Origin of the sequence: Streptomyces silvae, from assembly GCF_016745505.1 — a bacterium.
Classification (GTDB): Bacteria; Actinomycetota; Actinomycetes; order Streptomycetales; family Streptomycetaceae; genus Streptomyces; species Streptomyces silvae.
In genome coordinates this window covers 1-56,861 of record NZ_JAERUC010000011.1, presented here as the reverse complement: position 1 = coordinate 56,861, position 56,861 = coordinate 1, and the positions used below count along the sequence as shown (strand labels likewise).

Genomic DNA, 56,861 nt, shown 5'->3' with positions numbered 1-56,861 from the left:
CTGGTACGCCGCGGGCGGCGCCCCCGCCCCGGAGCGCGCGGGGGCTTCGGAGGGCCCCGCGCCGCGCCGGCTGCGCGCGCTCGCCGGGCAGCTGCTGGACGAACTCGCCCTGCGGGAGAGCCCTCTGGCCGCCGACGAGCCGACGGACCTGGCCGCGATCCGGGCCCTCTGCCCCCGCTGGCCCGCCCCGCCCGTCCGCCCGGTGTCCTTCGGGCCCGGCCGTCTGCACGCAGCCTGGCTGGGGCGGGCGGCCGGCTGTCTGCTGGGCAAGCCGGTGGAGAAGCTGCCGCTGGCCGGCATCCGGGCCCTGGCCCGCGCCACCGGGAACTGGCCGCTCACCACCTGGTTCACTGCGCGGGGCCTCCCCGGCGACCTGGCCGCCGCCCACCCGTGGAACCGCCGCTCGGCCCCCACCTCCCTCGCCGAGAACATCGACGGGATGCCCGAGGACGACGACCTCAACTACCCCTTGCTGACCGTGCTGTTGCTCCAGCGGCACGGCCCCGGCTTCAGCACGTCCGACCTCGCCCGGCTCTGGCTCGACGAGCTCCCGGCGGGCCGGGTCTTCACCGCCGAGCGGGTCGCGTACCGCAATCTGCTCGACGGCATCGAACCGCCGGACACCGCGCGCCACCGCAACCCGTTCCGGGAGTGGATCGGCGCCCAGATCCGGGCCGATGTGCACGGCTGGACCCACCCCGGCGACCCGGGCGCCGCAGCGGAACAGGCGCACCGGGACGCGGTCCTCACCCACACGGCCAACGGGGTGTACGGCGCGATGTTCACCGCCGCCGCCCTCGCCGAGGCGGCCGGCGGCGGGACGGATGTGCACGGCTGTCTGGCGGCGGGGCTGCGGGTCGTGCCGCCGCGGTCCCGGTACGCGCACGCGGTGCGCCTCGGCATCGCGACGGCCCGGGCCGAGGAGGACTTCGACACGGCCGTGGACCGGCTCCACGAGGTGTACGGGCCGACCCACCACTGGGTGCACGTCCTGCCCAACGCCGCGCTGCTCGCCGCCGCCCTCACCCACGCCGACGGGGACTTCGGCCGCTCCATCGGCTGCGCGGTGTCCGGCGGCTGGGACACCGACTCCAACGGTGCGACGGCGGGCTCGCTCGCGGGCCTGCTGGCGGGGCGGCCCGACGCGCTGCCCGACCGGTGGACCGCCCCGCTCAAGAACCGCCTCGCCACATCCGTGTCCGGCTTCGGCTCCCTCGGCTTCGACACCCTCGCGGAACTGACCTATCAGGAGGTACGCAGGCCATGACAGCGATCGCGGTGCTCGGCAGCACCAACATGGACCTGGTCGCCTACGTCGCCCGGGCACCCGGGCGCGGGGAGACCGTCACCGGACGGGAGTTCCGGACCGTCCCCGGCGGCAAGGGGGCCAACCAGGCGGTGGCCGCCGCCCGCGCCGGAGGGGACGTGGTGATGATCGGCGCGGTCGGGACCGACGAGTACGGCTCCGCGCTCCGTACGAATCTGGAACACGCCGGTGTGGACACGGAGCTGCTGCACACCGTCGCGGGGCCCAGCGGCACCGCGCACATCGTCGTCGACGACGAGGGGTCCAACGCGATCGTCGTGATCCCCGGCGCCAACGGCACGGTGACCTCGCTCGGTCCGGGCGGGAGCGCCGCGATCGCCGCGGCCGGCCTGCTGCTGCTCCAGCTGGAACTGCCGCTCCCCGTCGTGGCGGAGGGAGCCCGGACCGCGAAGGCCCGGGGCGTACGGACGATCCTCACCCCCTCCCCCGTACAGCCGCTGCCGGCCGGTCTGCTGGACGACATCGACCTGCTGGTCCCCAACGAGCACGAGGCCGCGGCGCTGACCGGGTGCGTGGATCCGCACGGGGCGGCCCAGATCCTGCTGCGGCAGGTCCCCGAGGTGGTGATCACGCTCGGCCGGAAGGGCTGTCTGTACGCGGCCCGGGGCGGCGAGCCGGTCCTCTTCCCCGCCCCCGAGGTCACCGCCGTCGACACGACCGGCGCCGGGGACACCTTCGTCGGCACGCTGGCCGTGGCCCTCGGGGAGGGCCGGTCCGTGCCGGCGGCGCTGGCCTGGGCCTCGTCCGCCGCGGCGCTCTGTGTGCAGAGACCCGGCGCCTCGACGTCCATGCCCCACCGCAGCGAGATCGATGCCGCATGAGCACACCGACCGCTCCGCTCGCCGGGCTGCGGGTCCTGGACCTCGCCACGCTCTTCGCCGGGCCGCTCGCGGCCACCATGCTCGGGGACTTCGGGGCCGAGGTCATCAAGGTCGAGCACCCTCGGAAGCCCGATCCCTCACGCGGCCACGGCCCCTCGAAGGACGGGATCGGCCTGTGGTGGAAGCTGCTCGGCCGCAACAAGCGCACGCTGACCCTCGATCTGTCGGCGCCGGGCGGCCGGGACGTGCTGCTGCGGCTGGCCGCGGAGACCGACGTCGTCATCGAGAACTTCCGGCCCGGCACCCTGGAGCGCTGGGGGCTGGGCTGGGAGGAGCTGCGCGCCGTCAACCCCCGGCTGGTGCTGGCCAGGGTCACGGGCTTCGGGCAGAAGGGCCCGTACGCGCACCGGCCCGGCTTCGGCACGCTCGCCGAGGCGATGAGCGGTTTCGCCGCCGTCACCGGCGAGCCGGACGGGCCGCCGACCCTGCCGCCGTTCGGGCTCGCCGACTCGATCGCGGCGCTCGCCACGGCGTACGCGGTGATGACGGCCCTGGCCGGCCGGGACCGCACCGGGGGCGGGCAGGTGGTCGACATGGCGATCATCGAGCCGATCCTCACCGTGCTGGGCCCGCAGCCCCTCTGGTACGACCAGCTCGGCTACGTCCAGCCCAGGACCGGGAACCGCTCCCGCAACAACGCCCCGCGCAACACCTACCGCACCGCCGACGGCCACTGGGTCGCCGTCTCGACCTCCGCCCAGTCGGTCGCGGAACGGGTGATGCGCCTGGTGGGGCGCCCGGAGCTGACCGAGGAGCCGTGGTTCTCCGCCGGCAGCACCCGCGCCGAGCACGCCGACGAACTCGACGAGGCGGTGGGCCACTGGATCGCCCGGCGCACCCGGGAGGAGGTGGTGGACGCCTTCGAGAAGGCCGAGGCGGCGATCGCGCCGATCCAGGACGTACGGGATGTGATGGAGGACCCGCAGTACCGGGCGCTGGGCACGATCACCGAGGTCGAGGACCCCGAGCTGGGGACGCTGCGGATGCAGAACGTGCTGTTCCGGCTCTCGGAGACACCGGGGGCGATCCGCTGGGCGGGCCGGCCCCACGGCGCGGACACGGACGAGATCCTCGCGGAGCTCGGCCTCTCCGCCCCTGCGGTCGCGGCACTCCGGGACGAGGGGGCGCTGTGAGCGGGCCGGCCACCGCCCTGACCTGGCTGTACGTCCCCGGGGACCGGCCGGAGGTGGTCCGCAAGGCGCTCGGTTCGGGCGCGGACGTGGTGATCGTCGATCTGGAGGACGCGGTCGCGCCGGACCGCAAGGAGTACGCGCGGTCGGCGACGGCGGAGCTGCTCTCGGACCCCGTCACGGCGGACCCGATGGCGGTGCCGGTCCATGTCCGGGTCCACGGCGAGGACGACGTGAGGGCGCTGGCGGGGCTGCCGGGGCTGTCCGGGATGCGGCTGCCGAAGATCACCCATGCGGCGTCCGTGCACCATGTCGAGGCACTGGCTCCGGGTGTGCCGCTGTATCCGCTGCTGGAGTCGGCGCTGGCGATCGAGCACGCGTATTCGATCGCCGGGGCGCATCACGCCGTACGGGGGATCGCCCTGGGCGAGGCGGACCTCCGGGCGGATCTGGGGGTGCGGGACGACGCCGGCCTGGACTGGCCGCGCAGCCGTGTGGTGATCGCCGCCCGGGCGGCCGGGCTCGACCCGCCGGTGATGTCGGTGTACCCCGATGTCCGGGACCTGTCCGGGCTGCGGGCGTCCTGTGCGCACGGGAGGGATCTCGGGCTGCTCGGCCGGGCGGCGATCCACCCCCGGCAGCTGCCGGTGATCGAACGGGCGTTCCGGCCCACGGCACGCGAGGTCGAGGCGGCGGAGCAGATCCTGGAGGCGTCCCGGGCCCAGGCGGGGGCGCAGGCGCTGCCGGACGGGAGGTTCGTCGACGCGGCGGTGGTGGCGAGCGCGGAGCGCACGCTGTCGCTGGCGCGCTCGCGCCGCTGAGGCCCGTACACGGACGGAGGGGCCGCCGGACCTTGGTGGTCCGGCGGCCCCTCCGTCGCGTGTGCGGGGAGCGTCAGCTCCGGTCGGCCTTCTGCGGGGCCCCGTCCTCGTCGGGCGCCTCCGCCCCGGGGTCACCGGCCGCCTCCGGGGTGGCCGGGGCGTCCTCATCGGGGGCGTCGTCGACCTTGTCGTCGGCCTTGTCGGCGCTCGTGTCGTCGGTCGTGTCCGCCGCCTTGTCGCCGTCTTGGGACAGGCCCACCGCGGCGGGCTCGACGATCTCCTCACGGCCGGGGCGCACCTTCGCGGAGATCACGATGTACGTCACGGCGAGCACGAACACGACGATCGCGGTCCACACGTTGAGCCGGAGGCCCAGCACGTGGTGCGCCTCGTCGACGCGCATGTACTCGATCCATCCGCGGCCCGCGCAGTACGCGGCGACGTAGAGCGCGAAGGCGCGGCCGTGTCCGAGCTTGAAGCGGCGGTCCGCCCAGATGACCAGGAGCGCGACGCCGATGCACCACAGGGACTCGTACAGGAACGTCGGGTGGTAGGTGCCCGCGACCCGGTTCGTGCCCTCGCTGATCTTCAGCGCCCAGGGCACGTCGGTCGGCTTGCCGTACAGCTCCTGGTTGAACCAGTTGCCCCAGCGGCCGATGGCCTGGGCGACGGCGATGCCGGGGGCCAGCGCGTCCGCCCAGGCGGGGAGCGGGATCCCGCGGCGGCGGCAGCCGATCCAGGCGCCGACGGCGCCGAGGGCGATCGCGCCCCAGATGCCGAGGCCGCCCTCCCAGATCTTGAAGGCGTCCACCCAGTCCTGACCGTCGCTGAAGTACAGCTGGTAGTCGGTGATGACGTGGTAGAGCCTGCCGCCGACCAGGCCGAAGGGCACGGCCCAGACGGCGATGTCGGCGACGGTGCCGGCTTTGCCGCCCCTGGCGATCCAGCGCTTGTTGCCGAGCCAGACGGCGACGAAGACACCGATGATGATGCAGAACGCGTAGCCGCGGAGCGGGATCGGGCCGAGCTCGATCACGCCGGTCGACGGGCTGGGAATGAAGGCAAGGTTCATGACGGGGTCGACGCTACCCTGCCGGACGGGACGTACGGCAAGCCGTCCGGCAACTTCTGGGTAACGGGGCCCCGGCGGAGTACCCGCCGGAGCGCCCTGCGGCGGGCCTCAGGGGGTGGCGCCGACGGTGGCCGGCTTCTTGCCCTTGTTCGCCTCGGCGACCCACTTCTTGATGTTGGCCGCGGAGATCTGCTCGTCCCCCTTCTTCGGGAAGATCGACTCGCCGTTGAGCAGCGCGGTGGGTGTGCCCTCGAAGCCGCCCTCGCCGAACGCCTTGTTGGACTTCTCGACCCAGCTGTCGTGCGTGCCGTCCTCCACGCAGCTGCGGAAGGCGGGCGTGTCCAGGCCGTCCACCTTGCCCGCCAGCTCGATCAGCTTGCTGTTCTTCCCGAAGGCGTCGTCGGTCTCCGCGGGCTGGTTGCGGTAGAGGACGTCGTGGTACGGGGCGAACTTGCCGACGTCCTGGGCGCAGGCGGCCGCGTTGGCCGCGCGCAGCGAGCCGCTGCCGCCGAGGTTGCCGTCGATGATCGTCGCCAGGTGGTACTCCACCTTGAGCTGACCGCTGTCGGTGAGCTCGGTGAACGTGTCACGGAAGGCGTTCTCGAACTGGGCGCAGACCGGGCAGCGGAAGTCCTCCCAGATCGTGAGCGTGGACGGGGCGTCGTCGGCGCCGACCTGGAGGGCGAGTCCGTCCTTCCCCTGCGCCCCGGACGGGGTGACGGCGGGCCCGGCCTCGCTGTCCTCGCCGTTCTTGCCGGCGTTGGCGGCGATCACTCCGATCACGGCCGCCAGGGCCAGCACCCCCACCACGGCGGTCGAGACGATCAGCGTGCGGCGGCGCCGGTCCCGGGCCCGGTCCTGCTCACGCTGCTGGACGAGCCGGTCACGCGCGGCTCTTCTGCGGTCTTGGTTCTTCTCGCTCACATGGCGCAAACGAACCGGGGAGGCACGTCAGCGCCTCCCCGGTCCCAGGACCACCCGTACGGATGACCCCGGCTGTCAGCGCTTTCGAACGCCTTCGGCCAGTTCGCCCGCCAGCGCCTGGACGGCGGCGAGACCGGCGGCCTCGTCCGGGGCGTCCAGCATCCGCTTGACGAAGGCCGAGCCGACGATCACCCCGTCGGCGAACCCGGCGACCTGCCGGGCGTGGTCGGCGGTGGAGACGCCGATGCCCACGCAGACCGGGAGGTCCGTGGTGGCGCGGGTGCGCCGGACCAGGTCCTGGGCCTGCTCGCCGACCGATTCGCGGGTGCCGGTGACGCCCATCAGCGAGGAGGCGTACACGAATCCGGAGCCGGCCGCCGTGATGGCGGCGAGGCGGGCGTCCTTGCTGCTCGGGGCGACGACGAAGACGGTGGCGAGACCGTGCTTCTCGGCGTGTTCCCTCCACAGCGCGGACTCCTGGACCGGCAGGTCGGGCAGGATGCACCCGGCGCCGCCCGCCTCGGCGAGCTCGGCGGTGAAGCGCTCCACGCCGTACCGGTCGATCGGGTTCCAGTACGTCATGACGAGGATCGGGGCACCCGTCGCCTCGTGCGTCTCGCGGACCGTGCGCATGATGTCGGCGATCTTCACCCCGCCGCGCAGCGCGATGTCGTCGGCGGTCTGGATGACCGGTCCGTCGAGCACCGGGTCGCTGTGCGGGAGGCCCACCTCGATGACGTCGGCACCGCCCGCGACGGCCGCCTTGACGGCCGCGATCCCGCCGTCGACGGTCGGGAAGCCGCCGGGGAGGTAGGCGATGAGCGCCGCACGGTCCTCGGAGGCGGTCCGTGCCAGCGTCGATTCGAGAAGCTCTCGGTTGCCGCTCACTTGGTGACCTCTTCCTCTCCGTCGGCGACATCGGCCTCGACGACCGCGTCGGCGTCGTACAGCCCGAAGTACCGGGCTGCCGTGTCCATGTCCTTGTCGCCGCGGCCGGACAGGTTGATCAGGATCAGCCCGTCCTCGCCGAGCTCCCGGCCGACCTCCAGGGCCCCGGCCAGCGCGTGCGCGCTCTCGATGGCCGGGATGATCCCCTCGGTGCGGGAGAGGAGGCGCAGCGCCTGCATGGCGGCGTCGTCGGTGACGGCGCGGTACTCGCCCCGGCCGACGTCCTTGAGGTAGGCGTGCTCCGGGCCGATGCCCGGGTAGTCGAGTCCGGCCGAGATCGAGTAGGGCTCGGTGATCTGGCCCTCCTCGTCCTGGAGGACGTAACTGCGTGAGCCGTGCAGGATGCCGGGCTCGCCCGCGGTCAGGGTCGCCGCGTGCTCGCCGGTCTCCACGCCGTGTCCTGCGGGCTCGCAGCCGACCAGCCGGACGTCCTGGTCGCCGATGAAGGCGTGGAAGAGGCCGATGGCGTTGGAGCCGCCGCCGACGCAGGCGACCGCGGCGTCCGGCAGCCGGCCGGTGCGCTCCAGGATCTGGCGGCGGGCCTCGACGCCGATCACCCGGTGGAAGTCGCGGACCATCGCCGGGAAGGGGTGCGGTCCGGCGACCGTGCCGAAGAGGTAGTGGGTGCGGTCCACGTTGGCGACCCAGTCGCGGAACGCCTCGTTGATGGCGTCCTTGAGGGTCCGGGAGCCGGACTTCACCGCGACGACCTCGGCGCCGAGCATCCGCATCCGCGCCACGTTCAGCGCCTGCCGCTCGGTGTCGATCTCGCCCATGTAGATGGTGCACTCGAGCCCGAAGAGCGCGCAGGCGGTCGCGGTGGCGACGCCGTGCTGGCCCGCCCCGGTCTCCGCGATGACACGGGTCTTGCCCATCCGCTTGGTGAGCAGGGCCTGGCCGAGCACGTTGTTGATCTTGTGCGAGCCGGTGTGGTTGAGGTCCTCGCGCTTGAGGAAGACGCGGGCGCCCCCGGCGTGCTCGGCGAAGCGCGCGACCTCGGTCAGGGCGCTGGGCCGGCCGGTGTAGTCCACCATGAGCGCGTTGAGCTCGGCGGCGAAGGCCGGGTCGGCCTTGGCCTTGTCGTACTCGACGGCGACCTCGTCCACGGCGGCGACGAGCGCCTCCGGGATGAACTTTCCGCCGTAGGCGCCGAAGTACCCCTCGGCGCTGGGGATCAGACCCTCGGGGTCCGGGATGAAGAAGTCGGACGACATGCGACGTGCTCCTCGAATCGCAACGGGTGATGTCACCGTATGCGCCATGGGCGGAGCGCCACGCCGACCGGTGGGCGGTCGGTGCGTGAGGACGTGCGGAGCCCCCTGTACGGAGGAGGCGGGCGACGGCCGGGGCTCGCTACGGCGCGGACCCCGTGCGCCATCGCATGCCGTTGACCTGTCCCGGCTCGTCGCCGATGACGTACCGCACACGCCGGCCGTGCACGCGCCGGGCGGGGGCGCGGCAGCCGCGGGGGCGGCAGCCGCGCGCCAGCGGCGCGTGCGGGTCCCGGACCTGCGCCCCGGCGGGGCGGAGGCCCGGCCGGATGCGGGCGGCGGGACGGGCGGCGGTCACGGGTGGGGTCAGCCCCGTCCGTGCCGGAGCGCGGGGTGGGCGCCGGCGGCGACCAGGTCGGCGACGGCGGCCCGGGGGGCGCGGCCGGTGACCAGGGACTCGCCCACCAGCACCGCGTCGGCGCCGGCGTTGGCGTACGCGATGAGGTCGTGCGGGCCGCGGACGCCGGACTCGGCGACCTTGACGATGTGGTCCGGGATCTCGGGGGCGACGCGCTCGAAGGTGGAGCGGTCGACCTTGAGGTCCTTGAGGTTGCGCGCGTTGACACCGATGATCTTCGCCCCGGCGTCCACGGCGCGCTCCGCCTCCTCCTCGTCGTGGGCCTCGACGAGCGGCGTCAGGCCGATCGACTCGGCGCGCTCGATCAGCGAGACGAGGGCCTCCTGGTCGAGTGCGGCCACGATCAGCAGGGCGAGGTCGGCGCCGTAGGCCCGTGCCTCCCACAGCTGGTAGGAGGTGACGATGAAGTCCTTGCGCAGGACCGGGATGTCGACCTTGCCGCGGACGGCCTCCAGGTCGGCGAGCGAACCGCCGAAGCGGCGCTCCTCGGTGAGGACCGAGATGACGGACGCCCCGCCGGCCTCGTAGTCCGCGGCGAGCGCGGCCGGGTCGGCGATGGCGGCCAGGGCCCCCTTGGAGGGGCTGGAGCGCTTGACCTCGCAGATGACGGTCACACCCTCGCCGCGCAGGGCGGCGACTCCGTCCTTGGCCTGGGGAGCGCGCGCGGCGCGTTCCTTGAGCTCGTCGAGGCTGACACGCGCCTGCCGCTCCGCGAGGTCGGCGCGGACGCCGTCAATGATCTCGTCGAGCACACTCACGCGAGCGGCCCCCTTCCGAAGCGGTGATGGGTACAGGATCAGCCATCTCGATGGTATCCGCAGGATGGCTCAGGGCCCGCATCCGCCGCCCTGACGTCCCACTACCTGGTCAATCAGGGAGCCAGCGCGGAACCGAAGGGCAGGTTCCTGACCACGGAGAAGACCACCAGCACCGCGCCGATGCCCCACCAGTAACCGGGTGCGAGAGCGATCCGCATCGGGCGGCCCCGGCTCGCGCGGACCGTCCAGAGCAGCCAGACCGCCGCGAAGACCACGTAGCCGACGACGGCCAGGGCGTTGGCGCCGAGGGCCGCGGCCAGGTCTCCGTGGGCGAAGGCGTGGGCGCTGCGCAGTCCGCCGCAGCCGGGGCAGAACACCCCGGTGAACCGGAGCATGGGGCAGACCGGGTAGTGCCCGGGTTCGTTGGGGTCGACCGTGGCGACGTAGGCGAAGGCCCCGACGACGGCGGCCATGACGCCGGCGGGTGTGGCGAGCCGGCGGAGGCGCGAGTACGGGGCGGGGGCCGGCAGACCGGGCCCGGGTGCGGGCACGGGTGCCGGGCCCGGAGGGGCGGGTGCGGGGTCCGGGGCGGCGGCTGCGGGAGAGGCTGAGGCGTCCACGCGCCGATTGTCCCCGCTCTTGAGGAAAGGCGCAGCCCGGTCCGGGCTGCGCCTCGCGTCGTGTCCCGGATCCCGGCACCTGCCGGGGCCCCCGGGGGCCTGTTCAGGCCGTGATCTGGGCCTGGCCGGCGCGGGCCCTGGCGGCCGCCATCTCGGCGGACTCCTTCGGCATGCCGAGGCCGGCCATCTTCATGGCGAGACCGACGACACCGCCGAGGAGGACCACGCCGATACCGGCCCAGAAGCCGAGCGTGTTCGCCGCGACCATGAAGAGGCCCGCGATGCAGAAGCCGATGAAGGAGATGATGACACCGGTCCAGGCGGCCGGGGTGTGTCCGTGGCTGCTGCCCGCCATGAGTTGCTCCTAGTTGGTGTTGCGCTGAAGGTATCGCTGGAAAAGCTCACTGCCATTGTCCCGTACGCGCCGGGGGACCTGAGGCTGGGGGTCATGCCTCGCGCGTCGGGTCCTCGCCGCGGTCCAGGGCCTTCCACAGTTCCTCGGGCCGCTCGGGGTCCGGGGCGGTGCGGGGGACCTTGCGGGGGCGGGGGGTGCCGTCGCGCTCGTACCGTCCCGACATGGCGGGCCAGCGGCTGCCGTAGCGCAGGGCGAGCAGTCCGGCGAGCAGGATGAGCAGTCCGCCGGCCGCGGTGATGTAGGGCCAGGCGGTGTGGCTGAGGGCGCCGACGGTGGCCGCGGTGTTGCCCGTGGTCTGCGCGGCCTGCTCGTCCAGGGCCGCGCTGTCCGAGGCGCCGGTGTAGGCGCTGAAGCCCGCGCCGAGGCCGCTCAGGGCCAGCAGCGCGGCGACGACCAGGCGGCCGGCCCCCCGGACGGCGAAGACGGCGACGAGGGCGGCCAGGCCGACCACGGCCAGGGCCGCCGGGACGCCTGTGACGTCCTGGCCGTCGGCGGTGAGCGGAAGCGTGCCGCCGCCGACGGACGCCTTGCCCTCGGCCCAGGTCTGCCCGGAGGCGAGGAGGACGACGGTGGCGCCGGCCGCCCCGAGGAGCAGGCCGGCGGCCAGGCTTCGGCGGCTTCCTGCGCTGTCGGGCGCGGAGGCGGCTCGGGCACGGGGCTGGGGTACGGGGACGGCACTCACGTACTCCACTATCCCTTACCGGCTCCGGCCGACGGGAGGCGGTTCGCCGTATGCACGGCGCGCAGGACCGCCGCGGCCTTGTTGCGGCATTCCGTGTCCTCGGCGACCGGGTCGGAGTCCGCGACGATGCCCGCACCGGCCTGGACGTACGCGGTGCCGTCGCGGAGCAGAGCGGTGCGGATGGCGATGGCGGTGTCGGAGTCCCCGGCGAAGTCGAGGTAGCCGACGCAGCCGCCGTAGAGGCCGCGGCGGCTGGGTTCGAGCTCCTCGATGATCTGGAGGGCGCGGGGCTTGGGGGCGCCGGAGAGGGTGCCGGCGGGGAAGCACGCGGTGAGGACGTCGAAGGCGGTGCGGCCCTCGGCGACCCGGCCGGTGACGGTGGAGACGATGTGCATCACGTGCGAGTACCGCTCGACGGACATGAAGTCGACCACCTCGACGCTGCCCGGCTCGCAGACCCGCCCCAGGTCGTTGCGGCCGAGGTCGACGAGCATCAGGTGCTCGGCGCGCTCCTTGGGGTCGGCGAGGAGTTCGTCGGCGAGTGCCTGGTCCTCCTGCGGGGTGGCGCCGCGGTGCCTGGTCCCGGCGATGGGGTGGACCATCGCCCGGCCGTCCTCGACCTTGACGAGCGCCTCGGGGCTGGAGCCGACGACGTCGAAGCCGTCGAAGCGGAAGAGGTACATGTACGGCGACGGGTTGGTGGCGCGCAGCACCCGGTAGACGTCCAGGGCGCTCGCCGTGCAGGGCGTCTCGAAGCGCTGGGAGGGGACGACCTGGAAGGCCTCCCCCGCCCTGATGCGCTCCTTGACGTCCTCGACGGCGTCCATGAACGCCTGGCCGCCCCAGAGCGCGGTGTACGGCGGGAGCTCGGAGGGCGGCAGCGCGGCGGGGGCGTTCTCCACGGGCCGGGACAGGTCCCGCTCCATGGCGTCGAGCCGGGCGACGGCGTCCTGGTGGGCCTCGTCGACGCCGGTGTCCAGGTCGTTGTGGTTGATCGCGTTGGCGATCAGCAGGACGGTGCCGGTCCCGTGGTCGAGGACGGCGAGGTCCGAGGTGAGCAGCATGGTGAGCTCGGGGAGCTTCAGGTCGTCGCCGCCGTGCTCGGTGATCCGCTCCAGCCTGCGGACGACGTCGTAGCCGAGGTAGCCGACCATGCCGCCGGTGAACGGCGGGAGGCCCTCGTCGCCGACCAGGTCGCGGGGCGTGTGCAGGGTCTCGACGGTGGCCCGGAGCGCCTGCAGCGGGTCGCCCCCGACGGGGACGCCGACGGGCGGGGTGCCGAGCCAGTGGGCCTCGCCGTCGCGGGAGGTCAGGGTGGCGGCGCTGCGTACCCCGATGAAGGAGTAGCGGGACCAGGTGCGGCCGCTCTCCGCGGATTCGAGGAGGAAGGTGCCTGGGCGTTCGGCGGCGAGCTTCCGGTAGAGCCCGACCGGGGTGTCGCCGTCCGCGAGGAGCCGGCGGCTGACGGGGATGACACGCCGGTCGACGGCGAGCTTGCGGAACGTGTCGAGATCCATGGCGGCTGACCTTATCGGGGCGCGGTGAGCGGGAGGACGTCCTTGTCGAAGCAGGTGCGCGCGCCGGTGTGGCAGGCGGCACCCGTCTGGTCGACCTTCACCAGGACGGTGTCGGCGTCGCAGTCCAGCGCGACCGAGACCACCTGCTGGGTGTGGCCGGAGGTGTCCCCCTTGACCCAGTACTCCTGGCGGCTGCGGGACCAGTAGGTGCAGCGGCCCGTGGTGAGGGTGCGGTGCAGCGCCTCGTCGTCCATCCAGCCGAGCATGAGCACCTCGCCCGTGTCGTGCTGCTGGGCGATGGCCGGGAACAGTCCGTCGGGGCCTCGCTTGAGGCGGGCGGCGACGGCCGGGTCGAGATTGCTGGCGGGCGGGGAGCCGGGCGTGCTGGTCATGGGCCCCATTGTGCCGCGCCGGAGGGGGCCGTCCGGCCGTGCGTCCACTGGGCGGACCGCGGGCGGCGGTCGTACGCTGGCGGGCATGTCGACCCATGCGAAGCGTGAACGTCTTCTGCTCGCCGACCTGTTGGAAGCGGCGGGTCCCGAAGCCCAGACCCTGTGCAACGGCTGGAAGACCCGTGACCTGGCCGCCCATGTCGTGGTGCGGGAACGCCGTGCGGACGCCGCGGGCGGGATCCTGGTGGGCGCCCTGAAGAACCGGCTGGAGCGGGTCCAGGCCGAGTTCGCCGCCAAGCCGTACGAGGAGCTGATCCAGCTCATCCGTACGGGGCCGCCCCGGATGTCGCCGTTCGGGCTGAAGCAGCTGGACGAGGCGGCCAACACCGTCGAGTTCTACATCCACGCGGAGGATGTGCGCCGGGCCCAGCCCGACTGGTCCCGGCGGGAGCTGGATCCGGTGTTCGCGGACGTCCTGTGGTCGCGCACCGAGAAGACGGCCCGGATGCTGGGCCGCCGGGCCCCGGTGGGCCTGGTCCTGCGGCGCCCGGACGGCCAGACGGCGGTGGCCCACAAGGGCACCCCGGTGGTGACGGTCACCGGGGAGCCGGGTGAGCTGCTGCTGTTCGCCGCGGGGCGGCAGGACGCGGCGCATGTGGAGCTGGAGGGCGACAAGGACGCGCTGGCCCGGCTGCACACGGCCGAGCTCGGCCTGTAGCCCGGGACCGCGTAGCCGTACGGGCGGTCCGCCGTTTCGTACGTACGGGCGCCCCCTGCCCCTCCGGCGCCGTCCCGTACGTACGGCCGCCCCCGGCCCTCAGGCGGCGTCGCGGATGCGTACGGGTGGCCGGCGGGTCCGGTGGCGGTGCCGGTCGTCCGGTGCGGCGTCCGGGTCCGGGCCCGATCCCAGCAGCCCGAGGAGGAAGCCCGCCGGGATGGTGACCAGGCCCGGGGTCTGGAGCGGGAAGACGGCGAAGTCCCACTCCGGGAAGAGCGCGACGGGTGTGCCGGAGAACGCCGGTGACAGGACCATCAGGATCCCGATCAGCGGGAGCGTCCCGTAGACGGTCCACCGCACCCCGCGGGCGTCGAAGCGCGGCCGGAAGAGGGCGTACAGCAGGACGGGCGGCAGGACCGAGGCGGCGGCCGCGAACGACAGGGAGAGCAGCACCTGCGGGTTGCGGTCGTGGGTGTACGCCGAGAGGAGCACGGCGAGCGCCCCGATGCCGGCGACGGCCCAGCGGGCGCGCCGGATCTCCCTGGCCGAGGCCCTGCCCTCGCCCTGCGCGCCCGACTTCACCGTGAAGTCTCGGGCCACGGAGGAGGCGGCGGCCAGGGTGATCCCGGCGACCGCGGCCAGGGTCGTGGCGAACGCGGCGCTGGCCACCAGCGCGAACAGGGGGCTGTCCCGTGGACCGGCCGCACCCGGGTCGAGGGCGCTGGTCACCATCAGCAGGGAGGTGCCGCCGGCCGGGTCGGCGGCGGACAGCAGGTCGCGGCCCACGAGCGCGGAGGCGCCGAGGCCGACGACGACGATGCCGGCGCACAGCAGGGCTACGGGGCTGACGGCCCATACGCCGGCCCGGCGGGCGGTCCAGGCGTCACGGACGGGGTGGAGCCGCATCATGATGTGCGGCATGCAGGCGGCGCCGAGCACGAGGGTGGCCTGGAAGCCGATCAGGTCGAGCCCGCCCGTGAACCCGTGGCCGAACTGGAGGCCGGGGCGCGCGTAGGCGCCGCCCGCCCCGCTGCCCGCCCGCGCGGCGTCGAAGAGGGCGAAGGGGGACCAGTCGAAGCGTGCCAGGACGAGTCCCGCGAGCAGGGTGACGGCGCCGAGGACGACGGCCACCTTGAGGATCTGGATGTAGCCGGTGCCGCGCATCCCGCCGAACGCCGAGTAGCAGACCATCAGCGCGCCGCTGGCGACGGTGCAGCCGGTGAGGGCGCCGTCGGGCAGCCCGAACATGGCGGTCATGACGCGGCCGGCGGTGGTGAGCTGGACGAGGAGCAGAGGAGCCAGGACGACGAGGGTGGCCACGCCGAGCGCCCGGCGCACGGACCCGTCGCCGAGCCGGTCCGCGAGGAAGTCGCCCATGGTGAACACGCCTCTGCGGCGCAGTCGTTCGGCGAAGAGCCGCATGACCAGGACCAGCGAGGCGACGGTGGCCAGGGCGAACAGGAGGCCGTCGAACCCGGCGAGCGCGACGGATCCGGTGGTGGAGAGCAGGGTGGCGGCGGAGACGTAGTCCCCGGCGATGGCCAGCCCTGCGGCGGCCGGGCCGAGGGTGGCGCCGCCGGCGTAGAAGTGCTCCGGGTCGTCCTGGTCGGCCGCGGCGAGGCCGCACAGCAGCAGGGACACGGCGACGAAGCCGAGGAAGATGACCACGGCGAGGGACCGGGCGTCGATCACGCCGCTCACCGGGTTCGCTCCGCCGGTACGGCTCCGCAAGGGGCAGCTGAGGACATGCGCGCCATGGCATCAGCCGGGGCGGGTGCGGCACAGGGGGCCGGGGCGGGACGCGGCGCGGGTACAGCCCGCCCGGCACAGGACTGTGCGCCGGCACAGGGTCCTTCGGTCCGGGGACGCCCCCGCCGGAGCGGTGCTTACCGGGGACGGGGGCGCCGCGACTGGGCGGTACCTCCCGGAGACAGAGGCGCCCAGCCGGGGCGGTACCTGCGGGGACGGAGGGGCGCCCAGCCGGGGCGGTACCTGCCGGGGACGGGTGCGCCCCGGCGGCGGTACCTGCCGAGCCGCGGCCCCGGGGCGGAGGTGGCCGGTCGTCGGCCCGCCGGCAGCCGTCAGCCCGCCAGCAGCCGCCGGGCCGCGAGTGCCAGTGAGACCTCGACCGCGTCCGACGGGCGCGTCAGACAGCGCCCCGTCAGCTGCTCGAACCGCCGCAGCCGGTTCAGCACGGTGTTGCGGTGGCAGTACAGCTTCGTGCCGGCCCGCTGCGCCGAGCCGTCCGAGTCGAGCCACGCGGTCAGCGTCTCGATGAGCACGTCCCGGTCCGCCGGGTCGAGCCGGTCGAGCGGGCCGAGGACCCGGTCGGCGAGCGCGGTCCCGAGGCCGGGCGAGGACACGACGAGCGCGGCGGGCAGGTGTTCGTCGAGCAGGACGGTGCCGCCGGATGCCGGGCAGGCGCGCAGCGCCGTCTCGGCGAGGCGCCGTGCGTCGCCGAGACAGGCGAGCCCGTCGACCACGGAGCCGATGCCGACCCTGGTGCCCGGAGGCACCGTCAGACCGTCGGCGAGCGGGGCGAGTTCACGGTCGGCCGCCGGGGCGGGCGCGGCCGGGCTGTCGCCGTCCCCGTCACGTGAGGGTTCCGCCTCGACCGCCGGCGGGGCCGCCGCCAGCGGCAGGATCGCCAGTTCCACCTCCCCCGCCTGGTGCCAGAGGGCGGGCGTCCCCTCGGGCAGGGTCAGCGGTGGCCGTCCGGTGCCGTGCGGAGCGCGGCGGGCGCCGGCGACCGCGAGTACGGCGTACCGCCCCTGCACCGGTAGGCCCAGCATCGCGGCGGCGTCGGGCAGGTCCGCGATCCGGGCGGTGCCGTCCAGCAGTGCGGCCGTCATCAGGCGCTGCTGGTTCTCACGGCGCCAGGAGAGCCGCCGCTCGGCCTGCCGGTACGCCTCGGCCACCACCGCGCAGTGCTCGTCGACGAAGTTCCAGACGTCCGCGGCGACATGGACGAGCAGCCGGGTGTCCTCGGGGTGGCGCCGGGCCGTGTCGTCGACCAGGTCCTGCCAGACCATCGCCCCGCCCATCCGGAAGGCGTGCATGACCGCGTCGAGCGGTACGCCCTGCTCGGCCCTGGTCTCGCCGATCCACCGGGAGGTGCGGTGGGCGGCCTCCCGGTACTCGCGGGGCTGGATGAGGGAGGCGACGTTGTGCCGCAGCGAGTGGTGGACCTCCTGCCAGATCTCGGCGGGCTCGGTCTCCATCGCGTGGCGGTAGGCGGGGACCTGCTCGCGCAGCGCCTCGACCAGCCGGTCCGTGAGCTCGGGCAGCGCCTCCAGCAGCACCCGGGCCGCCCGGTGGAGCACGGCCACGGCCTCACGGTCGGCCAGGGAGCGGACCCGGTGCGGCAGCGGTGCCGCGGACGGCGGTCCGTGCAGTGCCCTGATCCGTGAACGTACGACCTGTGGCATGGCGGCCTCCACCGGGAATCGGCCGGCCGCGGACGGGCCGGCCCCGGTGTGCGCCCGGCCCGGAACCGGTCGGGTGCACACCATCGATCCTGACGACCGCAGAATGGCATACCGCCCGGTCGGTACCTAGAGGTCTGCGCGGTTCTTCTCATCACGGTCCTGCAACCCCGGTCCGCGCCCGCCGTCCAGCAGCCGTGCGAGCTCGGTCCTGGAGCGGACCCCGAGCGCGGCGAAGACGTTGCGGAGGTGGTGGTCGACGGTCCGCGGGCTCACCGAGAGCCGCACCGCCACCTCACGGTTGGTGGCGCCCTCCGCCACGCAGCGGGCGATCCGCTGCTGCTGCGGGGTCAGCCCGGCCAGCGGCCCCGGCCCGCTCCGGTCCGGGGCGTCCACCGCCTCGCCGGCGGCCCGCAGTTCGCCGCCGGCCCGGTCGGCCCAGACGCGGGCGGAGCAGCGTTCGAAGGCGACCAGTGCGTCACGCAGCGGTCCGCGCGCCTCGCGGGTACGGCGCAGACGGCGCAGCAGCTGGCCCTGGAGCAGCCGGGTGCGGGCCCGTTCGAAGTCGCCGCCGGCGCGGTCGTGATGGGCCAGCGCCTCCTCGTACCGGGCGGCGGCCTCCTCGGGTGCTGCCAGCAGGGCGCGGCAGCGGGCCAGCTGGGCGGGGACCTGGGGGTCGGTCGTCCGGGCGGTCCACAGGGCGAACTCCTCTACGGCCGCACGCAGTTCACCCTCCGCCTCGTCCGCGCGGCCGGAGAGCGCCATCGCCTCGACGTAGCAGGGCACGGCGAGCATGCGGGTGGCGAAGTGGCCCGTGCCGGGCCCGGGTCTGACCAGCGGGCCGAGCCGGGCCGCCGCCTCGCCGGGCCGGCCGGCCGCCAGGTCCGCCCGGGCGACGGCCCAGGTGGCGAGCATGGCGGCCTGGGCGAGGCCGTGCGGGCCCGCCCCGGCCAGGGCCGCGTCGGCGTGGGCGGCGCACGCCTCGGCGGGGCCCTCCACGGAGGCGGCAAGCGCGAGCACGGCGTGCAGATGGGTGGCGGAGTTCTGCTGTCCGGTGCGGCGGGCCGCGTGCAGTCCTTCCAGGGCGTGGGCCCGGGCCCTGGCATGCTGCCCGGTGCGCAGTTCGGCGTAGGCGAGCTGCTCCAGGGCGTGCGGCAGCAGAGCCTCGGGCCCCCGGGTGCGTACGACGGCGAGGGCGCGGGCGCCGGCCCGGCAGGCCGCGTCGACCTCGCCGAGCACCAGGGCCGAGGCACCGGCCCGCAGGAGCTCCCCGGCGTCCTCGGCGCGGTCGGCGGAGTCCAGGCAGCACCGCAGGAGGGCGTGGCCCCGGTCGGGGTGTCCGGCGAGCACGGCGCACATCCCGGCGCGGTAGCGGGCCATGGACCGGTCGGCCGCGGCGACGGGGACACGGTTCATGGCGTCCAGATAGGCGATGGCGTCCCCCATGTCCCAGGCGGCCTCCGCGGCACCGAACAGGGCGTCCAGGGTGCGGCGGGGGTCGTGCGGGGCGAGCAGCCCGGCCGCGGTCAGGAGGGCCTCGCGGGCGTCGGCGACCGGTCCGTCGCGCAGGGCGAGCATGCCGCGTACGTAGGGTGCGGCGCCGCCGGCGAGGTGGGGGCCGACGCGGGCCAGCATGGCGCGGGCCCGGCCGGTGTCGCCGGCCAGCCGGGCCTGCTCGGCGGCGGCGGTGAACCGTGCGGCCCGCAGGGTCTCGTCGGTGGTGAGCGCGGCTGCACGGGCGAGCGCGGCCGAGCGTTCGCCGTGCGGGCGCGGGGCGGCGGCGGCCGCCTCCAGTTGCGCGGCGAGGGCGGCGTCCGGCCCGGGCGCGGCGCAGGCCCGCTGGACGAGCGCGGCCGGCGGGGCCTGCCCGGGTCCGGTGAGCAGCGCGGCGAGCAGTTCGTGCACGGCGCGGCGGCGGGCCGGGGGCGCCCGGTGCAGGACCGCGCGGCGCAGCAGCGGATGGCTGAAGTGCACGCGGCTGCCTGCCCGTTGGAGCGCGCCTGCGGTGCCGGTCGGCGCGAAGAGCACCCGGTCGAGGCAGGCGGGGGACAGTCCGGCCCGGGCACCCGCCCGCAGCAGCAGCGCCGCGTCGGCGCCCGCCCCGTCCGGCTCGTGCTCCTCCGCGGCGGCGGCGAGCAGGAGGAGGGTGCGGGTGTCGGGCGACAGTCCGTCGAGGTGCGCGGCGTGGGCGTCGAGGACGCCCTCGGCGCCGGGGAGCGGATAGGGCAGCGCGGTACGCCCGGCCAGCTGGCCGGGGGTGAGCCGGCCGGCCAGTCCGGCCAGCAGACGGGGGTTGCCCGCCGCCTCGCGCAGGAGTTCGCTGCGTACGACGGGGTCGACCTCGGCCGTGCCGTCGGTGAGCCGGTCCAGGAGTGCGGTCGCCGCGTCGTCGTCGAGCGGGCCGAGGCGCAGTGCCGGCAGTCCGGCGAAGGCGGTCTCGTCGGCGGCGCCGATCACCACGGCGACACGGCTGCCCGCGCCGAGTCTGCGGGCGGCGAAGCCGAGGGCGGCGCGGGAGTCGGGGTCCCAGGCGTGCGCGTCGTCCACGCAGACCAGCAGGGGCTGTTCGGCCCCCAGGTCCCGGAGCAGGGCGAGCAGCCCGCCCGGGGTGATCCCGGAGCCCAGGATCGTGTCGGGCGCGACGGGGAGCGGACCGGGGGCGGAGCAGAGCAGTGCGTGCAGCCCGCTGTAGGGCAGCCGCTTTTCGGCGGGGGCAGCGGCGGCGTACAGGACGGGGCCGCCGTACCGTCCGCGGTGGTGGGCGGCGGTCCGCCGCAGCAGGGCGGTGCGGCCGAGGCCGGGCGGCGAGGTCAGCACGAGCGCTCCGCCGTCCCCTGCCCGCAGTCGCTCCAACAGGGTTTCCAGGATGGCCAGTTCACCGCTGCGGCCGTACAGCCGGAGCGGACTGTGCACGGTCGTCGATGGGGTCACGCTTTCACGTTACTTCCGCGTAAACAGCGTCGGAAGGCTCGCGTCCGCTCCCGGTTCCCGGCCGGGCCCGAGCGGTGCGGGCTCCCAACGGAACGGCGCCCCCGCTGTGCGGGGGCACAGGCCCGGCCCGCCGCGCGGCGGGCGCCCGTAACGTCGGTGCATGACTGATGAATTGCGTACACACGACGGTTTGACCCTGCGTTACTGGTCCTGGTCGCGGGACCCGGACGACGCCCTGCCCCCGGTGGTGCTGCTGCACGGATTCGCCGCGCACGCCCGGCTGAACTGGGAGGGCCCCGGCGTCGTCGAGGCGCTCGTGGCGCGGGGCCGGCGGGTGTACGCCCTGGACGCGCGGGGCCACGGCGAGTCGGACGGGCCGCACGACGACACGTACTACGGCGAGTCGCTGATGGCCCGTGACGTCCGCCTGCTCATCGACCGGATCGGCGCGGACCACGTGCATCTGGTGGGGTACTCCATGGGCGCGGTGGTGGCGGTCCTGGCCGCGGCGCAGGACACCCGCGTCAGCCGCCTGGTGGCCGGAGGGATCGGCGCGGGCGCGGTGGAGGTGGGCGGCCTGGACACGCGGGTGATACCCCCCGAGCTGGTGTCGGCGGCACTGACGGCCGACGACGCGGCGGACGCACCCGAGCGGACCCGGGCCTTCCGGGTGCTGGCGGACACGGCGGGCGGCGACCGGCTGGCGCTGGCCGCGCAGATACGGGCCGTGCACCGGGACGCGCTGCCGCTGGACCGGATCACGGTCCCGACGCTGGTACTCACCGGGGCGGACGATCCCCTCGCGACCCGGCCCGAGGTGCTGGCCTCGGCGATCGCGGGGGCGGAGCTGACCGTGCTGCCCGGGGACCATCTGACGGCGGTCCGCGACCCCGGATTCGCCGGGGCCGTCGCGGAGTTCCTCGCCCGGGTCTGACCCGGACGGCACGGAGGGGCCGGACCGCGGTACGCGCGGCCCGGCCCCGGCTCCTCCCCCGTCGTCAGGAGGTGTGCGGGCAGTTGCCCCGGTACTCGGCGATCGTCAGGCCGGCCGACGGCAGCGGGCAGAGGAACTGCTCGTAGCGGGTGTCGTTGTCGATGAAGCGCTTCAGCCACGAGATGCTGTACTTCGCGATCGTCGTGTTGGAGCTGTTCGGGGTGAAGTGGGTGGCGCCCCGGAGCTCCAGGTACGCCTTGTCCAGCGAGCTCGGCAGCGAGTTGTAGAACGGCTCCGAGTGCGTGGCGACGGGTGCGATCGTGTCACCGTCCGCGCCGATCACCAGGGTGGGCGTCTTCACCTCGGGCCAGGTCTTGTCCGTGTTCCAGCCGGTCAGCGGGATCGCCGCCTGCAGCGACGGGCGGTCCTTCGCGGCCTCCAGCGTGCCGCCACCGCCCATGGAGTGGCCCATCACACCGAGCCGGGACGAGTCGATCCGGGTGCGGACCGAACTCGTGCCGGTGAGGTAGTCCAGCGCGGCGAGCAACTGGTCGCCCCGGCTGGCCGGCTGGTCCACCGTGGTGTTGGTGTCGATGGTGAACACCACGAAGCCCTGCGAGGCCAGGCGCGGCCCCAGCCAGGCGATGCTCGACTGGTAGGCGGTGAACCCGGGCGAGATGACGACCGCGCCGAAGGTGCCGTCGGACGTGGACGTCGGGTAGTAGATCGTCCCGCCGCCGAAGCCTCTGACGCTCAGTGAGGAGACGGTGGTCTGCGAGGTGGCGTACGAGCCGCGGCTCGCCTCGATACTCGCATTGCTCGGGGCCGGACCGCGCTCGTACGGATTGTCGGCGGCCTGCGCGCCCGGCATCAGCGCCGTGACCAGACCGGCCGTGGCGGCCGCGGCCGCCACGGCGAACCCGACGGTGCGGGAGCGGCTCTTCGACATCCGGTGGCGGCGGGGGGACGTGTCGCCGGAGGGGAGGTGCTGCTGCACGAGGGGGGATCCTCTCGGTCGAGGCGCACCTCACCGCGGCAGCCGGGGCCCCGTCGTCCGGGGGCCTTCGGGGGAGCACCGCGTGGGTGGCGCCGTCATTTCGTTGACGGCGCCACTCTGGCGGCCCACCCTCCGGGCGGACATCGGCGAGATCGCCGGTCTTCGCGACCGGCGCCCTCCCGGGCCGGGGTCAGCGGACGGGGTGTCCGGCCTCGCGCAGAGCGCCCTTGACCTCGGAGATCCGCAGGTCACCGAAGTGGAAGACGGACGCGGCGAGTACGGCGTCGGCGCCCGCGCCGACCGCCGGTGTGAAGTCCTCCAGCCGGCCGGCGCCACCGGAGGCGATGACGGGGACGGTGACGTGGGCCCGTACCGCCTCGATCATCTCGGTGTCGTAGCCGTCCTTCGTGCCGTCGGCGTCCATCGAGTTGAGCAGGATCTCGCCGGCGCCGAGCTCGGCCGCCCGGTGCGCCCACTCGACGGCGTCGATGCCGGTGCCCCTGCGGCCGCCGTGCGTCGTCACCTCGAAGGTGCCCTCGGGGGTGCGGCGGGCGTCGACGGAGAGCACGAGCACCTGGCGCCCGAAGCGTTCGGCGATCTCGCGGATGAGCTCGGGGCGGGCGATGGCGGCGGTGTTGACGCCGACCTTGTCGGCCCCGGCCCGCAGCAGCTTGTCGACGTCGTCGGGGGTGCGGACCCCGCCGCCGACGGTGAGCGGGATGAAGACCTGCTCGGCGGTGCGGCGCACCACGTCGTACGTCGTCTCCCGGTCGCCGCTGGACGCGGTGATGTCGAGGAAGGTCAGCTCGTCGGCGCCCTCGGCGTCGTACAGCTTGGCCATCTCGACGGGGTCGCCCGCGTCGCGCAGGTTCTGGAAGTTGACGCCCTTGACGACACGGCCGTTGTCGACGTCGAGGCACGGGATGACCCGTACGGCGAGGGTCATCGCTCACCTGCCCGGTAGGCCTCGATCTCGACCTCGACGACCAGGGAGGGGTCGACGAAGCCGGACACGATGATCATGGAGGCGGCGGGCCGGACGTCGTCGAACAGCTCCTTGTGGGCGCGGCCCACCTCGTCGACGTCCCGGGCGTGCGTGATGTACATCCGGGTGCGGACGACGTCCTCACGGCCGAGCCCGGCCTGCTTCAGGGCGTCGAAGGCGACCTGGAAGGAGGCGACGGCCTGCTCGTACGGACCGCCCGCGGAGATCTCGCCGTTGACCACGGACGTGCAGCCGGAGACCAGGACGAGTCCGTTCGGCAGCTGGACGGCGCGGGAGTAGCCGAACTTCTCCTCCCAGGGTCCGCCCGAGGAGACACGGCGTACGGAGTCCGTCATCCGGCGACCGCCTTGAGCGCCTCTTCCAGGGTGAACGCCTTGGCGTACAGCGCCTTGCCTACGATGGCGCCCTCGACACCTTCCGGGACGAGCAGGGAGATCGCGCGGAGGTCGGCGAGCGAGGAGACACCGCCGGAGGCGACGACCGGCTTGTCGGTGGCGGCGCAGACGTCCCGCAGGAGGGCCAGGTTGGGGCCCTGGAGCGTGCCGTCCTTGGCGATGTCGGTGACGACGTAGCGGGCGCAGCCCTCGGAGTCGAGGCGGGCGAGCGTCTCGTAGAGGTCGCCGCCGTCGCGGGTCCAGCCACGGCCGCGCAGCGTCGTGCCGCGGACGTCGAGGCCGACGGCGATCTTGTCGCCGTGCTCGGCGATGACCTTGGCGACCCACTCGGGGGTCTCCAGGGCGGCGGTGCCGAGGTTGACGCGGCGGCAGCCGGTGGCGAGGGCCGCCTCCAGGGAGGCGTCGTCGCGGATGCCGCCGGAGAGCTCGACCTTGATGTCCATGGCGCCGGCGACCTCGGCGATCAGCGCGCGGTTGTCGCCGGTCCCGAAGGCGGCGTCCAGGTCGACGAGGTGCAGCCACTCGGCGCCGGAGCTCTGCCAGGCGAGGGCCGCCTCCAGGGGCGAGCCGTAGGAGGTCTCGGAGCCGGATTCGCCGTGCACGAGGCGGACGGCCTGGCCGTCGCGGACGTCGACGGCGGGGAGCAGTTCAAGCTTCGGCATTACAGCGTCTCGATCCAGTTGGTCAGCAGCTGGGCGCCGGCATCGCCGGACTTCTCGGGGTGGAACTGGGTGGCCCACAGCGCGCCGTTCTCCACGGCCGCCACGAACCGCTCTCCGTGCGTCGCCCAGGTGACCTTGGGGGCACGGATCTTGGCGTTGGTCACTTCGAGGGACCAGTCGTGCGCCGCGTAGGAGTGCACGAAGTAGTAGCGCGCCTCACGGTCCAGACCGGCGAAGAGCTGGGACCCCTCGGGGGATTCGACGGTGTTCCAGCCCATGTGCGGCACGACGTCGGCCTTCAGCGGTCCGACGGTGCCGGGCCACTCGTCGAGGCCCTCCGTCTCGACGCCGTGCTCGATGCCGCGCTCGAACAGGATCTGCATCCCGACGCAGATGCCCATGACGGGACGGCCGCCGGCCAGCCTGCGGCCGATGATCCATTCGCCGCGCGCCTTCTTCAGCCCGTCCATGCAGGCGGAGAAGGCGCCGACGCCGGGGACGAGCAGCCCGTCGGCGTTCATCGCGGTGTCGAAGTCGCGGGTGATCTCCACGTCCCCGCCGACATGGGCGAGGGCCCGCTCGGCGGAACGGACGTTGCCGAAGCCGTAGTCGAAGACGACGACCTTCTTCTTGTCGCTCACTGTCCTACCTCAGTCCCAGAGTCCCTGGATCCGCATGATGCCCGCCACCAGGCACATCACGGATCCGATCCCGAGGAGCACGACGACGCCCTTGGGCATGCCCTGCTTCCAGAAGGAGTAGACACCGCCGGCCAGGAAGAGGCCGACGATGATCAGAACGGTGTTGAGGCCGGTCACAGGGCGCCCTTCGTGGAGGGAAGGATGCCGGCCGCGCGCGGGTCGTGCTCACTGGCGTACCGCAGGGCGCGGGCCAGTGCCTTGAACTGGCACTCCACGATGTGGTGGGCGTTGCGGCCGTACGGGACGTGGACGTGCAGGGCGATCTGCGCCTGGGCGACGAAGGACTCCAGGATGTGCCGGGTCATCGTCGTGTCGTACTCGCCGATCATCGGCGCCATCTTCTCCGGCTCGGTGTGCACCAGGTAGGGGCGGCCGGAGAGGTCGACGGTGACCTGGGCGAGCGACTCGTCCAGCGGGACGGTGCAGTTGCCGAAGCGGTAGATGCCGACCTTGTCGCCGAGCGCCTGCCGGAAGGCTGCGCCGAGCGCGAGGGCGGTGTCCTCGATGGTGTGGTGCGAGTCGATGTGCAGGTCGCCCTCGGTCTTGACCGTGAGGTCGAAGAGCCCGTGGCGGCCGAGCTGGTCGAGCATGTGGTCGTAGAAGCCGACCCCGGTCGCGACATCGACCTTGCCGGTGCCGTCGAGGTTGATCTCGACGAGTACGGAGGTCTCCTTGGTGGTCCGTTCCACCCTGCCTACGCGGCTCATGCGTCGTGCTCCTTCTTCAGTTCGCGCACCGCATCGAGGAACGCGTCGTTCTCTGCCGGGGTGCCCGCGGAGACCCGCAGCCATCCCGGTACGCCGTTGTCCCGCACCAGGACGCCCCGGTCGAGGATCTGCTGCCAGGCCTCGTGGCTGTCGGCGAAGCGGCCGAACTGGACGAAGTTGGCGTCCGAGTCGGTGACGGCGAAGCCGAGCTCCCGCAGGCCGTCGACCAGCCGGTCGCGCTCGCTCTTGAGCTGCGCGACGTACCCGAGCAGCGTATCGGTGTGCTCCAGGGCGGCGAGCGCCGTGGCCTGCGTGATCGACGACAGGTGGTACGGGAGACGCACCAGCTGGACCGCGTCGACGACGGCGGGGGCCGCCGCGAGGTAGCCGAGGCGGAGGCCCGCGGCGCCGAACGCCTTGGACATGGTGCGCGAGAGCACCAGGTGCGGGCGGCCCTCGATCAGCGGGAGCAGCGAGGGGTGGTGGCTGAACTCGCCGTACGCCTCGTCGACGACGACCATCGAGGGCCGGGCGGCCTGGGCCGCGTCGTACAGGGCGACGACGGTGTCCGCATCCACGGCGGTGCCGGTGGGGTTGTTGGGCGAGGTGATGAAGACGACCTCGGGCCGGTGCTCGGCGATGGCCTTCTTCGCGGCCTCCACGTCGATGGTGAAGTCCTCGTTGCGCGGTCCGGAGATCCATCCGGTGCCGGTGCCGCGGGCGATGAGGGCGTGCATCGAGTACGAGGGCTCGAAGCCGATCGCGGTGCGCCCGGGGCCGCCGAAGGTCTGCAGCAGCTGCTGGAGGACCTCGTTGGAGCCGTTGGCCGCCCAGACGTTCGCCGCGGCGACCTCGTGGCCCGCGGTGCGGGTGAGGTAGCGGGCGAGCTCGGTGCGGAGCTCGACGGCGTCCCGGTCGGGGTAGCGGTTGAGGTCGCGGGCGGCCTCGCGGACCCGCTCGGCGATGCGGTCGACGAGCGCGTCGGGCAGCGGGTAGGGGTTCTCGTTGGTGTTCAGCCGGACCGGTACGTCGAGCTGGGGCGCCCCGTACGGGGACTGGCCGCGCAGCTCGTCACGGATCGGGAGCGCGTCCCACGCGTTCGGGGGGGTGCTGCTGTTCGTCACGCTTGCGGAACCTTCCAGCCGAACCTGGCCTTGAGCGCGGCGCCGTGGGCGGGGAGGTCCTCCGCCTCGGCGAGGGTCACGACGTGGTGGGTGACCTCGGCGAGGGCGTCGCGGGTGTAGTCGACGATGTGGATGCCGCGCAGGAAGGACTGCACGGACAGGCCCGAGGAGTGGCAGGCGCATCCGCCGGTGGGCAGGACGTGGTTGGAGCCGGCGCAGTAGTCGCCGAGGGAGACGGGCGACCAGGGGCCGACGAAGATCGCGCCGGCGTTGCGGACCCGCTCGGCGACGGCCGCGGCGTTCTCCGTCTGGATCTCCAGGTGCTCGGCGGCGTACGCGTCGACGACCTTGAGGCCGTCCTCGATCGAGGAGACCAGGACGATCGCGGACTGGCGGCCGGAGAGCGCGGGCTCAATCCGCTCCGTGATGTGCTTGGTCGCGGCGACCTGGGGGGCCAGCTCGGCCTCGGTGCCGGCGGCCAGCTCCTCGGAGTCGGTGACGAGCACGGCGGCGGCCATCGGGTCGTGCTCGGCCTGGCTGATCAGGTCGGCGGCGACGTGCACCGGGTCGGCGCTCGCGTCGGCGAGGATCGCGATCTCGGTGGGGCCGGCCTCGGCGTCGATGCCGATACGGCCCTTGAGGAGGCGCTTGGCGGCGGCGACGTAGATGTTGCCGGGGCCGGTGACGAGGTTCACGGGCAGGCAGTCCTCGGTGCCGTACGCGAACATCGCGACGGCCTGGGCGCCTCCGGCGGCGTACACCTCGTCCACGCCGAGCAGGGCGCAGGCGGCGAGGATCGTGGGGTGCGGCAGGCCGCCGAACTCCTTCTGGGGCGGGGAGGCGACGGCGAGGCCCTCGACGCCCGCCTCCTGGGCGGGGACGACGTTCATCACGACGGAGGACGGGTAGACCGCGCGCCCGCCCGGCACGTAGAGCCCGACGCGCTCGACGGGCACCCACTTCTCGGTGACCGTGCCGCCGGGGACGACCTGGGTGGTGTGCGTGGTGCGGCGCTGCTCGCGGTGGACGAGGCGGGCGCGGCGGATCGACTCCTCCAGGGCGGCGCGCACGGCGGGGTCGAGCTGCTCCAGCGCCTCGGTGATCGCGCCGACGGGGACCCGGATCGAGTCCAGGCGCACGCCGTCGAATTTCTCCCCCCACTCGTTCACCGCCGCCGAGCCACGATGGCGTACGTCCTCGCAGATGGGCCGCACCGTCTCCAGGGCGGCTTCCACGTCGAACTCGGCACGGGGCAGCAGGTCGCGCAGGGCGCCACCCTCGGGGAGGGCGGTACCGCGCAGATCGATTCGAGAGATCACACCGCAATTCTCTCAGACCGGTTCAGGCGCCCGGTCGCCCGTATCACTGGCTGATACATGTCCCGGCTGTCACTGCTGACCGTTAGCTTTCGCACGGTCACACAGAGGGAAGAACGACGGTACGGGGGCGCGGGGTGATCCGCGCGTACGGAGGTGATGCAGTGACGGAACCGCAGGACGGCGAGATCCCCGACGGGCTCAGCGCCGCGGAGCTGGGCATGTGGCAGTCCTTCCGGAACGGTACGACCTACGATCTGCGCTCGCACGATCCGGTGCGCGACGATCCGTTCGCCCCGCACCTCTGGGGGCCGGAGCGCAGTGTCGGCGCGCGCACGGTGGCGCGTCTGCTCCTGGACGGCCCGCAGGCGCGGCCGGGCCGGGTGGCGGCCCTGAAGCTCCGGGGCGTACGGATCACCGGGAAGCTGGACCTGGCGGGCGGCCGGGTCTCTCCGTACGTCGAGCTCACGGGCTGCCGGTTCGAGCAGGAGGTCGTCCTGCCCGAGTGCCACTTCACCACGCTGCGGTTGGTGGGGTGCGCGGTGCCGAGGCTGGACGCGGCCCGGCTGCACACGGAAGGGGATCTGCATCTGCCGCGCTGCCGTGTGGAGCGCGGTATCCGGCTGACCGACGCCCAGATCGGCACGGACCTGCTGATCAACCAGATCGCCATCGGCCCCGACCGGCGCGGGCGCGCCTTCGTGGGCGACGGGATGTCGGTGGCGCAGGACCTCCAGGCCGAGATGATCGAGACGCGCGGGGAGCTGAGCCTCCGCGGGGCGAAGGTCGGCGGTTCGCTGAGCCTGCGCGGCAGCCGGCTGCGCGCCACGGACGGGCGGCGGGCGCTGAACGCCCCGCAGCTGAGCGTGGAGCGCACGCTGTACATGACGGAGGCCTGGGTGAGCATCGACACGGGCAACCAGGGCACCACTCCCCCGTTCGGCATCGCCCGGGGCGGCGGCCCGGCGCGCGGGACGCGGGCGCAGGTCTTCGAGTGCCGGGGCGCGGTGCGGCTCGACGACGGGCGGTTCGGGGACGCGGTGGACCTGCACAAGGCCCGCTTCGTGCTGGCCGACCGCGAGGAGCTGTCGCTGCGCCGGATCGTCACGCCCGAGCTCCGCTTCAACGCGGAGCGCCCGCGCGAGGGCCGGGTCGTGCTGAACGGCGCGAAGGTGGTCACGCTGATCGACGTGTCGACCAGCTGGCCGGGGCCGGGCGGCCTGGCGATGGGCGGCTTCGTCTACGAGAACCTCGTCCCGTACGGCCATTTCCCGCTCTCCCGCCGCCTGGAGTGGGTGCTGGCCGCGACCCCGGAGTACGTCCCCGAGCCGTACGAGCGCCTGGCGGCGGTGCTCCGCAGCTGCGGGGAGGACGCGGACGCCCGGGAGGTACTGCTGGCCAAGCAGCGGCGCAGGCGCGAGACGCTGCCGCCGGCGGGGCGGATCTGGGGCTATCTCCAGGACTTGACGGTGGCGTACGGCTACCGGCCGGGCAGGGCCCTGGTGTGGATGACCGTGCTGTGGGCGGCGGGGGCGGTGGCCTTCTCGCAGTACCGCCCCGAGTCGATCAAGGGCGGAGAGCATCCGCAGTGGAATCCCGCGCTGTACGCACTGGATCTGCTGGTGCCGGTGATCGATCTCGGGCAGGACGGCTACTGGCTGCTGGAGGGCGGCTGGCAGTGGGCCGCGGCTGCTCTGGTGCTGCTGGGGTGGATATTGGCCACGACGGTGGCGGCGGGGGCGTCCAGACTGCTGCGGCGCGGCTGACCGCGGGACGGCGCCCCGCCGGGCCGGATCCCTGGCGGGGCAGCGGTCGAAAGGCCGGTCGACGCCCGGCAGGACGGGCGGTTATCGGAAACGGAAAGGCCGGGATCAAGCCACCCGAGGACGTTTCCTTTGCCCTTTCTTGACCTTGTTCAGGGCAACCCTCCCACTCGCTACAGAAGCTTCACAGCGGCCCTCTGGCGCCGCTCCCACCAGGGCTTTTCAATGGTCTGCACCATGGCCTTCCTCCGCGCACTGCTGACGTCCGCGCGTACGTTCCGGTACGGCCCCGGGCTGTCCGCCGGGCTGCCGTCGGACGACGCGGTGATGCTCGACGCCCCCGACGAGCGGCTCTCCCCCGCGCTGGTGGCGGCGGCCCTGGGTGACCACGAACCCGCGGCCAAGCTCCTCGCCACCACCCGGGACGCCGCCGACTGGGAGGCCCGCGACCGCACCCTGGCCCGGCTGGTCGCCTTCGCGCGCGGTCGCGACGGGTGGCTCACCGGGTGGCTGGCCGCCTCCCCGCGCGATCCGGACGCCCTGCTCGTCAAGGCCGCGCTGGCGGTGCGCCGCGCCTGGGAGTCCCCCGCCCACGCCGAGCTGCTGCGCGAGGTGGGCCCGCTGATCACGGCGGCGGCCGAGGCCGATCCCCGCGACCCGGTGCCGTGGCGGCTCGCGCTCGACCACGCCCGGGGCACGCACGCCACGCACACGGTCTTCGAATCGCTGTGGGAGCAGGCCGTACGCCGCTCCCCGCACCACTACGGCAGCCACGTCTCCGCGCTGCGGTACCTCTCGGCCGAGTGGTACGGCTCCCACCGCGAGTGCTTCGACTTCGCCGAGCAGGCCGCCGAGGACGCCGCCGGGGACTCCCTGGTGCAGGCGCTCCCCGTACGGGCGGCCTTCGCCCTGCTGCGGGACGAGGAGGCCGCCGCGCGGGCGAACTCCGTGCAGGCGGACCGGGTCGACGCGGCGGCCGACCTCGCGATCAGGTTCTCGGCGGGGTTCCCTCCCGGCGATCCCTGGCCGGCGGAGGTCCGTAACCTCCTCGCCTACGTCCTGGTGGCGCGGGGCCGCGCGGCCGAGGCACTGGAGCAGTTCCGGCTGATCGGGCCGTACGCGACGTCCTTCCCGTGGGCGTCCGTGACCGGGGAGGCGCTCGGCGGATTCCTCGACGCCAGGGCGGATGTACGGCTCCGGGTGGCCTCTTCCACGCCCCTGTACGGACGGCCGGAACACAGCGGGCGCCGTGGCCATTAGGCTTGGCGGCTGTGACCACCGCTCGCCTGCCTCTCTTTCCGCTGAACGCGGTGCTGTTCCCCGGCCTCGTGCTGCCGCTCAACGTCTTCGAGGAGCGTTATCGCGCCATGATGCGCGAGCTGCTCGCGATCGACGAGGACGAACCGCGCCGCTTCGTGGTGGTCGCGATCCGCGACGGCCGCGAGACCGCTCCCACGGCCACCGGGATGCCGGACACGGTCGCCGCGGCGCCTCCCGTGGAGCGGGCCCCCGCCGACGGCTTCGGTCCCGATCCCATCCAGACCTTCCACCGGGTCGGCTGCGTCGCGGACGCGGCCAAGATCCGTGAGCGCGCCGACGGCAGCTACGAGGTCCTGGCGACCGGCACCACCCGGGTGCGGCTGCTCTCCGTGGACGCGAGCGGCCCGTTCCTGACGGCCGAGGTCGAGGAGCTGCCCGAGGACCCGGGGGCCGCCGAGGGCGAGGACTCCCCCACGGACGAGGCGGGGGCCCTCGCGGAGGGCGTCCTGCGGGCCTTCCGCAGCTACCAGAAGCGGCTGGCCGGGGCGAGCGAGCGTTCCCTGACGACCGGCGCGGACCTGCCCGACGACCCCTCCGTCGTCTCCTACCTGGTGGCCGCGGCCGCCGTGCTGGACGTCCCGTCGAAACAGCGGCTGCTCCAGGCCCCGGACACCGCGACCCGGCTGCGTGAGGAGCTGGCGCTGCTGCGCAAGGAGACCGCCGTCATCCGGCACCTGCCGTCACTGCCGGCGACCGACCTGACCCGCGACCCCACCTACCCCAACTGACCCGAGGACCGGCCCGGTGGCGAAGAAGTCCAGGAAGCAGCAGCCCGGCGGGACCCCGGCCACGGTCGCCCTGACCGCGGCCGGCACCGCGTTCACGGTCCACTCGTACGACCACGACCCCGCCACCCCGTCGTACGGCGAGGAGGCGGCCGAGGCGCTCGGTGTCTCCGCGGACCGGGTGTTCAAGACGCTGGTCGCCGAGGTCGACGGCGAGCTGGTCGTGGCCGTCGTCCCCGTCGCGGGGTCCCTGGACCTGAAGGCGCTGGCGTCGGCGGTGGGCGGCAAGCGGGCCGCCATGGCGGACCCGGCGGCGGCGGAGCGCACCACGGGCTATGTGCGCGGCGGTATCTCCCCGCTGGGCCAGCGCAAGCGCCTGCGTACGGTGCTGGACGCGTCGGCCGGCTCCCACCGCACGATCTGCGTCTCGGCGGGCCGCCGAGGCCTGGAGGTCGAGCTCTCCGCCGCGGACCTGGCGACTCTGACGGACGCCACGCTGGCCCCGATCGGCCGGGCGTAGCGGAGGGTTCCGCGCCTCGCGTGGGGGTGCGCGGAATGCGGGCCCGGGCACGGCCGTTTCCGCAGAGATGAACGAGTTCTCTTCTCCCGTACGGGCCGGGCCCGACGACCGCGCCGTCATCCGTGAGCGGCTGGCAGCGGAACGCCGCGACACGGATGCCCGTATCGCGGCGCTGCACAGTGACTTCGAAGGGATCGTCGAGGCGAACGCGCTGGTGGCGGTCGACGACGAGCACGACCCTGAGGGATCGAGCACCGCCTTCGAGCGGGCCCATGTCGCCTCGCTGCTGGCCCGGGCGCGGGACCACCTGGATGAGGTGGACCGGGCGCTGGAGCGGCTGGAGCGGGATGAGTACGGCTTCTGCGAGGGATGCGGTGAGCCGATCCCGCCGGACCGTCTGGAGGTGCGGCCGGCGGCGACGACCTGTGTACGGTGCGCCGCCGCCGCGCCACGCTGACTCCTGGCGCCTCCAGCGGGCCGGGGCGCCTGGGCCGGTGCCCGAAGGCGCGCCCCCGGCAGGTGAAGGCGTCTCCGTGCCCGAAGGCGTCCTCAGTGCTTGAAGGCGTCCTTCGACTTCTCCTTGGTGCCCCGGCCCTTGCCCCTGGCCTCCAGTGCCGCTCCCTTGGCCGCGGTGGTGTCGTCGCCGACCGCGTGGGCCACCTTGCGTACGGCCTTCCCGACGATCTGCTCGGTCTTGGCCTTGGACTTCTCTCCGGCACTCATGTCGGTCCTTTCGTAGGCGTTCACCCACTCGCCTGCCCTCGACATCGGGGCGGAAACGACCCGGATGTGAGCGGCGGGCACCGGACAGGACCTGCCGGCTGATCCGAGCGGCGGGCACCGGCCAGGACCTGCCGGCTACGGACGCTCCGGCCGGCCGTCCTCGGCGCCGGGCTCCGCGGGCGCACCGGGCGCCGGCCCGAAGGCATTGCCGGGCCCCGGCTCCGCCTGCGGCGACCCGTAGGAGCCCGCCCACTCCGGCTCGGGGTCCCGCGGCCCGAACAGCGCGGTCAGACCCAGGTGGACGATCATCGCCGCGATGGGCCAGGCGAGCATCGCCGCCCCCACCGCGTGCAGCTCCAGCGGTGCGTCGAAGGTGACTCCCTTGCCGACCTCCTTGGCATGGGCCACCACGTCGGACGTCGGCCCGAGCCAGGTGCCGATCCCCCACGCCAGCAGGGAGCCGAGCAGCCCGCCAAGGGCCAGCCCCACCACCAGCGGGATGCCTCCCCGCCTGCGGAGGAGGAAGACGACGGCCGCCGAGACGAGGCCGAAGGCGAGGGCCAGCAGCACGAACGTGCCGTCGGCCCCGATGGCCTCCTCGCCCTCGCTGTTCTTGAGGAACACGGCGGTGTCGTCGGAGACGAGCGGCACCCGGGGCGCCAGCCACAGCCAGAGCAGCCCGAGGCCGATTCCCGCGACGGTCAGCACCGCGGCGACCACCGCGGCCTGCCGCAGCTCCGCGCTCCGCTCGTCCGGGCCCGGCTGCTCGGCGTGCACGAGGTGGGACCCGGACGGCGGGGCCTGCCACGGGTCGTTCGGCTGGGGCTGGTGCGGCGGCGTCAACGGTGCGGTCACGGTGCCATCGTGCCAGGCCGGTCGGTGCCCCGCCTCACCGGACCGCCGCACGCCGGTACGCCCAGGCGGCCACGGCCAGCGAGAGCACACCGACCGCCGCGCACACCGCGAGATCGAGGGCGACGACCGCCCAGTCGGGACGGGCGTCGAAGGACCGGGCCAGGGCCTCGACGCCGTACGTCGAGGGGAGCAGGTCCCGTGCCCACCCGACCGGCCCCGGCAGCCGCTCGGCCGGGAGCACGCCCAGCAGCAGCGCCGCCGACATGCCCAGCTGCCCGAGCAGCGTCGCCACCTCCTGCCGGGGTGCGAGGAGCCCGAGCGCGGCGCCCAGCCCGGAGAGCGCGGCGCCGGAGAGCGGGATGACGGCGACGAGCACCCACAGGTGCGTCATCGGGAGCCCGAAGAGCGCGCTGCCCGTCACCGCCGTGACGATCGTGCCCGGCACGGTGAACGAGGCGTACGCGCCGGCCGCCCCCAGCACCACCGCGGCGGGCGGCACCGGCAGCGTCGCGTAGTGGTCGAGCCCGCCGCCGGCCCGGAGCTGCCCGAAGTACTGGGCGAGCAGGTTGAGCGCGACGAAGGCGACGACCAGCACGCTGGACCCGGCGACGACGGCCCGTGCCTCCGCGCCGCCGTCGACGACCCCCCGCATCAGGACCATGATCCCGATGGACTGGAAGGTCGCGACGAACAGCAGCGGGATCCGGGCCACCCTCGCCCGTGAGAGCTGCGCCCGGTAGACGGCGGCCAGCGACGGAAACAGCCTGGCCCGCGGCGCGAGGTCGGCGGGGGCGGTGCGGGCGGGGCTGTCTGTCGTCCGCACGGCGGAGGTCCTCACCTTCGGCCCGGCCACCTGCGCGGGCTCCGTGGGAACGATGCTCGTCACCTGGCAGCGCTCCCGTCCGACACGTATCGCGACACGTCCACCGTCCTGCTCACGCCTTCACCAGTCCCTCGGCGGCCCGGGCGGCGTCCCCGCCGAGCGCCAGATAGACGTCCTCCAGGCTGGGCGTGGCCAGGGTGAAGTCGTCGAGCGAGGAGAACGCCTCCCCGCCGGTCACCGCGGCCACCGCGGCCCGCGCCTCGTCCGGGCCGAGCCTCAGCACCCACCGGCGCCCCGACTCCTGGGCGGACTCGCGGAGCGCGGCCACCTCCGGGACGTCCAGCGGGGCGCGCTCGCGCCAGACCAGCTCGACCCGCACCTCGCCGGCCACCTGCTCCTTGAGCCCGGCCGGGGTGTCGCAGGCGATGACCTTGCCGCGCTCCATGACGGCGACCCGGTCCAGGACCGTCTCCGCCTCGATGACGTTGTGGGTCACGAGCAGCACCGTCGCCCCGTGCTCGGCGCGGCGCCGGTCGACGGCGGCCCAGACGGAGCGGCGGGCGACGGGGTCCATGCCGGTCGTCGGCTCGTCCAGCACCAGGACCGGGCGCTCGCCGACCAGGGTCGCGGCGAAGCAGGCGAGCCGCCGCTGGCCACCGGACAGCTTCTTCAGCGGGCGTCCGGCGAGACCGGTGAGCCCGAGTTCCTCCAGTACGTCGTCGCGGGCGGCCCGCGCCTCCCGCACGGGCAGGCCCCTGAGCCGCCCGGTGGTCTCCGCGGCGAGCGACACGGTCAGCTCGTCGAGGGCGGTGGACTCCTGGCCCAGGTAGCCGATGAGCCGCGAGGCCCGCTCGGGATGGCGCACGAGGTCGTGCCCCAGCACCTCGACGCTCCCGGAGTCGGGGCGCATCAGCCCGGTGAGCTGGCGCACCAGCGTGGACTTGCCCGCGCCGTTGGGCCCGAGCAGCCCGAAGATCTCGCCGCGCCGGACATCGAGACGGACCTCGTCGGTGGCGCGCACCTCGGGGGTGGCGGCGCGGCCGCGCCGGCCGCGGACGGCCGGGTAGGTCTTGACCAGATCACGCACCGCGCACACGGTTCGCACCTGTGCTGTGCCCGTGCCCTGCGCTGCGCCCGTAGCCTGTGCTGTGCCCGTACTCACGAGGGATGAGCCTACGGGGTCGGATGCCCCGTATTGCGTCCGGGGCCGGGCAGGGCCACCCCGCTCACTCCCCCGCGGGAGCGTGCTCCGCGGCGGCCCGTACGTCGATCTCGCGCCAGAACCCCGCGCGGATGGCATAGCGGTCGTGCTCGTCGATCTGGTCGTCCTTGTGCGCGAGCAGCCCGAAGCGGGCCGCGTATCTCAGCAGTTCACCGTCGATGCGGTGCGGGATGCGGGGGTACATGGTGGACAGCTTCTGCAGGTGGACGGTCTCCGGCAGCCGTTCCATCCAGCGCCGGGCGAAGACCTGGCCGACCTCGAAGGGGTCACCGCCGACGGTGGTGATGTCCTCCTCCCGGTCCGCCCAGCGCTGTTCCGCGCTGGTGAGCTGGGCCAGGGTCGGCAGGGACGCGGTCTCGGCGGGTTCGCCGAGCGGCCCCCCGCGCTCGACCCAGCCCTTGTCGGACGACCAGCGCAGGGTCGCGTTGGGGGCGGGCGGCTGCGGGGTGTGCTGCGCGGCCTGGGCGCCGGGGGCGCGCAGGCTCGCCAGGTCCTTGGGGGTGGGGACGCCCTTGTGCCCGGGAGCGGGCTGGGGGTGCGGGGCGGCCTCCGGCTCCGCGGTCCCGGTGCCGGTGCCGTTACGGGCCGCGGCGGCCTGGGCCTCCGAGGCGCGCTCGGCGGAGGCGGCGAGGGCGGCCTCGGGCAGCGGTGCGGAGAGGATCGCGGCGATCTCGGGGCGCGGGACGGGCGGGGGCGCGCACACGCCGCCCGTCTCCTTGGCCCGTACGGCCTTGGTGATCCAGGCCCGGTCGAGCACGCGGCGCTCGTCGGCCTCGGCGACGAGGTCCTCGGACTGGTTGTAGTCGCCGTCGGCGGCCTGCACGGCCCAGAGGTGGACGGCGACGCCGTGCTCCTTGGCGGACATCAGCCCGGGCAGCAGATCGCCGTCACCGGTCACGAGCACCACGTCGGAGCAGGCGCGGTTCCTGGCCAGCTCGGTCAGCTCGGCGTGCATGGCCGCGTCGACGCCCTTCTGTGCCCAGCGGCCGTCACTGCGCGTGAGCGCGCCCAGCCGAACGGTCACCCGGGGCATGACCCGCAGCCTGCGGTGCTCGGGCTGCGGCACGCGGTCGGGTGCGCCGTCGAACCAGTAGATGCGCAGCAGGGGCTGTTCCGTATCGGCCTCCGCGCGCTCGCGCAGGCCCTGGATCAGGGCCGCGTGGTCGACGGTGATGCGGGAACGGGCGGGCTCTCCGGCCAGCAGACTCGCGGCTGCGCCCAGCAAGTAGCCGGCGTCCACCAGGACGACGCAACGGTCCACGCGTTCCACCCTCTTCCAACTCGGGAGCGGATCGGCGGGCCCTGACGTGGGGGTGGGTCCGCCGGCCCGGGGTTCGCTTACTCAGGGTTTCCTTCGAGTCTGCCCGACGGCAGGGGGGTTAAGGTCCGGAACTCGATCATCGGCGTGGCGGATCGGGAAGCGGCGCATGATACCTCGCCTACTACGCTCGGTAATGATCCAACATGCGACCTTTCCGGTGCTATGTGAGTCTGACAGCGGTTCTGGACCCCCCAGATCTCTCTCAGGAGGCATCACGATGGCGAAGAACAAGAACCGTAAGCAGGGCAGCCAGCAGGACCGCGCGTCCGCCGCCGAGCGCGGCGCCGAGGAGGCCAAGTCGACGGCGTACGAGTCGCAGACCCAGCCCCAGTCGCAGGCGCAGGGCAGCCCGGCCGACGTCGCACGCAAGCACCAGAAGCGCTTCGGCCACAACTGACGGCCCGCCGGGCCGACAGGCCGAGAGGGGCGCCGCGCCACTGGCGGGGCGCCCCTCTCGCGGTGCGGGTGCGGTCGTCAGCCGGCCAGGCAGGACGGGCCGAGCAGCACCTTCAGGTCGCCGAAGAGGGCGGGGTCCGGCTTGACGCGGTGCCGGTCGAGCCGGAGGACGGTGGTCTTGCGCGGGCCCTGGAGCCTGATGCGCACCTCGGTGTCGCCCCGGTGGTTGCTGAGGACCTCGCCGAGCCGGCTGACCATGGGCGGGGTGACCCGGACCGTGGGGATGGTCAGGACGACGGGCGCGTTGGTCCCCGCGTTGGAGATGTCGGGGACCTGCATCTCCATGGCGACCAGGCGCGGCACGTCCTCGCGCTTGTCGAGGCGCCCCTTGACGAAGACGACGGTGTCCTCGACGAGCTGGGTGGAGACCAGCTGATAGGTCGCGGGGAAGAACATGCACTCGATGGAGCCGGCGAGGTCCTCCACGGTGGCGATGGCCCAGGCGTTGCCCTGCTTGGTCATCTTGCGCTGGAGGCCGGAGATGATGCCGCCCACGGTGACGATCGCCCCGTCGGAGTGCTCACCGCCGGTGAGCTGCGAGATCGCCGCGTCCGACTTGTCGGACAGGACGTGTTCCAGACCGAAGAGCGGGTGGTCGGAGACGTACAGGCCGAGCATCTCGCGCTCCTGCGCGAGCAGGTAGGACTTCTCCCACTCGATGTCGGAGAACTCCACGTCGAGACCGAAGCCCGGCTCGTCGCTGTCCGTCTCGCCGCCGCCGAAGAGGTCGAACTGTCCCTCGGCCTCCTTGCGCTTGACCTGCACCACGTTGTCGATCATCGGCTCGTGGTGGGCGACGAGTCCCTTGCGGGTGTGTCCCATCTCGTCGAAGGCGCCGGCCTTGATGAGCGATTCGACGGTGCGCTTGTTGCAGACGACCGCCTCGACCTTGTCGAGGAAGTCGGGGAACGTGGAGTACTTCCCCTTCGCCTTGCGGCACCTGATGATCGAGTCGACCACGTTCTGCCCGACGTTGCGGACGGCGGTGAGCCCGAAGAGGATTACGTCGTCACCCTGGGCGGCGAAGTTCGACTCGGACTCGTTGACGTTCGGCGGGAGGACCTTGATGCCCATGCGCCGGCACTCGTTGAGGTAGACCGCCGACTTGTCCTTGTCGTCCTTGACGGAGGTCAGCAGGGCCGCCATGTACTCGGCGGGGTAGTTCGCCTTGAGGTAGGCGGTCCAGTAGGTGACCAGGCCGTACGCCGAGGAGTGCGCCTTGTTGAACGCGTATCCGGCGAAGGGCACCAGCACGTCCCAGAGCGCCTTGATGGCCGCGTCGGAGAAGCCGTTCTTCTTGGCGCCTGCCTCGAAGAGGACGAAGTTCTTCGCCAGCTCGTCGGCCTTCTTCTTGCCCATCACGCGGCGCAGGATGTCGGCCTCGCCGAGCGAGTAGCCGGCGACGATCTGGGCGGCCTTCTGCACCTGCTCCTGGTACACGATGAGGCCGTAGGTGAGGCCGAGGACCTCCTTGAGCGGCTCCTCCAGCTCCGGGTGGATCGGGGTGATCTCCTGGCGGCCGTTCTTGCGCTCGGCGTAGTTCGTGTGCGAGTTCATTCCCATCGGGCCCGGCCGGTAGAGGGCCGAGACGGCGGAGATGTCCTCGAAGTTGTCGGGCTGCATCTGGCGCAGCAGCGAACGCATGGGGCCGCCGTCGAACTGGAACACCCCGAGCGTGTCACCGCGGCAGAGCAGCTCGTACGTCTTGGGGTCGTCCAGCGGCAGGGAGAGCATCTCCAGGTCGATGCCCTTGTTGGCCTTCACCATCTTGATGGCGTCGTCCATGATCGTCAGGTTGCGCAGGCCGAGGAAGTCCATCTTCAGCAGGCCGAGCGACTCGCACTGCGGGTAGTCCCACTGCGTGATGGTGACGCCGTCGGTGTGCCGGACCCAGACCGGGGCGTGGTTGACGATGGGCTCGCTGGACATGATCACGCCGGCGGCGTGGACGCCCATCTGCCGGACGAGGCCCTCGACACCCTTGGCGGTGTCGATGACCTTCTGGACGTCCGGCTCGTTCTCGTACATCCCCCGGATCTCGCCCGCCTCGCTGTAGCGCGGGTGCTTGGGGTCGGTGATGCCGCTGAGGTCGATGCCCTTGCCGAGGACGTCGGCGGGCATGGCCTTGGTGAGGCGGTCGCCCATCGCGTACGGGTAGCCGAGGACGCGCGCGGAGTCCTTGATGGCGTTCTTGGCCTTGATCTTGCCGTAGGTGCCGATCATGGCGACCTTGTCGGCGCCGTACTTCTCGGTCACGTACCGGATCACCTCGACGCGCCTGCGCTCGTCGAAGTCGATGTCGACATCGGGCATGGAGACGCGCTCGGGGTTGAGGAAGCGCTCGAAGATCAGCCCGTGGGTGATCGGGTCGAGGTCGGTGATGCCCATGGCGTACGCGACGATCGAACCGGCGGCGGAACCACGGCCGGGGCCGACCGCGATGCCGTTGTTCTTGGCCCACATGATGAAGTCGGCCACGACGAGGAAGTACCCCGGGAACCCCATCTGGATGATGATGTCCATCTCGTACTCGGCCTGCTTCTGCCGGTCCTCGGGGACGCCTCCCGGGTACCGGCGCTCCATGCCGACCCGGACCTCCTCCTGGAACCAGGTGACCTCGGTGAAGCCCTCCGGGATGTCGAACTTCGGCATCAGGTCGCGCTTCTCGAACATGCCGGTGGTGTCGATCTGCTGCGCGACCAGGAGGGTGTTGGCGCAGCCCTCCTGCCAGGCGTCCGAGGAGTCGACGGCGTACATCTCGTCGGTCGTCTTGAGGTAGTAGCCGGTGCCGTCGAAGCGGAAGCGGTCCGGGTCGGAGAGGTTCTTGCCGGTCTGGATGCAGAGCAGCGCGTCGTGCGCCGTCGCCTCGTGGGCGTACGTGTAGTGCGAGTCGTTCGTCACGAGCGGCGGGATGTTCAGCTTCTTGCCGATCTCGAGGAGCCCGTCACGGACCCGGCGCTCGATCTCGATGCCGTGGTCCATCAGCTCCAGGAAGTACCGGCCCTCGCCGAAGATGTCCTTGTAGTCGGAGGCCGCCTGGACCGCCTCGTCGAACTGGCCGAGCCGCAGCCGGGTCTGCACCTCGCCGGAGGGGCACCCGGTGGAGGCGATCAGGCCCTCGGACCACTGGGAGATGGTCTCCCTGTCCATACGCGGCCACTTCTGCAGCCAGCCCTCGGCGTACGCGTCCGAGGAGAGCTTGAAGAGGTTGTGCAGGCCGGTGCTGTTCGCCGCCCAGATCGTCTTGTGGGTGTAACCACCGGAACCCGAGACGTCGTCCCGCTTCTGGTGGGGCTGGCCCCACTGGATCTTGCGCTTGTGCTTGCGCGACTCGGGGGCGACGTAGGCCTCGATCCCGATGATCGGCGTCACCCCGGCCTTCTGGGCCGAGTGGAAGAAGTCGTAGGCGCCGTGGAGGTTGCCGTGGTCGGTCATGGCGATGTGCGACATGCCCATCGTGTTCGCCGCCTCGAACATGTCCTTGAGCCGCGCGGCACCGTCCAGCAGCGAGTACTGGGTGTGGACGTGCAGGTGCGTGAATGGCGGCTTGCTCACGGCGCTGTGCCTCCGGAAGAACTCGGGATGACGGCTGGGTTCCGTCGTTCGGATCGGGCCGGGAGGGACCCGGGGGGACAGCGTGGAAGTCTACGTCTCCGAGGTGACAACCGGCGGGCACTCCGGGGTACGGTCGCGCGTTGGAAGAGCGGGGACGCCCGTCCCTTTTGTCATGAACGCCATGTACCAGGAGGCACCCAGCGATGTCGGACACGCAGACCGGCGCAGAAGAGCGCGGGGAGCAGATCCTCGCCGTTTTCGACACCGCGTTCGGGCAGCTCCTGGCCGCCGACCCCGCCGCCTTCCGGGTCAAGTTCCGCAAGATGGCCGGCTCGGCGTTCGCGTTCTACCGGGGCTCCGCCGGCCTGTTCTACGCCGACCTGGACCGTGAGCAGCACTCCGGCGCCTATCTGGACGAGCGCACGAGCCGGGTGTGGATCCACGGCGATCTGCACGCCGAGAATTTCGGCACCTACATGGACGCCAACGGCCGGCTCGTGTTCAACGTCAACGACTTCGACGAGGCGTACGTGGGCCCCTTCACCTGGGACCTGAAGCGCTTCGCCGCCTCCGTCGCCCTGATCGGCTACGCGAAGGCCCTGGGCGACGACCAGATCACCGAGCTCGTCCGGGTCTACGCCGCCGCCTACCGGGAGCGGATCCACGCCCTGGCGACGGGCGCCAAGAACGACGAGGTGCCGCCCTTCACCCTGGACACCGCCGACGGCCCGCTGCTCGGCGCGCTGCGCGACGCCCGTTCGCTGACCCGGTTCGGCCTGCTGGACTCGATGACGGAGATCCGGGACTTCGAGCGCCGGTTCACCGCCGACGGAGGCGCGATCGACCTGGACGCGGCGACGCGCTACAAGGTGCTCGCTGCGTTCGACGGCTATCTGGAGACGCTGCCGGAGTCGAGCCTCACCCGGCCCGACTCCTACCGGGTGAAGGACGTCGTCGGCCGCCGGGGCATCGGCATCGGGTCGGCGGGCCTGCCCTCGTACAACATCCTGCTGGAGGGCAACAGCGACGCCCTGGAGAACGACGTGGTGATCTACGTCAAGCAGGCGCAGACCCCCGCGGTCTCCCGGCACGTCACGGACGCGGCCGTGCGGGACTACTTCCAGCACGAGGGCCACCGCACGGTGATCTCGCAGCGCGCGCTCCAGGCGCACGCCGACCCGTGGCTCGGCTGGACGGAGCTGGACGGGTCGGGGCAGCTGGTCGCCGAGGTCTCTCCGTACGCGGTGGACCTGGACTGGTCCGACATCGACGAGCCGGAGGAGATCGCGGCGGTGGTCGCCGACCTCGGCCGGGCCACGGCGACGATGCACTCGGCGGCGGACGACGAGAGCGGGCACTCGCTGGTGCCGTTCTCCACGGAGCGCGCGATCGACGCGGCCATCGCGGCCGACGAGGACGGCTTCGCGGAGCTCCTCGTGGACTTCGCGCACGGCTACGGCGCCCGCGCCCGCGCCGACCACCAGATCTTCGTCGACCTCTTCCGCAACGGCCGCATCCCGGGCCTGTAGGACCCGCGCGCGGGAGACCCGGGCTCCGGGCCTCCCGCGGCGTCCTTAGGGCTCGCTTACAGGAACGCATGACACACTCTCCGGCGATGGACGTATCAGGGACCAGGATCAGAGCGGTACGCGCGGCGCTGTTCACCGCGCTCGTCGTCACGCTCTCGTCCGCGTCCCATGTGCTGCTCTCCCGGGTTCCGCTGCCGCTGACCGTCGTGGCGCTGCTGGCCGGGGCCGTCTTCGCCGTGGCGTTCGCACTGGCCGGCCGGGAGCGCGGCTTCGGGGCGATCGCCGGGCTGCTGGTCCCGCTGGAGCTGGCCGCCGACACCGTGTTCACCACCGGCCAGCACCTCTGTTACGGGGCGGCGGGCGGCCCGATCGCGGGCCCGCTGCGCTCCGTGGGCGTCGACGTGCTCTGCGGCGGCGAGGCAGGAAGCGGGGCCGACGGGCTCTCCGGTGTGGCGTCGGTCGGCACACCGCTGGCCGGGGTGACCGGCCAGGGCGGCCATGCCGCCGCCCTGCTGGCCTCGCCGGGTCCCGCGGTCCCCTGGCTGCTGCTGGCCGCGCACGTGGCGGTGGGCCTGCTGGCCGCCGCCTGGCTGCGGCGCGGCGAGTCGGCGCTCGCGGGGCTGCTGCGCGCGGCCGCGGCCGTCGCCTTCCGGCCGCTGCTCACCGCGGTCGCCGTGGTGGGCACGGCCCGGCGGCGCGCACAGCCCGCCCGTCGCGCCGGGCGCCCGCACCCGCTCGCACCGGCCCGCTTCCTGGTGCACTCCGTGGGACGGAGGGGCCCGCCGCTCATGGCCCTCACCTCTGCCTGAGTCGCGGTACCCCCCTTCGAACCCCCTACGGAGCATCCCCATGAGCAAGCGCAACACCCAGGCCAACAAGTCCGCCGCCCGCGAGCGGCTGCGCGCGGAGCGCGAGCGCCAGGCCAAGAAGGACAAGGCCCGCAAGCAGGTCGTCGTCGGCGTCTCGGTCGTGGCCGTGCTCGCCGTCGCCGGCGCGGTCAGCTACGGCGTGATGCAGCTGAACAAGCCCTCCGCCTGGGAGGCCGCCGCCGACGCGAAGAACGTCACCGCCCCCAAGAACACCTCGGGCGACGACGGCACGACCGTCGTGATCGGTGAGTCGAGCGCCAAGAAGACCCTGGAGCTGTACGAGGACTCGCGCTGCCCGATCTGCGCCACGTTCGAGCAGACGGTCGGCGAGACCGTGGCCAAGGACGTCGAGGCCGGCAAGTACAAGATCAAGTACGTCGGTGCGACCTTCATCGACAACTCGGACAGCGGCGAGGGCTCGAAGAACGCCCTGAGCGCGCTGGGTGCGGCGCTGAACGTGAGCCCGGACGCCTTCCTGGAGTACAAGACCGCGCTGTACTCCGCGAAGTACCACCCCGAGGAGACGGACGACAAGTTCGCCAAGGACAGCTACCTGCTCGACGTGGCGGAGTCGGTGGACGCGCTGAAGGGCAACAAGGCGTTCCAGAAGGACGTCGAGGACGGCACGTACGACGCCTGGGCGATCAAGATGTCCAAGGCGTTCGACAAGAGCGGTGTCCAGGGCACGCCGACGCTCAAGATGGACGGCAAGACACTCACCGCCGAGGGCAGCGAGAACGCCCCCATGACCGTGGCCGACTTCAACACGGCGGTCACCAAGGCACTGAAGGGCTGACCCTGCCTCACGGAGCCCCGCCGCGTGACGGGATCCCCGGACCGACGGGGCCTGCCGCCGACGGGAGCCCCGGACCGACGGGACCTCCCGCGTGACGGGAGATCCCGCGGCCCCGCGGGGGCGGCAGGCGTAACTCCTGGCGACATCCGGCCAACAGGCGGGCGAACTTCCTTTGTTCGCCCGCCTGTTCGCTCTACCCGCCAGTAGGGTGATGGCCCGTGACCAGACGACACCTCTCCGCGACACCCAGCCGCCGCACGGTCGTCAAGGCCGCCGCCGCCACCGCGGTCGCCGGCTCCGTGCTCACCGCCACCGCCGCCGGCGCCCACGCCGCCGACGGCCCCGCCTTCCTGCACGGCGTCGCCTCGGGCGACCCGCTGCCCGACGGCATCCTCCTGTGGACCCGTGTGACCCCCTCCCCCGGCGCCCTGCCCGGCTCGGGCACCGGCGCCGACACCCCGGTGATCTGGGAGATCTCCGAGGACAAGGCCTTCACCCGGGTCGCGGCCCGGGGCACGGCCGTCGCACGGGCCGCCTCCGACCACACCGTCAAGGCCGACGTCCGCGGGCTGCGCCCCGCCACGACGTACTGGTTCCGCTTCTCGGCCCCGCCCGGCGGGACCGAGGGCGGCCAGGGCATCGTCTCCCCCGTCGGCCGCACCCGCACGGCGCCCGCCGCCGGTGCCACCGTCCCGGGGATCCGGTTCGGCGTGGTGTCCTGCGCCAACTGGGAGGCGGGCTGGTTCTCCCCGTACCGCCATCTCGCGGACCGCACCGACCTGGACGCCGTGCTGCACCTGGGCGACTACATCTACGAGTACGCGTCGGGCAGTTATCCGACCCAGGACACCGTCGTACGTCCCCACGCCCCGCTCCACGAGATCACCACGCTCGCCGACTACCGCCTCCGGCACGGCACGTACAAGACGGACACAGACCTCCAGACCCTGCACGCCACCCATCCGGTGATCGCGATCTGGGACGACCACGAGTTCGCCAACGACGCCTGGTCGGGGGGCGCCGAGAACCACACCCCCGGCACGGAGGGCTCGTGGGCCGCCCGGGTCGCCGCCGCGAAGCAGGCCTACTTCGAGTGGATGCCGGTCCGCGCCTCCACCGAGGGCACCGTCTACCGGCGTCTGAGCTTCGGCCGGCTCGCCGAGCTGCACCTGCTCGACCTGCGCAGCTTCCGTTCCGAGCAGGCCTCGATCGGCAACGGCGCGGTCGACGACCCGGAGCGCACGATCACGGGCCGGGCCCAGCTGGACTGGCTGAAGGCCGGTCTGACCGCGTCCGACGCCCGGTGGAAGCTGGTCGGCACCTCGGTGATGATCTCGCCGGTCGCCTTCGGGGCGCTGCCGGCCCATCTCCTCGCGCCGCTTGCGGAGCTGCTGGGGCTGCCCTCGGAGGGGCTCGCGGTCAACGTCGACCAGTGGGACGGCTACACGGACGACCGCAAGGAGCTGATCTCCCATCTGCGGGACAACGGCGTCCTGGACACGGTCTTCCTCACCGGTGACATCCACATGGCGTGGGCCAACGACGTACCGGTGAAGGCGGCGACGTACCCGCTGTCCGCCTCCGCGGCGACCGAGTTCGTGGTGACGTCGGTGACCTCGGACAACCTGGACGACATCCTGCGGGTGGCCCCGCAGACGGTGTCGCTGGTCGCGGCGGCAGCGGTGAAGGCCGCCAACCGCCATGTGAAGTGGGTCGATCTGGACTCGCACGGCTACGGCGTCCTCGATGTGACGGCCGAGCGCTCGCAGATGGACTACTACGCGGTCTCCGACAAGACCGCGAAGGACGCGACGTCGTCCTGGGTCCGCTCCTACCGCACGCTCAGCGGCACCCAGAAGATCGAGCGGGTGAACGCCCCGGTGCGCTGACCGGCCAAAACCGGGCGGGGCCGCGCACCGGGGTGCGCGGCCCCGCCCGGGTGGCTACAGCGTGGCCAGGAAGCCGAGCGCGACCTTCCAGGTCAGCTCGGCGGCGTCCTGGTCGAAGTCGGGCAGCTCGGGGTCCGTGTACAGGTGCCCGGCCCCGGGATAGCGGTAGATCTCGACGTCGGCCCCGGTCCGCTGCATCTGGAGGTACCAGCTGTTCAGCCAGTCCGGCGACTCGAACGCGTCGGGGTCGGCGACGTGCAGCTGCACGGGCAGCTCGTCCACCGAGGCGTTCTCGGCGATGTCCGACGTGCCGTGGAGGAGCAGCAGCCCGCGGGCCTTCGCGTCGCCGAGCGCGAGGGTCTGCGCCACGGAGGCCCCGAAGGAGAATCCCGCGTACACGAGGCCCTGGTCCGAGTAGGGCGCGGCGGCCAGCACGGCACGCTTGAGCAGCTCGTCCTTGCCCACCTGGTCCTTGAAGGCCATTCCTTCCTCGACCGTTTCGAAGGTGTGCCCCTCGAAGAGATCGGGCACGCGCACCTCGTGCCCGGCTGCGCGCAGCCGCTCGGCAGACGCGTGCACGGCCGGCCTCAGACCGTAGGTCGAGTGGAAAAGCATGATGTTCATGCGCTCCATGGTGCCAGGCCCGCCCCGACTCTTGGAGGACGACGGAATGGAGAACGTACTGCGACCGCTGCTCGTGCTGGGCGGGTCGCTGGTGATCACCCTGCTGGTGGGGTGGCTGGTCGACCTGCTGCTGCGCCGCGCGGACAGCCGCCATCACGAGACGCCTCTCTGGGGCCTGCTGCGGCTCTGCCGTCCGCCCCTCCAGGTGGTGCTCTGCACGGCGCTGCTGAGGGCGAGCTTCGGCCAGCTCAGGATCGACGTGGTGCGCGACAACCGGGACGCGATCGGCCAGGTCCTGACCCTGGTGCTGATCGGGGCGACGGCCTGGCTGGTGATCCGCGTGGCCGCCACGATCGTCCAGTCCTCGTACGCCCGTTACGCGACCTCGACGCGCGACCCCGCCCGTGTCCGCCGGGTCCGGACCCAGGTGACGCTGATCCAGCGTGTGGTCACCGCGGTGGTGGCGACCGTCGCGGTCGCCGCGATGCTGCTCACCTTCCCCGCGATGCAGTCCGTCGGAACGTCGATGCTGGCGTCGGCCGGTGTGCTCGGCATCGTCGCCGGTGTCGCGGCCCAGTCGACCCTCGGCAACCTCTTCGCCGGGTTCCAGATCGCCTTCGGCGACATGGTGCGGCTCGGCGACACCGTGGTCGTGGACGGGGAGTGGGGCACGGTGGAGGAGATCACCCTGACCTTCCTCACCGTACGGACCTGGGACGAGCGGCGGTTCACCATGCCGGTGTCCTACTTCACGAGCAACCCGTTCGAGAACTGGTCGCGCGGCGGCGTGCAGATGTCCGGCACCGTCTTCTTCCAGCTCGACCACTCGGCCCCGGTCTCCGCGATGCGTGACAAGCTGCGCGACATCCTCGGCCAGTGCGCCGCCTGGGACGGCCGCGACTGGTCCCTGGCCGTCACGGACACCTCCCCGACCACGATGGAGGTGCGGGCGGTGGTCACCGCGAAGGACGCAGACGACATCTGGACGGTGCGCTGCGCGGTGCGGGAGCAGATGATCGGCTGGCTCCGCGACCACCACCCGTACGCGCTGCCCCGGGTCGTGACGTCGCCCGCGGTGCTGCCGCCGGGCGACCACTGGCGGGAGCTGACGGGCGCGGACCACGGCCGGACCCCGCCCAACGGCCATGTGCCGACCCCGGACAAGGCGCCCCGCACAGGGCGTGGCTGAGCCGGCCCCGGACAAGGCCCCCCACACTGGGCGTGGCCGAACGGGCGCCGCAGGGGGCGAGCCGGGCCGGTCAGCGCAGGCTGTGCACGTCCAGGAAGCGCAGCACCCGGTCCACCACCTCGGGGTCCGAGCCCGGCTCGCTGCGGGCGTCGAGCACCGCGTGGCGGGCGGCCGACATCATCTCGCGCTGGATCCGGCCGACCTCCTTGAACCGCTTGGCCCGCTGCGCGTAGGCATCGCGCCGGTCCTCGTCGACCATGTCGGGGCTGATCCGCGCCCCGATGTCGTACGCCGCGCGCTGGAGCCGCTCCAGCACCTCCTCGGGGAGCTCCTCGGTGTTCTGGACCTCCTTGAGGCGGGCCTTGGCGGCCTTCGCCGCACGGATCGCGAGATCGCGCTCCAGTGCCTGTTCGGCGTCGGTGTCCGCCCGGACGCCGAGCTTGCGCACGAGCCACGGCAGGGTCAGGCCCTGGAGGACGAGGGTGACCATGATGACGACGAACGCGATGAAGATGATCTCGTCCCGGCCGGGGAACGGCTTGCCGTCGTCCGTCTCCAGCGGGATCGCGAGCGCCAGCGCGACGGAGGCCACCCCGCGCATCCCGGCCCACCACATGACGACGGTCTCGCGGACGCTGGTGGGGATCTCCTCGCTGACGTCACGGCGGGTGTGCAGTCGCTTGGCGAGCCAGCTGGCGGGCAGCAGCCACAGGAGCCGTACGCCGACGACGACCGCCGCGACACCGAGCCCCCAGCCCAGCAGGGTCAGTTCGCGTCCGTCGGCGGTGCCGAAGACGTTGTGGAGTTCGAGGCCGATCAGGCCGAAGGCGACACCGGTGACCAGAGTGTCGACGATCTCCCAGAAGGACCGGCCGGTGAGGCGCCCGAGGACGTCGTCGGCGTCGGCGGTGTGCTCGGCGAGGAAGAGCGCGGTGGTCAGGACGGAGAGCACGCCCGAACCCATCAGCTCCTCGGCCAGTACGTAGCTGACGAACGGCACGAGGAGCGTCAGGCCGACCTGGAGGGTGGCGTCGCCCAGGTACCCCATCAGCTTGATGGTGAGCCAGCCGAGCACCAGGCCGACGACCACGGCGACCACGGCGGAGAGGACGAGCAGCCCGAACGCGGCGGGCAGCGAGAAGGTGCCGCTCACGGCGGCGGCGATGGCCACGTGGTAGAGCACGATCGCCGTGACGTCGTTGAACAGCCCCTCGCCCTCCAGGACCGACACGAGCCTGCGCGGCAGCCCGACCGAGCCGGCGACGGCCGTCGCGGCGACGGGATCCGGCGGGGCGACGAGCGCGCCCAGGGCGACGGCCGCGGCGATGGGCAGACCGGGCACCAGCGCGTTGGCGACCGTGGCGACAGCCGCCGTCGTGACGAAGACGAGGGCGACGGCCAGCAGGAAGATCGGCCGCCGGTTGGCCGCGAACTGCCGCCAGGAGGTGCGCTGCACGGAGGCGTACAGCAGCGGGGGCAGCACGGCGGGGAGGATGAACTCCGGGGGGATGTCCACATCGGGGACAAAACTGGCGAAGGCCATGACGATCCCGGCCAGGGTCATCAGGATCGGTGCCGGGAGACGCAGGCGCTCCCCGAGCGGCACCGTGACCACCGCTCCGAGCAGGAGCAGGAGCAGGAGTGCCATCTGGTCCACGTTGTGCCTTCCGCAGCGCGCCGGGCCCCCGGGGCCCGTTGATCAGCCGATGAGAGCTCCCAGCGTGCCATGTGCGCCCCGCGGACCTGCGGCAACCCCCCTTCGGGGGTGCGGTCAGAGCGCCCGGCGCATGGACCGGTGCGGGATCCCGGCGTCCGGGAACTCGGGGCCGTACGCCGTGTAGCCGAGCCGCTCGTAGAAGCCGAGGGCGTGCGTCTGGGCGTGCAGGTCCACGGCGCTCAGGCCCAGCGTCCGGGCCTCTTCCTCTATGGCCCGGACCAGTGCGGCACCGACGCCCAGGCCCCTGGCCGCGCGGGTCACGGCGAGCCGGCCGAGCGACCCGACGGCCAGGTCGCCGCCGGTCCGGTCCGCCGCGGCCTCGCCGTGCAGCAGCCGCCCCGTGCCGAGCGTGGAACCGTCCGCGGCCACGGCGATGACGTGCACGGCCGTGGCGTCGTGGACGTCGTACTCGATCTCCTCGGGGACCTGCTGCTCGCCGACGAAGACGTCCTTACGGACCTGGAAGCAGGCCGCGAGGTCGCTCTCACCGAGGGCCCTGCGGGTGCTGTACGGGGTGGTGCCGGAAGTCATTCGCTCTCCGCGGCGATCGTGTCGAGGGCGTGGCGCAGGTCGTCGGGGTAGCCGCTCTCGAATTCGACCCAGCGGCCGTCGGACGGGTGCTCGAAGCCGAGCCGGACCGCGTGCAGCCACTGCCGGGTCAGGCCGAGGCGCTTGGCCAGCGTGGGGTCGGCGCCGTAGGTCAGGTCGCCGACGCAGGGGTGGCGGTGCGCGGACATGTGCACCCGGATCTGGTGGGTGCGCCCGGTCTCCAGCTTGATGTCGAGCAGGCTGGCCGCGCGGTAGGCCTCGATGAGGTCGTAGTGCGTCACGGAGGGCTTGCCCTCGGCGGTGACGGCCCACTTGTAGTCGTGCTGCGGGTGGCGGCCGATGGGGGCGTCGATGGTGCCGCTCATCGGGTCGGGGTGGCCCTGCACCAGGGCGTGGTACTTCTTCTCGACGACCCGGTCGCGGAACTGCGCCTTGAGCAGGGTGTACGCCCGCTCGGACTTGGCCACGACCATCAGGCCCGAGGTGCCGACGTCCAGCCGGTGCACGATGCCCTGGCGCTCGGCGGCGCCCGAGGTCGAGATGCGGTAGCCGGCCGCGGCGAGGCCACCGATGACGGTGGTGCCGGTCCAGCCGGGGCTGGGGTGGGCGGCGACGCCCACCGGCTTCATGATGACGACTATGTCGTCGTCGTCATGGACGATCTCCATGCCCTCGACGGGCTCGGCGACGACCTGGACCGGAGCGGGTGCCTGCGGCATCTCCACCTCCAGCCAGGCGCCGCCGTGGACCCGCTCGGACTTCCCGGCCACCGCGCCGTCCACCTGGACCTTCCCGGCAGCGGCCAGCTCGGCGGCCTTGGTGCGGGAGAAACCGAACATCCGGGAGATGGCGGCGTCGACACGCTCGCCCTCCAGGCCGTCGGGTACGGGCAGGGTGCGGACCTCGGGATACGTACTCACCAGTCGAGTATGCCTTGCGCCCACTAGTCCTTGTGCACGGTGCCGTCGGGGTCCAGGCCCTTGAAGGAAAGGATCACGATGAGGATCCCGCCGCAGACGATCGCGGAGTCGGCGAGGTTGAAGACGGCGAAGTGCGCGGGGGCGATGAAGTCGACCACCGCGCCCTTGAAGACCCCGGGCGCACGGAAGATGCGGTCGGTGAGGTTGCCGAGTGCTCCGCCGAGCAGCAGCCCCAGGGCGATGGCCCAGGGCAGGCTGTAGAGCTTGCGGGCCAGCCGGATGATCACGATGATCACGACGGCCGCGATGGCCGTGAAGATCACGGTGAACGCCTCACCGATCCCGAAGGCGGCGCCGGCGTTGCGGATCGCGTCGAACTTGAGCCAGTCGCCCAGGATCTCGATGGGCTCCTGGTGCTCCAGCTTCGCGACCACGATCATCTTGCTGACCAGGTCCAGGAGGTAGGCCAGGACGGCCACGCCGAGGAGGACCAGGATCTTCTTCCTGCCCCGTCCGCCGACCGGCCCGTCGCTCGCGGCCGGGGCCGTGCCCTCGGCGGGCTGCTGGGGCTCCGCCCCGTCGGCCCTCTCGGCATCAGGGATATCCGGCGTACCGATGATGCGCTCCGCCTCTGCCACGTGAGTCCCTCAACCTAGGTGCCTGACTGAGGACGAGGGTACGACACACCCGGGGGATCAGGGGCCCCAGGACCCGCCTCCCCGGCTTCCACGGCCGCCGGATCGGGCCTGGTCAGGCCGGACCGGACCGGAACGAACCGGTCCGGCCCGATCCGTCCGGTCCGGCACCGTCCGGCCACCCGGCCCGGCACCGTCACCCGGGCCCGCACCGTCCGGCCGCCCGGTCCGGCACCATCGCCCGGCCGGGACGCGGAGCCGTTATCCGCGCCGCTCCTGCTTCTGCTTGTCCTCCACGCAGAGCGTGGCCCGGGGGAAGGCCTGCATCCGCGCCTTGCCGATCGGCTTGCCGCAGACCTCGCAGAGCCCGTACGTCCCGGCGTCGAGCCGGGCGAGGGCCCGCTCGGTCTGGTCCAGCGTCTCCTGGGCGTGGGCCGCCAGGGACAGCTCGTGCTCCCTGGTGATGTTCTTCGTACCGGTGTCGGCGTCGTCGTCCCCGGCGCCGTCCCCGGAGTCGCGCATCAGGCCGGCCAGCGCCGCGCCCGACGCCTCCAGCTCGGTGCGCAGCCTCAGGACCTCACCGGCCAGCTCGGTCCGCGCCGCGTCGACCTCCTCCGGGGTCCAGGGGTCCTCCCCCGGCCTGACCGCCAGGTCTCCGGGCGCCGTCGCCGCGCCGGCCCTGGCCGGGGGGACCGCGGTCGCGGTGCCCTCTCCTACAGCCGTGGTCCGGGCCGCGCTCTTCTTGGCTACCACCGTGTGGGCTCCTGTCTGCTCGGCGGCCTGGGCCGCCCCCGTGGCCTTCTTCGACGCCTTCTTGGCTGCGCTCTTCTTGGCCGTGCTCTTCTTCGACGCCTTCTTCGCCGCGCTCTTCTTCGCCGGCGCGTGGTGCGCCGGGTCCCGGCCGGACTCCTCCGCCTCCGGGCCGGCCTCCTCGCCCGCCTTCCCGGTCTCCTCCTCGGCAGCCGCAGCCGTGGATCTCTCGGACGCCGTTCTCGATACGGCGGTCTTCTTCGCCACCATGGCCGCGGCCCCTTCACATATTGTGATCTTGCACGCGAATCGTGCTGGGGACGATAAATCGACCCCAGCTCCGCGGCAACGGGGCACGCCGCCGGTTCGCCCCTCCCCGCTGCCGGGCAGTGGCGCGCCTGCAACCGTTGTGCCCAGCTCCCCGCGCGGTAATCCGCCCCGCCCGCTCTCCGGAGACTCCTGCCGCCCCGAGTGGCCATTCGGGTGCACGCCCCTCCTCCCGCACCGTCGGCGGATAACCGGTCGGCCGTCGGCCGTACGGCCCCGTACACTGGCCGCAGCGAGAGGCATCGATGGGACGAGTAGCGTCGTACGCAGCCAGGAGCGACCCGGGGACGGTGGGAGCCCGGGGGCGAGCGCGCCGTGAAGATCACCCCGGAGCCGCCGGAAGAACGCCGCGAGGCAAGTAGAACCGGCGTCGCACCCCAATGAGGGGGCCGTGGGCGGCGCACGCCCGGGGCCAAGGAGGGTGGTACCGCGGGAGCTGATCCGGCTCTCGTCCCTCCGACGGAAGTGGAAGACGTCCGCCGGAGGAAGCCCGCACATGACATCGCCGCAGTACCGCCAGGTACCCGCCCAGGTCGACCTGCCCGCCCTCGAGCACGCCGTGCTCGACTTCTGGCGCGACAGCAAGGTCTTCGCCAAGAGCCTCGAACAGTCCGAGGGCCGCCCCGAGTGGGTCTTCTACGAGGGCCCGCCGACCGCCAACGGCATGCCCGGGGCCCACCACATCGAGGCCCGCGTCTTCAAGGACGTCTTCCCGCGTTTCCGCACCATGCAGGGCTACCACGTCGGCCGCAAGGCCGGCTGGGACTGTCACGGCCTGCCGGTCGAGCTCGCGGTGGAGAAGGAGCTGGGCTTCAACGGCAAGAAGGACATCGAGGCCTATGGCATCGCCGAGTTCAACGCGAAGTGCCGCGAGTCCGTCACCCGCCACACCGACGCGTTCAGCGAGCTCACGACCCGCATGGGGTACTGGGTCGACCTGGACGACGCCTACCGCACGATGGACCCGGAGTACGTCGACTCCGTGTGGTGGTCGCTGAAGGAGATCTTCAACAAGGACCTGCTGGTCCAGGACCACCGCGTCGCCCCCTGGTGCCCGCGCTGCGGCACCGGCCTCTCGGACCACGAGCTCGCCCAGGGGTACGAGACGGTCGTCGACCCCTCGGTCTTCGTACGCTTCCCGCTCACGTCGGGCCCGCTGGCCGGCCGGGCCGCGCTGCTGGTCTGGACGACCACGCCGTGGACCCTGGTCTCCAACACCGCCGTCGCCGCGCACCCCGACGTCACCTACGTCGTCGCGACGGACGGCACGGAGCAGCTGGTCGTCGCGCAGCCGCTGGTCGAGAAGGCGCTCGGCGAGGGCTGGGAGCTCACCGGCGAGACCTTCACCGGCCGCGAGATGGAGCGCTGGACGTACGAACGCCCCTTCCAGCTGCTGGAGTTCCCGAGCGAGGCGCACTACGTCGTCAACGCCGAGTACGTCACGACCGAGGACGGTACGGGTCTGGTCCACCAGTCCCCCGCGTTCGGCGCCGACGACCTCCAGGTCTGCCGTGCGTACGGCCTGCCGGTGGTGAACCCGGTCCGCCCCGACGGCACCTTCGAGGAGGACCTGCCGCTGGTCGGCGGTGTCTTCTTCAAGAAGGCCGACGAGGCCCTCACCGAGGACCTGGACGCGCGCGGCAAGCTCTTCCGTCACGTCCCGTACGAGCACAGCTACCCGCACTGCTGGCGCTGCCACACGGCCCTGCTCTACTACGCGCAGCCGTCCTGGTACATCCGCACGACGGCGGTCAAGGACCGGCTGCTCCAGGAGAACGAGAAGACCAACTGGTTCCCGGACTCGGTCAAGAACGGCCGCTTCGGCGACTGGCTGAACAACAACGTCGACTGGGCGCTGTCCCGTAACCGCTACTGGGGCACCCCGCTGCCGATCTGGCGCTGCGAGGACGACCACCTGACGTGCGTGGGCTCCCGCGCCGAGCTGACGGAGCTGACGGGCACCGACCAGTCGTCGCTCGACCCGCACCGCCCGTTCATCGACGAGATCACCTTCACCTGCTCCCACGAGAACTGCCAGCTGGAGGCGTACCGCGTCCCCGAGGTCATCGACGCCTGGTACGACTCGGGTTCGATGCCGTTCGCGCAGTGGGGCTACCCGTACAAGAACAAGGAGATCTTCGAGAGCCGTTACCCGGCGCAGTTCATCTCGGAGGCCATCGACCAGACGCGCGGGTGGTTCTACACGCTGATGGCGATCGGCACCCTGGTGTTCGACAAGTCGTCCTACGAGAACGTGGTCTGCCTGGGCCACATCCTCGCCGAGGACGGCCGGAAGATGTCCAAGCACCTGGGCAACATCCTCCAGCCGATCCCGCTGATGGACCAGCACGGCGCCGACGCGGTCCGCTGGTTCATGGCGGCCGGCGGCTCCCCGTGGGCGGCGCGCCGGGTGGGCCACGGCACGATCCAGGAGGTCGTCCGCAAGACGCTCCTCACGTACTGGAACACGGTGGCCTTCCAGGCCCTGTACGCCCGTACGTCGGGCTGGGCGCCGTCCGCGGCCGACCCGGCCCCCGCCGACCGCACGGTCCTCGACCGCTGGCTGCTGAGCGAGCTCGGCACCCTGGTGGACGAGGTCACCAAGGCGCTGGAGGGTTACGACACCCAGCGCGCCGGCAAGCTGCTCTCGGCGTTCGTGGACGACCTGTCCAACTGGTACGTCCGCCGCTCCCGCCGCCGCTTCTGGCAGGGCGACAAGGCCGCGCTGCGCACGCTGCACGAGGTCGTGGAGACGGTGACCCGGCTGATGGCCCCGCTGACGCCGTTCATCACGGAGCGGGTCTGGCAGGACCTGATCGTCCCCGTCGCCCCGGACGCCCCGGAGTCGGTGCACCTGTCCGACTGGCCGAAGGCGGACCCGGCGTCCATCGACCCGGTGCTCTCCTCCCAGATGGCGCTGGTACGCCGCCTGGTGGAGCTCGGCCGGGCCACGCGGGCCGAGTCGGGGGTCAAGACCCGGCAGCCGCTGTCGCGGGCCCTGGTCGCCGCCTCGGGCTTCGAGGCGCTCACTACGGAGCTGCGCGCCCAGATCACGGAGGAGCTCAACGTCTCCTCCCTGGCCTCGCTCTCGGAGGTGGGCGGCTCGCTGGTCGACACCACGGCCAAGGCGAACTTCCGCGCACTGGGCAAGCGGTTCGGCAAGGGCGTCCAGGCGGTCGCCAAGGCGGTGGCGGACACGGACGCCGCGGCGCTGTCCCTGGCCCTGCGCGAGGGAACGGCCTCGGTGGAGGTCGACGGCGAGCGGATCACCCTCGCCCCCGACGAGGTCATCATCACGGAGACCCCGCGCGAGGGCTGGTCGGTGGCGTCCGACTCGGGCGCGACGGTCGCCCTGGACCTGGAGATCACCCCGGAGCTGCGGCGTGCGGGCCTGGCCCGTGACGCGATCCGCCTCATCCAGGAGGCCCGCAAGAACAGCGGCCTGGACGTGGCGGACCGCATCGCCGTCCGCTGGACCTCCACCTCACCGGCGACGGCCGAGGCCCTGACGGAGCACGCGCCCCTGATCTCGGACGAGGTCCTGGCCCTGGACTACGCACAGGGCGAGGCGGACGACACGTACGGCACCCCGTTCGAGGACGAGGGCCTGTCCCTCACGTTCCGCCTCCGCAAGACCCAGGCGTAACCCGCCGACGAGGGGCCCGGCCGGAATCCTTCCGCCCGGGCCCTTCACTGTTCCCCACCCCGCTGTTCCCCACCCCCCGGCCCCACCATCCAGCCCCTCCGGCGTT

53 protein-coding genes (1 of these 53 running past the window's edge) are annotated in these 56,861 nt (G+C 72.9%); 18 read left to right on the top strand and 35 right to left on the bottom strand.

Annotated features, from left to right (window positions below):
- The 4 genes in view from JKV81_RS01745 to JKV81_RS01730 are tightly spaced (each overlapping or abutting the next) and all read left to right on the top strand, a layout consistent with a single transcriptional unit that may run on beyond the window.
- Positions 1-1,267, top strand: partial view of an ADP-ribosylglycohydrolase family protein gene (locus JKV81_RS01745; RefSeq protein ID WP_202074788.1) — the 3' portion only. 110 nt of this gene lie to the left of the window's left edge; the window shows 1,267 of its 1,377 coding nt (coding positions 111-1,377); its start codon lies off the left edge, out of view; its stop codon occupies positions 1,265-1,267.
- Complete coding sequence (gene rbsK, locus JKV81_RS01740; protein WP_129262132.1) at positions 1,264-2,148, top strand: ribokinase; 885 nt, start codon at positions 1,264-1,266, stop codon at positions 2,146-2,148. The genes JKV81_RS01745 and rbsK overlap by 4 nt, the downstream gene beginning before the upstream one ends.
- Positions 2,145-3,341 (top strand): CaiB/BaiF CoA transferase family protein, encoded by a 1,197-nt coding sequence (locus tag JKV81_RS01735; protein WP_147985365.1) that lies wholly within the window; start codon positions 2,145-2,147, stop codon positions 3,339-3,341. Before rbsK ends, JKV81_RS01735 begins: the two co-directional genes overlap by 4 nt.
- Positions 3,338-4,159, top strand: a complete 822-nt coding sequence (locus JKV81_RS01730; RefSeq protein WP_124276977.1) for an HpcH/HpaI aldolase/citrate lyase family protein — start codon at positions 3,338-3,340, stop codon at positions 4,157-4,159. Before JKV81_RS01735 ends, JKV81_RS01730 begins: the two co-directional genes overlap by 4 nt.
- A 73-nt stretch (positions 4,160-4,232) precedes the next feature.
- Here JKV81_RS01730 and lgt read toward each other — a convergent pair whose 3' ends face one another.
- The 11 genes from lgt to hisI all read right to left on the bottom strand — a co-directional run bounded on the left by lgt (position 4,233) and on the right by hisI (position 13,116).
- Entirely contained in the window at positions 4,233-5,231 is a 999-nt protein-coding gene (gene lgt / locus JKV81_RS01725; RefSeq protein ID WP_202074787.1) for a prolipoprotein diacylglyceryl transferase, read from the bottom strand.
- Between the two features lie 108 nt (positions 5,232-5,339).
- Positions 5,340-6,155 carry a DsbA family protein gene (locus JKV81_RS01720; RefSeq protein ID WP_202074786.1) on the bottom strand — a complete coding sequence of 272 codons (816 nt, stop codon included), beginning with the start codon at positions 6,153-6,155 and terminating at the stop codon, positions 5,340-5,342.
- A gap of 75 nt (positions 6,156-6,230) precedes the next feature.
- Complete coding sequence (trpA, locus tag JKV81_RS01715) at positions 6,231-7,043, bottom strand: tryptophan synthase subunit alpha (RefSeq protein WP_202074785.1); 813 nt, start codon at positions 7,041-7,043, stop codon at positions 6,231-6,233.
- Positions 7,040-8,317 carry a tryptophan synthase subunit beta gene (gene trpB, locus JKV81_RS01710; RefSeq protein WP_129262140.1) on the bottom strand — a complete coding sequence of 426 codons (1,278 nt, stop codon included), beginning with the start codon at positions 8,315-8,317 and terminating at the stop codon, positions 7,040-7,042. Before trpB ends, trpA begins: the two co-directional genes overlap by 4 nt.
- A 139-nt stretch (positions 8,318-8,456) precedes the next feature.
- Positions 8,457-8,672: a tryptophan biosynthesis modulator TrpM gene (trpM, locus tag JKV81_RS36050; protein ID WP_372444048.1), complete on the bottom strand. Its 216-nt coding sequence runs from the start codon at positions 8,670-8,672 to the stop codon at positions 8,457-8,459.
- Positions 8,673-8,680: 8 nt separating this feature from the next.
- Positions 8,681-9,490, bottom strand: a complete 810-nt coding sequence (gene trpC / locus JKV81_RS01705; RefSeq protein ID WP_129262142.1) for an indole-3-glycerol phosphate synthase TrpC — start codon at positions 9,488-9,490, stop codon at positions 8,681-8,683.
- A 113-nt stretch (positions 9,491-9,603) separates the two neighbouring features.
- Entirely contained in the window at positions 9,604-10,110 is a 507-nt protein-coding gene (locus tag JKV81_RS01700) for a DUF2752 domain-containing protein (RefSeq protein WP_202074784.1), read from the bottom strand.
- A gap of 103 nt (positions 10,111-10,213) precedes the next feature.
- Positions 10,214-10,465 carry an HGxxPAAW family protein gene (locus JKV81_RS01695; protein WP_129262146.1) on the bottom strand — a complete coding sequence of 84 codons (252 nt, stop codon included), beginning with the start codon at positions 10,463-10,465 and terminating at the stop codon, positions 10,214-10,216.
- A 91-nt stretch (positions 10,466-10,556) separates the two neighbouring features.
- Positions 10,557-11,216, bottom strand: a complete 660-nt coding sequence (locus JKV81_RS01690) for a TIGR02234 family membrane protein (RefSeq protein WP_129262148.1) — start codon at positions 11,214-11,216, stop codon at positions 10,557-10,559.
- Positions 11,216-12,724: an anthranilate synthase component I gene (locus JKV81_RS01685; protein ID WP_129262150.1), complete on the bottom strand. Its 1,509-nt coding sequence runs from the start codon at positions 12,722-12,724 to the stop codon at positions 11,216-11,218. The genes JKV81_RS01690 and JKV81_RS01685 overlap by 1 nt, the downstream gene beginning before the upstream one ends.
- Positions 12,725-12,735: 11 nt before the next feature.
- Positions 12,736-13,116 carry a phosphoribosyl-AMP cyclohydrolase gene (hisI, locus tag JKV81_RS01680; protein WP_099176202.1) on the bottom strand — a complete coding sequence of 127 codons (381 nt, stop codon included), beginning with the start codon at positions 13,114-13,116 and terminating at the stop codon, positions 12,736-12,738.
- Between the two features lie 85 nt (positions 13,117-13,201).
- Here hisI and JKV81_RS01675 point away from each other — a divergent pair, with 85 nt between their 5' ends.
- Positions 13,202-13,834 (top strand): TIGR03085 family metal-binding protein, encoded by a 633-nt coding sequence (locus JKV81_RS01675; RefSeq protein ID WP_124276967.1) that lies wholly within the window; start codon positions 13,202-13,204, stop codon positions 13,832-13,834.
- 99 nt (positions 13,835-13,933) lie between these two features.
- On the opposite strand, the gene JKV81_RS01670 is transcribed toward JKV81_RS01675, so the two are convergent.
- The 3 genes from JKV81_RS01670 to JKV81_RS01660 form a co-directional block, all read right to left on the bottom strand.
- Entirely contained in the window at positions 13,934-15,535 is a 1,602-nt protein-coding gene (locus JKV81_RS01670) for a sodium/solute symporter (RefSeq protein ID WP_202074783.1), read from the bottom strand.
- 380 nt (positions 15,536-15,915) lie between these two features.
- A complete protein-coding gene (locus JKV81_RS01665) occupies positions 15,916-17,262 on the bottom strand; it encodes a PucR family transcriptional regulator (protein WP_202074782.1) in 1,347 nt (448 codons plus the stop codon).
- A 126-nt stretch (positions 17,263-17,388) separates the two neighbouring features.
- Positions 17,389-20,190, bottom strand: a complete 2,802-nt coding sequence (locus tag JKV81_RS01660) for a helix-turn-helix transcriptional regulator (protein ID WP_372444047.1) — start codon at positions 20,188-20,190, stop codon at positions 17,389-17,391.
- A gap of 160 nt (positions 20,191-20,350) precedes the next feature.
- On the opposite strand from JKV81_RS01660, the gene JKV81_RS01655 reads away from it, so the two are divergent.
- Positions 20,351-21,124 carry an alpha/beta fold hydrolase gene (locus JKV81_RS01655; RefSeq protein WP_202074781.1) on the top strand — a complete coding sequence of 258 codons (774 nt, stop codon included), beginning with the start codon at positions 20,351-20,353 and terminating at the stop codon, positions 21,122-21,124.
- 64 nt (positions 21,125-21,188) lie between these two features.
- On the opposite strand, the gene bdeA is transcribed toward JKV81_RS01655, so the two are convergent.
- The 9 genes from bdeA to hisD form a co-directional block, all read right to left on the bottom strand.
- Positions 21,189-22,121, bottom strand: a complete 933-nt coding sequence (bdeA, locus tag JKV81_RS01650) for a bis(hydroxyethyl) terephthalate hydrolase (protein ID WP_124276963.1) — start codon at positions 22,119-22,121, stop codon at positions 21,189-21,191.
- Positions 22,122-22,311: 190 nt separating this feature from the next.
- Positions 22,312-23,067 (bottom strand): imidazole glycerol phosphate synthase subunit HisF, encoded by a 756-nt coding sequence (hisF, locus tag JKV81_RS01645; RefSeq protein WP_202074780.1) that lies wholly within the window; start codon positions 23,065-23,067, stop codon positions 22,312-22,314.
- On the bottom strand, positions 23,064-23,462 hold the full coding sequence (locus JKV81_RS01640; RefSeq protein ID WP_129262157.1) for a RidA family protein: 399 nt from the start codon (positions 23,460-23,462) through the stop codon (positions 23,064-23,066). The genes hisF and JKV81_RS01640 overlap by 4 nt, the downstream gene beginning before the upstream one ends.
- Positions 23,459-24,184, bottom strand: a complete 726-nt coding sequence (gene priA / locus JKV81_RS01635; RefSeq protein WP_104789850.1) for a bifunctional 1-(5-phosphoribosyl)-5-((5-phosphoribosylamino)methylideneamino)imidazole-4-carboxamide isomerase/phosphoribosylanthranilate isomerase PriA — start codon at positions 24,182-24,184, stop codon at positions 23,459-23,461. The genes JKV81_RS01640 and priA overlap by 4 nt, the downstream gene beginning before the upstream one ends.
- On the bottom strand, positions 24,184-24,825 hold the full coding sequence (hisH, locus tag JKV81_RS01630) for an imidazole glycerol phosphate synthase subunit HisH (RefSeq protein ID WP_124276961.1): 642 nt from the start codon (positions 24,823-24,825) through the stop codon (positions 24,184-24,186). The genes priA and hisH overlap by 1 nt, the downstream gene beginning before the upstream one ends.
- A 9-nt stretch (positions 24,826-24,834) precedes the next feature.
- Positions 24,835-25,002, bottom strand: a complete 168-nt coding sequence (locus JKV81_RS01625; RefSeq protein ID WP_164493711.1) for a CG2302 family histidine operon protein — start codon at positions 25,000-25,002, stop codon at positions 24,835-24,837.
- Complete coding sequence (hisB, locus tag JKV81_RS01620; RefSeq protein ID WP_099176212.1) at positions 24,999-25,592, bottom strand: imidazoleglycerol-phosphate dehydratase HisB; 594 nt, start codon at positions 25,590-25,592, stop codon at positions 24,999-25,001. Before hisB ends, JKV81_RS01625 begins: the two co-directional genes overlap by 4 nt.
- A complete protein-coding gene (locus JKV81_RS01615) occupies positions 25,589-26,716 on the bottom strand; it encodes a histidinol-phosphate transaminase (RefSeq protein ID WP_124276960.1) in 1,128 nt (375 codons plus the stop codon). The genes hisB and JKV81_RS01615 overlap by 4 nt, the downstream gene beginning before the upstream one ends.
- Positions 26,713-28,035, bottom strand: coding sequence for a histidinol dehydrogenase (hisD, locus tag JKV81_RS01610; protein ID WP_202074779.1), 1,323 nt, complete (start codon positions 28,033-28,035; stop codon positions 26,713-26,715). Before hisD ends, JKV81_RS01615 begins: the two co-directional genes overlap by 4 nt.
- A gap of 161 nt (positions 28,036-28,196) precedes the next feature.
- Between hisD and JKV81_RS01605 the strand changes: the two genes are divergently transcribed.
- The 5 genes from JKV81_RS01605 to JKV81_RS01585 all read left to right on the top strand — a co-directional run bounded on the left by JKV81_RS01605 (position 28,197) and on the right by JKV81_RS01585 (position 32,817).
- Entirely contained in the window at positions 28,197-29,798 is a 1,602-nt protein-coding gene (locus tag JKV81_RS01605) for an oxidoreductase (RefSeq protein ID WP_202074778.1), read from the top strand.
- Positions 29,799-30,020: 222 nt separating this feature from the next.
- Positions 30,021-31,055, top strand: coding sequence for a hypothetical protein (locus tag JKV81_RS01600; RefSeq protein WP_129262168.1), 1,035 nt, complete (start codon positions 30,021-30,023; stop codon positions 31,053-31,055).
- An 11-nt stretch (positions 31,056-31,066) separates the two neighbouring features.
- Positions 31,067-31,843 (top strand): LON peptidase substrate-binding domain-containing protein, encoded by a 777-nt coding sequence (locus tag JKV81_RS01595; protein WP_124276956.1) that lies wholly within the window; start codon positions 31,067-31,069, stop codon positions 31,841-31,843.
- Positions 31,844-31,859: 16 nt separating this feature from the next.
- Complete coding sequence (ybaK, locus tag JKV81_RS01590; RefSeq protein ID WP_129262172.1) at positions 31,860-32,360, top strand: Cys-tRNA(Pro) deacylase; 501 nt, start codon at positions 31,860-31,862, stop codon at positions 32,358-32,360.
- A gap of 67 nt (positions 32,361-32,427) precedes the next feature.
- Positions 32,428-32,817 (top strand): TraR/DksA family transcriptional regulator, encoded by a 390-nt coding sequence (locus tag JKV81_RS01585; protein ID WP_129262174.1) that lies wholly within the window; start codon positions 32,428-32,430, stop codon positions 32,815-32,817.
- Positions 32,818-32,909: 92 nt separating this feature from the next.
- On the opposite strand, the gene JKV81_RS01580 is transcribed toward JKV81_RS01585, so the two are convergent.
- The 5 genes from JKV81_RS01580 to JKV81_RS01560 all read right to left on the bottom strand — a co-directional run bounded on the left by JKV81_RS01580 (position 32,910) and on the right by JKV81_RS01560 (position 37,253).
- Positions 32,910-33,083 carry a hypothetical protein gene (locus JKV81_RS01580; protein ID WP_164493710.1) on the bottom strand — a complete coding sequence of 58 codons (174 nt, stop codon included), beginning with the start codon at positions 33,081-33,083 and terminating at the stop codon, positions 32,910-32,912.
- A gap of 135 nt (positions 33,084-33,218) precedes the next feature.
- Complete coding sequence (locus JKV81_RS01575) at positions 33,219-33,938, bottom strand: ABC transporter permease (protein ID WP_202074777.1); 720 nt, start codon at positions 33,936-33,938, stop codon at positions 33,219-33,221.
- Between the two features lie 34 nt (positions 33,939-33,972).
- Entirely contained in the window at positions 33,973-34,824 is an 852-nt protein-coding gene (locus tag JKV81_RS01570; protein ID WP_372444045.1) for an ABC transporter permease, read from the bottom strand.
- A gap of 49 nt (positions 34,825-34,873) precedes the next feature.
- Positions 34,874-35,857 carry an ABC transporter ATP-binding protein gene (locus JKV81_RS01565; RefSeq protein WP_202074776.1) on the bottom strand — a complete coding sequence of 328 codons (984 nt, stop codon included), beginning with the start codon at positions 35,855-35,857 and terminating at the stop codon, positions 34,874-34,876.
- A 130-nt stretch (positions 35,858-35,987) separates the two neighbouring features.
- Entirely contained in the window at positions 35,988-37,253 is a 1,266-nt protein-coding gene (locus JKV81_RS01560; RefSeq protein WP_124276950.1) for an NYN domain-containing protein, read from the bottom strand.
- A 268-nt stretch (positions 37,254-37,521) separates the two neighbouring features.
- Here JKV81_RS01560 and JKV81_RS01555 point away from each other — a divergent pair, with 268 nt between their 5' ends.
- Positions 37,522-37,701, top strand: a complete 180-nt coding sequence (locus JKV81_RS01555) for a hypothetical protein (RefSeq protein WP_099176222.1) — start codon at positions 37,522-37,524, stop codon at positions 37,699-37,701.
- Between the two features lie 77 nt (positions 37,702-37,778).
- On the opposite strand, the gene dnaE is transcribed toward JKV81_RS01555, so the two are convergent.
- Positions 37,779-41,315, bottom strand: a complete 3,537-nt coding sequence (gene dnaE / locus JKV81_RS01550) for a DNA polymerase III subunit alpha (RefSeq protein WP_202074775.1) — start codon at positions 41,313-41,315, stop codon at positions 37,779-37,781.
- A 203-nt stretch (positions 41,316-41,518) separates the two neighbouring features.
- Between dnaE and JKV81_RS01545 the strand changes: the two genes are divergently transcribed.
- The 4 genes from JKV81_RS01545 (at position 41,519) to JKV81_RS01530 (ending at position 46,398) form a co-directional block, all read left to right on the top strand.
- Positions 41,519-42,844 carry a DUF2252 domain-containing protein gene (locus tag JKV81_RS01545; protein ID WP_124276948.1) on the top strand — a complete coding sequence of 442 codons (1,326 nt, stop codon included), beginning with the start codon at positions 41,519-41,521 and terminating at the stop codon, positions 42,842-42,844.
- Positions 42,845-42,930: 86 nt separating this feature from the next.
- Entirely contained in the window at positions 42,931-43,653 is a 723-nt protein-coding gene (locus JKV81_RS01540; RefSeq protein ID WP_129262182.1) for a hypothetical protein, read from the top strand.
- A gap of 40 nt (positions 43,654-43,693) precedes the next feature.
- Positions 43,694-44,509 carry a thioredoxin domain-containing protein gene (locus tag JKV81_RS01535; RefSeq protein WP_129262183.1) on the top strand — a complete coding sequence of 272 codons (816 nt, stop codon included), beginning with the start codon at positions 43,694-43,696 and terminating at the stop codon, positions 44,507-44,509.
- 218 nt (positions 44,510-44,727) lie between these two features.
- The gene (locus JKV81_RS01530) at positions 44,728-46,398 is read left to right on the top strand and encodes an alkaline phosphatase D family protein (RefSeq protein ID WP_129262185.1); all 1,671 of its coding nucleotides are present in this window, start codon (positions 44,728-44,730) and stop codon (positions 46,396-46,398) included.
- A 54-nt stretch (positions 46,399-46,452) separates the two neighbouring features.
- Here the strand turns inward: JKV81_RS01530 and JKV81_RS01525 are convergent, their stop codons facing one another.
- Positions 46,453-47,031: a dienelactone hydrolase family protein gene (locus JKV81_RS01525; RefSeq protein ID WP_124276944.1), complete on the bottom strand. Its 579-nt coding sequence runs from the start codon at positions 47,029-47,031 to the stop codon at positions 46,453-46,455.
- Between the two features lie 37 nt (positions 47,032-47,068).
- Between JKV81_RS01525 and JKV81_RS01520 the strand changes: the two genes are divergently transcribed.
- Positions 47,069-48,211, top strand: a complete 1,143-nt coding sequence (locus JKV81_RS01520; RefSeq protein ID WP_202074774.1) for a mechanosensitive ion channel family protein — start codon at positions 47,069-47,071, stop codon at positions 48,209-48,211.
- A gap of 70 nt (positions 48,212-48,281) precedes the next feature.
- Here JKV81_RS01520 and JKV81_RS01515 read toward each other — a convergent pair whose 3' ends face one another.
- The 5 genes from JKV81_RS01515 to JKV81_RS01495 form a co-directional block, all read right to left on the bottom strand.
- The gene (locus tag JKV81_RS01515; protein WP_129262189.1) at positions 48,282-49,868 is read right to left on the bottom strand and encodes a Na+/H+ antiporter; all 1,587 of its coding nucleotides are present in this window, start codon (positions 49,866-49,868) and stop codon (positions 48,282-48,284) included.
- A gap of 114 nt (positions 49,869-49,982) precedes the next feature.
- Positions 49,983-50,459, bottom strand: a complete 477-nt coding sequence (locus JKV81_RS01510; RefSeq protein ID WP_129262191.1) for a GNAT family N-acetyltransferase — start codon at positions 50,457-50,459, stop codon at positions 49,983-49,985.
- A complete protein-coding gene (locus JKV81_RS01505; protein WP_099176232.1) occupies positions 50,456-51,397 on the bottom strand; it encodes an RluA family pseudouridine synthase in 942 nt (313 codons plus the stop codon). Before JKV81_RS01505 ends, JKV81_RS01510 begins: the two co-directional genes overlap by 4 nt.
- A 23-nt stretch (positions 51,398-51,420) precedes the next feature.
- The gene (gene lspA, locus JKV81_RS01500) at positions 51,421-52,035 is read right to left on the bottom strand and encodes a signal peptidase II (RefSeq protein WP_202074773.1); all 615 of its coding nucleotides are present in this window, start codon (positions 52,033-52,035) and stop codon (positions 51,421-51,423) included.
- 258 nt (positions 52,036-52,293) lie between these two features.
- Complete coding sequence (locus tag JKV81_RS01495; RefSeq protein WP_202074772.1) at positions 52,294-53,052, bottom strand: TraR/DksA family transcriptional regulator; 759 nt, start codon at positions 53,050-53,052, stop codon at positions 52,294-52,296.
- A gap of 553 nt (positions 53,053-53,605) precedes the next feature.
- Here JKV81_RS01495 and ileS point away from each other — a divergent pair.
- Positions 53,606-56,755, top strand: coding sequence for an isoleucine--tRNA ligase (gene ileS, locus JKV81_RS01490; protein WP_129262194.1), 3,150 nt, complete (start codon positions 53,606-53,608; stop codon positions 56,753-56,755).
- Positions 56,756-56,861: the final 106 nt, after the last annotated feature.

Coding starts and splice junctions, on each gene's coding strand:
- rbsK (WP_129262132.1), top strand. CDS start 1,264: ATGACAGCGATCGCGGTGCTCGGCAGCACCAACATGGACCTGGTCGCC.
- JKV81_RS01735 (WP_147985365.1), top strand. CDS start 2,145: ATGAGCACACCGACCGCTCCGCTCGCCGGGCTGCGGGTCCTGGACCTC.
- lgt (WP_202074787.1), bottom strand. CDS start 5,231: ATGAACCTTGCCTTCATTCCCAGCCCGTCGACCGGCGTGATCGAGCTC.
- trpB (WP_129262140.1), bottom strand. CDS start 8,317: ATGTCGTCCGACTTCTTCATCCCGGACCCCGAGGGTCTGATCCCCAGC.
- JKV81_RS01695 (WP_129262146.1), bottom strand. CDS start 10,465: ATGGCGGGCAGCAGCCACGGACACACCCCGGCCGCCTGGACCGGTGTC.
- JKV81_RS01685 (WP_129262150.1), bottom strand. CDS start 12,724: ATGGATCTCGACACGTTCCGCAAGCTCGCCGTCGACCGGCGTGTCATC.
- hisI (WP_099176202.1), bottom strand. CDS start 13,116: ATGACCAGCACGCCCGGCTCCCCGCCCGCCAGCAATCTCGACCCGGCC.
- JKV81_RS01675 (WP_124276967.1), top strand. CDS start 13,202: ATGTCGACCCATGCGAAGCGTGAACGTCTTCTGCTCGCCGACCTGTTG.
- JKV81_RS01665 (WP_202074782.1), bottom strand. CDS start 17,262: ATGCCACAGGTCGTACGTTCACGGATCAGGGCACTGCACGGACCGCCG.
- JKV81_RS01655 (WP_202074781.1), top strand. CDS start 20,351: ATGACTGATGAATTGCGTACACACGACGGTTTGACCCTGCGTTACTGG.
- hisF (WP_202074780.1), bottom strand. CDS start 23,067: ATGACCCTCGCCGTACGGGTCATCCCGTGCCTCGACGTCGACAACGGC.
- JKV81_RS01640 (WP_129262157.1), bottom strand. CDS start 23,462: ATGACGGACTCCGTACGCCGTGTCTCCTCGGGCGGACCCTGGGAGGAG.
- priA (WP_104789850.1), bottom strand. CDS start 24,184: ATGCCGAAGCTTGAACTGCTCCCCGCCGTCGACGTCCGCGACGGCCAG.
- hisB (WP_099176212.1), bottom strand. CDS start 25,592: ATGAGCCGCGTAGGCAGGGTGGAACGGACCACCAAGGAGACCTCCGTA.
- JKV81_RS01600 (WP_129262168.1), top strand. CDS start 30,021: ATGGTCTGCACCATGGCCTTCCTCCGCGCACTGCTGACGTCCGCGCGT.
- JKV81_RS01585 (WP_129262174.1), top strand. CDS start 32,428: ATGAACGAGTTCTCTTCTCCCGTACGGGCCGGGCCCGACGACCGCGCC.
- JKV81_RS01580 (WP_164493710.1), bottom strand. CDS start 33,083: ATGAGTGCCGGAGAGAAGTCCAAGGCCAAGACCGAGCAGATCGTCGGG.
- JKV81_RS01555 (WP_099176222.1), top strand. CDS start 37,522: ATGGCGAAGAACAAGAACCGTAAGCAGGGCAGCCAGCAGGACCGCGCG.
- JKV81_RS01545 (WP_124276948.1), top strand. CDS start 41,519: ATGTCGGACACGCAGACCGGCGCAGAAGAGCGCGGGGAGCAGATCCTC.
- JKV81_RS01540 (WP_129262182.1), top strand. CDS start 42,931: ATGGACGTATCAGGGACCAGGATCAGAGCGGTACGCGCGGCGCTGTTC.
- JKV81_RS01535 (WP_129262183.1), top strand. CDS start 43,694: ATGAGCAAGCGCAACACCCAGGCCAACAAGTCCGCCGCCCGCGAGCGG.
- JKV81_RS01525 (WP_124276944.1), bottom strand. CDS start 47,031: ATGGAGCGCATGAACATCATGCTTTTCCACTCGACCTACGGTCTGAGG.
- JKV81_RS01520 (WP_202074774.1), top strand. CDS start 47,069: ATGGAGAACGTACTGCGACCGCTGCTCGTGCTGGGCGGGTCGCTGGTG.
- JKV81_RS01510 (WP_129262191.1), bottom strand. CDS start 50,459: ATGACTTCCGGCACCACCCCGTACAGCACCCGCAGGGCCCTCGGTGAG.
- JKV81_RS01495 (WP_202074772.1), bottom strand. CDS start 53,052: ATGGTGGCGAAGAAGACCGCCGTATCGAGAACGGCGTCCGAGAGATCC.
- ileS (WP_129262194.1), top strand. CDS start 53,606: ATGACATCGCCGCAGTACCGCCAGGTACCCGCCCAGGTCGACCTGCCC.